Source organism: Streptomyces sp. NPDC051662, from assembly GCF_040681655.1.
Classification (GTDB): domain Bacteria; phylum Actinomycetota; class Actinomycetes; order Streptomycetales; family Streptomycetaceae; genus Streptomyces.
Genome location: NZ_JBFAZD010000021.1, coordinates 1 through 57671 on the forward strand (window position 1 = coordinate 1; position 57671 = coordinate 57671).

Consider the following 57671-nt stretch of genomic DNA (forward strand, 5'->3'; position numbering starts at 1 on the left):
CGGGTGCTGTTCGAGCCGGTGGTGCGGTTGTTGGTGGGTCGGGGTGGTGTGGTGTTTGTGGAGTCGAGTCCGCATCCGGTGTTGGCGATGGCGGTTCAGGAGGTGCTGGAGGATGCGTCCGGTGCTGTGGTGGGTTCGTTGCGGCGTGATGATGGTGGTGCGGAGCGGTTCTTGACGTCGTTGGGCGAGGCGTTTGTGGCGGGTGCGCCGGTGGACTGGTCGGTGCTGTATGCGGGGAGCGGTGCGCGTCGGGTGGAGCTGCCGACGTATGCCTTCCAGCATGAGCGCTACTGGCTTGAGGGCGTCTCCGTCGGAGGCGAGATCCAGGACACGCAGGCGGACGAGACGGACGCCGCGTTCTGGGATGCCGTGGAGCGCGAGGACCTCTCCGATCTCGCGGAGGTCCTGGACAGTTCTTCCGGAACGGACCCCGAGGCCGCCGCGGCGGCCGAGGCCTGGCTGCCCGCGCTGTCGGCCTGGCGCAAGGGCCGCCGGAAGCAGATGACACTCGACTCCTGGCGCTACCGGACCACATGGCGCGCCAACTCGACGGCCTCCGGGACCCGGCTGTCGGGGACGTGGCTGGTCGTGAGCCCGGGTGGGGACGCGCCGGTCGATGAGGTTCGGCGGGCGCTGGTCGCCGCGGGCGCGGAGGTGTCCGTTTGTGAGGACCTGGGCTTCGCGGAGTCGGCGGATGTGTCGGGTGTGGTGTCGCTGCTCGCGTGGGACGAGGAGTCCGCGGTGGAGTCGACGCTGCGGCTCGTGCAGGCTCATGCGGACGGCGGGGCTCCGTTGTGGGTGCTGACCCGGGGTGCCGCCGCCGTGGGCGCGGACGATCCGGTGTCGGCGGTGCAGGCCCAGATCTGGGCGCTGGGCCAGGTGGTCGGGCTGGAGCAGCCTGCCGCTTGGGGCGGTCTGGTCGACCTTCCCGTGGAGTGGGATGACCGAGTGGCGTCCTCGCTGGCCGGTGTGCTGGCGGCCGGTGAGGGTGAGGACCAGGTCGCGGTGCGTTCGTCGGGTGTGTACGGGCGTCGGTTGGTCCGGGCCCCGCTCGGCGCGAACCCGGCGCCGGTACGGACGTGGAGTCCGTCGGGCACGGTGCTGATCACCGGCGGTACGGGCGGCGTCGGCGGGCACCTGGCGCGCTGGCTGGCGAAGGAGGGCGTCGAGCGGCTGCTGCTGGTCAGCCGCAGCGGCGAGAATGCCGAACTCGCCGAGGAATTGAGCGAGTTGGGTGCCGAGGTCACGTTCGCCGCGTGTGATGTGACCGACCGGAACGCGCTCGCGGAGTTGCTCGCCGAGCACCCCGTCACCTCGATCTTCCACACCGCCGGCAGCGCGACGCACGGCCCGCTGGCCGAGCTCGACGCGGCCGGGCTCCAGGCGCAGACGGCCGCCCGTGTTGTGGGTGCGCGTCATCTGGATGAGCTGAGCTCTGAGCTTGGGTTGGTGCTGGATGCGTTTGTGGTGTTTTCCACGGGTGCTGCGGTGTGGGGGAGTGCGGGTAATGGGGCGAATGCGGCTGCGGGTGGTTATCTGGAGGGTTTGATCCGGGGTCGTCGGGTGCGTGGGCTGGTGGGTTCGTCGGTGTCGTGGGGCGGTTGGCGTGGTACGGCGATGTCGGTGGGGGAGACGGCGGAGCAGTTGTCGCGTCGTGGTGTGGGGTTGCTGGAGCCGGAGTTGGCGGTTCGGGCGTTGCGGCAGGTGCTTGAGCAGGACGAGGTGTCGGTGACGGTGGCCGATATGGACTGGTCGTTGTTCACGCCGGGGTACACGATGGCGCGGCGCCGCCCGCTGATCGAGGACATCCCCGATGTGGCCCGGATCCTGCGCCAGGCCGATGACGACGTCGAGAAGGACGCGGAGGACGGCGCCCAGGCCGGTGCGGTGCTGCGGGAGCGTCTCGCCGGGTTGACGGAGTCGGAGCAGCAGGCGTTGCTGCTGGGGCTGGTGCGTGGTGAGGCTGCGCAGGTGCTGGCGCATGGGTCGACGGCGGAGATCACGCCGGGCAGGCCGTTCAAGGAGCTGGGCTTCGATTCGCTGACCGCGATGGAGTTGCGCAACCGGCTGTCCAAGGCCACCGGTCTGCGGCTGCCCGCGACCCTCGTCTTCGACCACCCCAACCCCCAGCGCATCACCGAACTCCTGCTCACCGAGCTCGCCGCGGAGGGCGGCCGGCCGGGCATCGCCGATGTCCTCGACATCAGGCGTGAGCTGACCCGGATCGGCGAGGCGCTCGACAGCGTCGCGCCGGATCCGCAGGCCCGCGAGGACATCGCCGACCACCTCCGCGACCTCATGGCCCAGCTCAGCACCGCCGAGAAGGAAAGCGCCACCGATCTCGAAGCCGCCACGGACGACGAGATCTTCGACTTCATCGACCGCGACCTAGGCGTGTCGTGAACAGGCTGAACAGGCGTCTGCACAGGCATCTGCCGGGCTTCCAACTGCTCCAGAGTGGGGTTTCACGATGACCGAGGACAAACTCCGTACCTATCTGCGCAGGGTCACGGCCGAATTGCAGCAGACCCGTCAGCAGCTGAAAGACAGCCAGGACAGGGCGCGCGAACCGCTCGCCGTCGTGGGAATGGCGTGCCGACTGCCCGGCGGGGTCGACTCGCCGGAGCAGCTGTGGCAGATGGTGGTGGACGGCGCCGACGGGGTGAGCGGCTTCCCCGACGACCGGGGCTGGGACCTCTCCTCGCTCTTCGACAGCGACCCTGACCGGCCGGGGACGACGTACACCCGAGAAGGCGCGTTCCTGAACGGGGCGGGCGACTTCGACGCCGGGTTCTTCGGGATCTCGCCCCGTGAGGCCCTGACCATGGACCCGCAGCAGCGGCTGCTGCTGGAGACCTCGTGGGAGGCGCTGGAGCGGGCCGGGATCGACCCGCACTCGCTACGGGGCAGCCGGACCGGTGTCTTCGTCGGCGGCACGGCCATCGAGCACACGGTCAAGCTGATGAACTCGCCGACCGACCAGGGGTACGCCATCACCGGCGGCTCCGCGAGCATCCTGTCCGGCCGGGTCTCCTACGTGCTGGGCCTGGAGGGCCCCGCCGTCACCATCGACACCGCGTGCTCCTCCTCCCTCGTCGCCCTGCACTCCGCCGCACAGTCGCTCCGGCAGGGCGACTGCTCGCTGGCGCTGGCCGGCGGTGTCGCCGTGATGGCCACCTCGTCCGCCTTCGTGACCTTCGCCCGGCAGCGCGGCCTGGCGGCGGACGGCCGTTGCAAGGCCTTCTCCGACGACGCCGACGGCATCGGCTGGGGCGAGGGCGTCGCCGTCGTCCTGCTGGAACGCCTCGCCGACGCCCGCCGTAACGGTCACTCCGTGCTGGCCGTGATCCGCGGTTCGGCGGTGAACCAGGACGGTGCGTCGAACGGTCTGAGCGCGCCGAACGGTCCTTCGCAGCAGCGGGTGATCCGGCAGGCGGTCGCCAACGCCGGCCTGACCCTCGCGGACGTCGACATGGTCGAGGCGCACGGCACGGGGACGACCCTCGGCGACCCGATCGAGGCGCAGGCGCTGCTGGCCACCTACGGCCAGGACCGCCATGACGGCCGGTCGCTCTGGCTCGGCTCGCTGAAGTCGAACATCGCGCATACCCAGGCCGTCTCCGGTGTCGCCGGCGTCATCAAGAGCGTGCTGGCCCTTCAGCACGCCGTACTGCCCAAGACTCTGCACGTGGGCGAGCCGAGCAGCCAGGTGGACTGGTCGGCCGGCGCGGTGGAACTGCTGACCGAGGCACGGGAGTGGCCGGAGACGGGACAGCCGCGTCGTGCGGGCGTGTCGTCGTTCGGGATCAGTGGCACCAACGCCCACGTCATCCTCGAACAGGCCCCGGAGGACGAGCCCGCCGAGCTCCGGGCGGACGACGGGACGGAGCCCGCGTTCACCACGAGTCCCACCCCGTTGCCGTGGCTGATCTCCGGCAACACCGAGGCCGCCCTGCACGAGCAGGCCGCCCGCCTGCGGGCCCACCTCGCCACCCACCCCGGCCTCGTGGCCGCCGACGTGGGTCACTCCCTGCTGACGAGCCGCTCCCGACTCGCCCACCGCGCCGTGCTGTTCACCGGGCAGGACGCAGACGTGTCCACCGCACTGACCGCCCTCGCCGACGGACACGACGCGCCCGGCCTGATCCGCGGTACCGGTGACGCCGGCACGGGCGTGGTGTTCGTGTTCCCCGGTCAGGGGTCGCAGTGGGCGGGGATGGGGCGTGAGCTGTGGGATGCCTCCCCGGTGTTCGCGGCGCGGATGGAGGAGTGCGCGCAGGCGCTGAGCCCGTACGTGGACTGGTCGCTGCGGGAGGTTGTGTCCCGGGACGCGGACGATTCGTCATGGGCACGCGTTGATGTGATGCAGCCGGTGTTGTGGGCGGTGATGGTGTCGCTGGCGGCGGTATGGCGGTCCTTCGGCGTCGAACCGGCGGCGGTGGTGGGGCATTCGCAGGGTGAGGTGGCTGCCGCGTGCGTGGCCGGCGGACTGTCGTTGGAGGACGGTGCGCGGGTGGTGGCGGTGCGTTCGCGTCTGGTGCTGGAGAAGCTTTCCGGCAAGGGCGGGATGGTGTCGGTGTCCCTGCCGGTGGTGGAGGTGGAGGAGCGGCTGACGCGCTTCGAGGGCCGGATCGGGGTCGCGGCGGTGAATGGGCCGTCGTCGGTGGTCGTCTCGGGCGAGCCACAGGCGCTGGACGAGCTGCTCGCCGAGTGCGAGGCGGCCGGGGTGCGGGCGCGTCGTATCGCCGTGGACTACGCCTCGCACTCCGCGCAGGTCGAAGTGCTCAACGAGGAACTCCTCGTCGAACTCGCGGACATCCGGCCGGTGTCGTCGTCGGTGGCCTTCTACTCGACGGTGACCGGTGAGCGGATGGACACGGCGGGATTGGACGCGGCGTACTGGGTGGCGCATCTTCGCGAGCGGGTGCTGTTCGAGCCGACGATCCGGCTGCTCGCCGAGCAGGAACACCACCTCTTCATCGAATCCAGCTCCCACCCCGTCCTCACCATGGCCATCCACGAAACACTGGAGAGCCTCTACGGCCCGGGTGCCGCCGTCGGTTCGTTGCGGCGTGACGACGGCGGCACGAGCCGTCTCCTGACGTCGCTGGCCGAGGCGTATGTGGCGGGTGCGCCGGTGGACTGGTCGGTGCTGTTCGCCGGGAGCGGTGCGCGTCGGGTGGAGCTGCCGACGTATGCCTTCCAGCATGAGCGCTACTGGATCGAGGATGTTCTGCCACCCGGTGTGGAGGGCGTCACGGATCCGGTGGATGCGGCGTTCTGGGGTGCGGTGGAGCGGGCGGACGTCGAGGGTGTCGCGGAACTTGTGGACGGCTCCGTGCCGGACGCCTGGGAGCCTGTGGTGCCGGCGTTGTCGGCTTGGCGCAGGGGGCGTCAGGAGCGGTCGGTGCTGGACTCGTGGCGTTATCGGACGGTGTGGCGTTCGGTGACGGTTCCGACGACGGGCCGCCTGTCTGGAACGTGGCTGGTCGTGAGCCCGGGTGGGGACGCACCGGTCGATGAGGTCCGGCGGGCGCTGGTCGCCGCGGGCGCGGAGGTGTCCGTCCTGGACAGCCTGATCGACGCGGAGTTGGCGGACGTGTCGGGCGTGGTGTCGCTGCTGGCCTGGGAGGAGGAGTCCGCGCTGGAGTCGACGCTGCGGCTCGTGCAGGCTCACGGCGGCAGCGAGGTTCCCCTGTGGGTGCTGACCCGGGGTGCCGCCGCCGTCGGCGCGGACGATCCGGTGTCCGCGGTACAGACCCAGATCTGGGCGTTCGGGCAGGTGGTCGGGTTGGAACGCCCCGGCGGCTGGGGCGGTCTGGTGGACGTCCCGGCGGTGTGGGACGAGCGGGTGGCGTCCTCGCTGGCCGGTGTGCTGGCGGCCGGTGAGGGTGAGGACCAGGTCGCGGTGCGTTCGTCGGGTGTGTACGGGCGTCGGCTGGTCCGGGCCCCGCTGGGTAACGCGGCGACCCCGATACGGACGTGGAGCCCCTCGGGCACGGTGCTGATCACCGGTGGTACGGGCGGCGTCGGCGGGCACCTGGCGCGCTGGCTGGCGAAGGAGGGCGTCGAGCGTCTGCTGCTGGTCAGCCGCAGCGGCGAGAATGCCGAGGGCGCGACCGAACTCGCGGAGGAGCTCCGCGGGCTGGGAACGGAAGTCACCGTCGCGGCCTGTGACGTGGCCGACCGGAACGCACTCGCGGCGCTGATCGCCGCGATACCCGCCGAACACCCCCTCACCGCGGTCTTCCACACCGCGGGCGTGTCCGGCCACGCGGAACTCGCCGCCGCCACGCCCGAGCACTACGAGAAGGTGCTGTCGGCCAAGACCCTCGGCGCCCGTCACCTGGACGAGCTGACCGCCGAACTCGGTCTGGAACTGGACGCGTTCGTCGTGTTCTCCTCCGGCGCCGCGGTATGGGGCAGCGCCGGAACCAGCGCCTACGCGGCGGCCAACGCCTATCTGGACGGTCTCGCCTGGGAGCGCCGGGCGCGTGGTCTGGTGGCGACGTCGGTGTCGTGGGGTGGCTGGAAGGACACCGGCATGGCCACCGACGGCACCGCGGAGCAGCTGGCGCGGCGAGGCGTCCGGCAGATGGACCCGGCGCTCGCCGTCGAGGCGCTGCGCCAGGCGCTGGAGCACGACGAGACCGCGCTGACCGTCACCGACATGGACTGGGCGCGCTTCGCCCCCGGATACACGATGGCCCGGCGCCGCCCGCTGATCGAGGACATCCCCGAGGTCGCCCGCGTACTCAGCGAGAACCCCGACCCGGCGGACGACACGACCGGCGGTGACTCCGCGCTGCGGATGACCCTCGCCGGACTCACCGCGCCCGAGCAGCACGAACGGCTCCTCGAACTGGTCCGTATGGAAGCGGCGACCGTTCTCACCCACTCGACGACGGACGACATCACGGCCACCAAGCCGTTCCGCGACCTCGGATTCGACTCGCTGACGGCGATGGAGCTGCGCAACCGGCTCAACACCGCCACCGGGCTGCGGCTGCCCGCCACCCTCGTCTTCGACTACCCCACGCCCCACCGGCTCGCGGGACAGCTGCACGAGAAGCTCTTCGACACCGGCGCCCAGGTCGCACTGCCGGAGCTGCGGGCCACGGACGACGACCCGATCGTGATCGTGGGCATGGCCTGCCGCTTCCCCGGCGGGGTACGCGGTCCCGAGGACCTGTGGCGGCTGCTTGTCGAGGGCCGCGACGAGATGACGGAGTTCCCCGCCGACCGCGGCTGGCACGGACTGGCCATGAACGCCTTCATCGAGGAGTCCGGCGGAGCCCGGCAGGGCGCCTTCCTGGCCGGCGCGGGCGACTTCGACGCAGCGTTCTTCGGTATCTCGCCGCGTGAGGCGCTGGCGATGGACCCGCAGCAGCGCCTGCTCCTTGAGACCTCGTGGGAGGTGCTGGAACGCGCCGGCTACGACCCCGTCTCGCTGCGCGGCAGCCGCACCGGCGTCTTCGTCGGCGGCACACCGCAGGAGTACACGACCGTACTCATGAACTCGGCCGAGGCGGGCGGCGGCTACGCGCTCACCGGAGCCTCGGGCAGCGTCATGTCGGGCCGGGTCGCCTACGCCCTGGGCCTGGAGGGCCCCGCCGTGACCGTGGACACGGCGTGCTCGTCCTCGCTGGTCACCCTGCATCTCGCGGCACAGGCACTGCGCAACGGCGAGTGCGACCTCGCCCTCGTCGGCGGTGTGACGGTCATGGCCACACCAGGGGCCTTCGTGGAGTTCTCGCGCCAGGGCGGTCTCGCGGGAGACGGCCGCTGCAAGGCGTTCGCCGCGGGTGCCGACGGCACGGGCTGGGGTGAGGGCGTCGGGATGCTGGCCGTTGCCCGGCTCTCGGACGCGGTGCGGGACGGCCATCAGGTGCTGGCCGTCGTACGCGGGACGGCGGTGAACTCCGATGGCGCGTCCAACGGGCTGACCGCGCCCAACGGGCCCTCGCAGCAGCGGGTGATCCGGCAGGCGCTGGCCTCGGCCGGTCTGTCGACGGCGGACGTCGACCTGGTGGAGGCGCACGGCACGGGCACGGCGCTGGGCGATCCGATCGAGGCGCAGGCGCTGCTGGCGACCTACGGCCAGGACCGCCCCGCCGACCGGCCGTTGTGGCTCGGCTCGGTGAAGTCCAACATCGGACACACTCAGTACGCCGCCGGTGTGGCGGGTGTCATCAAGTCGGTGTTGGCGATGCGGCACGGTGTGCTGCCCCAGACCTTGCATGTGGACGAGCCGACGCCCGAGGTCGACTGGTCGGCGGGCGCGGTGGAGCTGTTGACCGAGGCGCGGGAGTGGCCGCAGGCGGATCGTCCTCGGCGTGCGGGTGTGTCCTCGTTCGGGATCAGTGGCACGAACGCGCATGTGATTCTGGAGCAGGCGCCGGAGGTATCGGAGGAGGTGCCTGCGGGTGTTGTTGCGGGGTTGGTGCCGTGGGTGGTGTCGGCTCGGTCTGTGGAGGCGTTGCGGGAGCAGGCGGGGAGGCTGGCTGGGCATGTGCGGGAGCGTGAGCTGAGTCCGGTGGATGTGGGTTTCTCGCTGGCCACGGCGCGTGCGGGGCTGGAGTACCGGGCGGTGCTGGTCGGGACCGAACAGGCGGATTTCCTGGGGCAGTTGGAAACACTGAGCGGCGGTGTTCCGGTCGGTGAGGGCGGGACGGCGTTCCTGTTCTCCGGTCAGGGTTCCCAACGTGCCGGTATGGGCCGTGAGTTGTATGAGGCGTATCCGGTGTTCGCGGCTGCTTTCGATGAGGTGTGCGGGCGGTTGGATGTGTTGTTGGAGCGGCCGGTGAAGGAGGTCGTCTTCTCGGACGGGCCGGCGTTGGATCGGACGGTGTTCACGCAGGCGGGTTTGTTCGCGTTGGAGGTGGCGCTGTTCGAGTTGGTAGGTTCGTGGGGTGTGCGGGCGGATGTGCTGCTGGGGCACTCGATCGGTGAGCTGGCGGCTGCGTACGTCGCCGGTGTGTGGTCGTTGGAGGACGCGTGCCGGATCGTGGCGGCGCGGGGCCGGCTGATGCAGGCGCTTCCTGCCGGGGGCGCGATGGTCGCTGTCGAGGCTGTGGAGTCGGAGTTGCCGGAGCTTCCGGCGGGTGTGTCGGTGGCGGCGGTGAACGGTCCGCGCTCGCTGGTGCTTTCCGGTGACGAGGAGCCGGTGGCTGCCGTTGCTCGTACTTTTGCCGAACAGGGGCGTCGGACCAAGAGGTTGGCCGTCAGTCATGGGTTCCATTCGGTCCGGATGGAACCGATGCTTGCGGAGTTCGCGGAGGTCCTTGCCTCGGTGGAGTTCCGTGCGCCGCGTATCCCGGTCGTCTCCAACCTCACCGGTCGCGTCGCGGGTGAGGAGCTGGCCACCCCCGAGTACTGGGTGCGCCATGTTCGTGAGGCTGTTCGTTTCGCCGATGGGGTCGGGGCTGTGCTGGCTCGGGGTGTGGACAAGTTCCTGGAGTTGGGTCCGGGCGGTGCGTTGACCGCGATGGCGGAGGAGAGCCTCGACCAGACCGGGACGGACGCCGTCTGTGTCCCCGTTCTGCGCGCCAAGCACCCCGAGGCGGACTCTGCCGTTCGCGCCCTCGGTCGGATTCACGAGGCCGGTGCCGAGGTCGACTGGGCGGCCCTGTTCGCCGGTACGGGCGCTCGCCGGGTCGAGTTGCCGACGTACGCCTTCCAGCACAAGCGCTACTGGCTCGACTCCCTCGCGACCGGCAGCGGCGATCCCGCGCAGCTGGGACTCACGGCCACCGGTCACCCGCTGCTCGGCGCCGGTGTGACGCTGCCCGATTCGGACGGCTTCCTGTTCACCGGCAGGCTCTCGCTGGCCACGCAGCCGTGGATCGCCCATCACGCGCTGCTCGGCACCGCACTGCTGCCCGGCACCGCGTTCGTGGAGCTGGCGCTGCGCGTAGGCGGCGACGCGGGGTGCGAGGTGATCGAGGAACTCACCCTGGAGGCACCGCTGGTACTGGGTGAGCAAGGTGGCCGCGCGGTCCAGGTGACGGTCGGCGGGCTCGACGAGACCGGTCGCCGGAGCATTGCCCTCCACTCGCGGCCCGACGACTCGGGCGACGACTCCGGTGACAACGAGCCGTGGCTGCGGCACGCCACCGGCGTACTGGCCGAGCGGGGGACCGCGGAACCCGCCGAGCAGCCGGTGGCGGGCGTGTGGCCGCCCGAGGGCGTCACGGAGATCGCCGTCGATGACTTCTACTCGGACATGGCCGAGGCCGGATTCACCTACGGGCCGGTCTTCCAGGGGCTGAGGGCCCTGTGGGGCAAGGACGGCGAGCTGTTCGCCGAGGTCCGGCTCCCGGACGAGGCGGGCGACGCCGACGGCGGGTTCGGGGTCCACCCGGCGCTGCTGGACGCGGCCCTCCAGCCCCTCGCCCTCGGCGTCCTCGGCGGCACGGCCGACCGGGAGCCGATCAAGGGCGGCATGCCGTTCGCCTGGACGGGAGTCCGGCTGCACGCCACCCACGCCACGGTCGCCCGGGTCCACCTGGCCCCCACGGGACGCAACGAGGTGCGCGTCACCGTGACCGACGACTCCGGGCTGCCGGTCGCCACCGTCGAGTCGCTGGCCATGCGCGACCCCGCACTGGAGCAGTTCACCGCCTCCGCACCGCGGCAGGACACGCTGTTCGACGTGGCGTGGACTCCGGTGCCCGTCGGATCCGACGACATCGGCGGGGAGTGGGCGATGCTCGGCTTCGACCCGCTGGAGATCCGCCCGCGCCTCGTCGAGGCCGGCCTCACCGGTACGCCGTACCTGGACACGCAGTCCCTGATCGACACGGTCGAGTCGGGCAAGCCCGCCCCGTCCGTGGTGGTGATGTCCTGCTTCTCCGGTGACCGGGACGGCATCGTCGCGGCCACCCATGACACCGGCCGACGGGTGCTGGAGGTGCTTCAGCAGTGGCTCGCCGACGCCCGCCTCAGGGCTTCCCGGCTGGTGCTGCTGACCAGGGGCGCGGTGGCCGCCGTCGGTACGGACGGGATCGAGGACATGGCAGCCTCGGCCGTATGGGGCCTGGTGCGGGCGGCCCAGGCCGAGCACCCGGGCGCGATCGTCATCGTCGACCTCGACGACGATCCCGCGTCGTACCGGGCGCTCCCCGCGGCGCTCGGCACCGGTGAGCCGCAACTCGCCCTGCGCGCGGGCGCCGCGAGCGTGCCCCGGCTGGCCCGGCACACCCGGGCGCCGGAGTCCTCCCCGGGCTTCGGCCCGGACGGCACCGTGCTGATCACCGGCGGCACCGGGGCGCTCGGTTCGGTGGTCGCCCGTCATCTCGCGTCCGCACACGGAGTCCGGCACCTGGTGCTGGCCAGCCGCAGCGGGGAGAACGCTCCGGGAGCCGACGCCCTGCTGGCCGAGCTGACCGGGCTCGGCGCCGACGCCCGCATCGTGGCCTGTGACGTCTCGGATCGCGAGGCGCTGGCCGAGCTGCTGAGCGGCATTCCGGCACAGCAGCCGCTGACCGGCGTCGTGCACACCGCGGGCGTGCTGGCCAACGGCACCGTCGAACTGCTCACCCCTGACCAGTTCGACACGGTTCTGCGGGCCAAGGCCGACGCGGCCTGGCATCTGCACGAGCTGACCGCCGAAGCGCCGGTGCGGGAATTCGTTCTCTTCTCGTCGGTCGCCGGGCTGCTGGGCAGCCAGGGGCAGGCCAACTACGCCGCGGCCAACGCCTTCCTGGACGCCCTCGCCGCGCACCGGCGGGCAGCCGGACTGGCCGGTACCGCACTGGCCTGGGGCTGGTGGGAGCAGCCCAGCGGCATGGCGGCGGGGCTCGGCCGGGCCGAGCGCGCCCGGCTCGCCCACGGCGGCAGCCTCACCCCGTTCAGTACCGAGTCCGGCATGGACGCCTTCGACCAGGCCCTCGCGGCGGGCACCGAGGCCCTGCTCGTACCGATGCGACTGAACACCAGGGCCGCCCAGGCGTCGCCCGGGCAGCCGGTGCCGCCGCTGCTGCGCGGGCTGGTCCGGGCCCCGCAGCGGCGGGCCGCCCGATCCGACACGAGGGCCACCTCACGGCTGCACGAGCGGCTGGCCGGCGCCACCGGGGCGGAACGGCTGGCCGTGCTCACCGAGTTGGTCCGCGGCGAGGTCGCACAGGTGCTCGGGCACAGCGGTGCCGAGGCCATCGAGGACGGCAGCGGTTTCGTCGAGCTGGGCTTCGACTCGCTCACCTCGGTCGAACTGCGCAACCGGCTCAGTGAGGCCACCGGGCTGCGTCTGGCGTCCACGGTCGTCTTCGATCACCCGACACCCGTGGCCCTCGCCGCCGAAATCGCCGAACAGCTGGCCGACCGGGTCGTCGCCACCGCCGCCGCCACTGCCGTCGCCCGGCCGGCCGAGGACGCCGCCGGCGCCCCCGGCGGCGACGGCGCACTGACCGGGGACATCGCGGTGATCAACGGAGTGGAGGCGCTCTACCGGCGCTCCATCGAGCTGGGCAGGCTCGACCTCGGCCACAGCGTGCTGAAGAACTCCGTCGACCTGCGGGCCAGTTTCTCCTCTCCGGACGAGATCCGGAACGGACCGACGCTCATCAGGCTCGGCGAGGGAGCACAGCACCCGAAGATCATCGGGTTCCCGTCGCAGTCGGTGTGGGCGAGCAACCAGGAACTCGTCGGCATGGCTGTACCGCTGCGCGGAGTGCGCGACATGTGGTCTCTGATGCTCCCCGGTTTCGTCACCGGCCAGCAGGTCGCCGCCGACGTGGACGCGGCGGCCGAGTACGCCGTGGGACTCATCGAGGAACTTGTCGGGGACGAGCCGTTCGTCGTCGCCGGACGCTCCTCGGGCGGCCGGATCGCTCATGAGGTCGCCGTCAGGCTGGAGGGACGTGGCCGTGCCCCGAAGGGGCTGGTGCTGATCGACAGTTACATGGCCGGCTATGACGCGACGTCCTACATCGTGCCGGTGATGGAGTCCAAGGCACTGGAGCTGGAGAAGGACTTCGGTCAGATGACCGGCACCCGACTCACGGCGATGGCCGCCTACTTCGCCATGTTCGAGCACTGGCAGCCCGAGGCGACGTCGATCCCGACTCTGCTGGTGCGGGCCTCGGAGTGCTACGGCATCGAGCCGGGGCAGGAGCAGCCGCCGGCCGAGCAATGGCAGGCGGCCTGGCCGCTGCCGCACGACGCGATGGATGTGCCGGGCAACCACTACACGATGCTGGAAGGCAGCGGAGACGTCACAGCGGCCGCCGTGCACGACTGGCTGGCGGAGCGTGACGCGTAGGACCCCGCGCGCTGACGGGCCGGGCTCCCCGAAGGAGCCCGGCCCGTCACGCATGCCCCACCCCGGACCCCACAGAAGCCGGCCGAGCGACGCCCCGACCGCAACACGCCACCCGCCGGGCACGGCCCCGCGCTGCCGACGGCGGTCCGGTACCTGATGCCCGTGGCCCAGCGCCTGCCCGGTGGTGGTCGGACAAGGGGACGGGGGTCGGTTCCGTAAAGGTGCGTGCACGGCGGCGGGCCCAGCAGGTGTTGGCCTGCTGGGCCCGTCGGCCGTGCTGTCGCGTGCCGTGTCACCAGGTGACGGGCAGGCTCTCCAGTCCGCGGATGATCGACGCCGACTTGAGGCGAAGCTCGGACTCGGGCACCGCGAGCCGCACCTGCGGGATGCGCTCCAGGATCGCGCGGAACGCCTCCTGGAGCTCGATCCGGGCGAGCTGCGCGCCGAGGCAGTAGTGGATGCCCGCGCCGAACGCCAGGTGCGGGTTCTGCTCGCGGCCCAGGTCCAGCCGCTCCCCGTCCTCGAACACCTCGGGGTCGCGGTTGGCGGTGGCGACCGCGGGCAGTACCACGACGCCGGCGGGCAGCACCTTGCCGTTGCTCAGCTCCACCTCCGCCGTGGTGAGCCGGGGGATGATGCCGCCGGTCGTGGTGAGCGGTACGAACCGCAGCAGCTCGTCAATCGCCTTGGGGATCGCCTCGGGGTTGGCCCGCAGCTTGTCGAACTCCTCGGGATTGTGCAGCAGGGTCACCAGGAACATGCTGATCTGGTTGGCCGTGGTCTCGTGGCCCGCGCTGAGGATGCCGATGCTCAGCGCGATGATCTCGCGCTCGGTGAGCGTGCTGTCCTCCTCGCTGACCGCGATCAGCTCGCTGATCAGGTCGTCGGCGGGCTTCTCCCGCTTGACCGCGATCAGATCGCCGAAGTACTTCACCAGCGCGACCGTCGCCGCTTCCTTCTCCGCGACCTGCTGCCAGTCGCCGAGCAGCGCGTTCGACCAGGCGTGGAACGTGTCCTGGTCGGTGGCGGGCACACCGAGGAGCTCGCAGATCACCCGCACCGGCAGCGGGACGGAGAAGCTCTTCACCAGGTCCACCGGACGCGGCAGCGTCTGGAGTTCGTCGAGGAGCTCGGTCACCAGCTCGATGACCCGGGGCCGCAGCTGCTCGACCCGCCGCGCGGTGAAGGCCTTGCTGACCAGCTTGCGCAGCCGGGTGTGCTCCGGGGCGTCCATGCCGACCAGCGACTCGTTCATCAGCTTGCCGGACTCGGTCTCCGACATGGCGGCGGCCGCGGCGGCCATGACCTTGCTGCTGAACCGGGAGTCGACGAGCACCTTGCGGACGTCGGCATGCTTGGTCACCATCCAGCCGCTGATGCCGTCCGGGAACTTCACCTCCACCACGGACTCGCCGTCCCGGATCGCGGCGAGCTCCGGCGGCATCTCGCAGACCGACGGCGGGTCGGGGAACGGGAACGCTATGGGTTCGGAAGACGCTTCGGCCATGGATTGCTCTCCAGATTCGTGAGGATGAACGACGAGTGGTGGGGTGGGCAGGCAGGCCTTGCCCGCAGGCTATGCACGATCGGCCCCTACACCCGGCCCCTAGGTCGCCCCACTCGCGCGAGGTGCCCGGGGCCGGGTTCGGCACCGGGCCCGGCGTCACCCCGTCCCGGCCCCCTTGGCCATGGCGAGCAGCGCCGCCACGTCCATGGACTTGATGTCCTCGCTGCGGTCGACCGCCGCCGGCTCCGCCCGCTGCTCCCCGGTCAGTGCCAACAGCGCGTCCAGCAGGCCGTGTTCGCGCAGCCGGTGCAGCGGTACGGACAGCAGGGCACGGCGGACGGCCGCCTCCTGCTCGTCCTCGGGCGCCGCGGCGGCCTCCGCCCCGTCCGGGGACAGCCGGGCGGTCAGCAGGGTCACCAGTTCGCCGAGTGTCGGATAGTCGAAGACCAGGCTGACGGGCAACCGCAGACCGGTGGCCGCGTTGAGCCGGTTGCGCAGTTCCACCGCGGTCAGCGAGGTGAAGCCGAGGTCGCGGAACGGCCGGTCGGTCTCGACCCGGTCGGTCGAGGCGTGCCCGAGCACGGCGGCGATCCGGTCGCGGACGAGCTCCAGCAGCGTCTCCTGCCGTTCGACCGGCACCATCTCCGCCAGCCGGTCCCGCAGTCGCGTCCCCGCGTCCTGGTCCTCGCTCCGCGCCGACCGCCTCGCCGGGACCCGGAACAGCCCGCGCAGCACCGGCGGCAGTGAACCGGCCGCGGCCTGCGCGCGGAGCGCGGCCCCGTTCAGCCGGGCCGGGAACACGACGGGCTCGGCGCTGCGCCAGCCGAGGTCGAACAGGGCGAGGCCCTCGTCCGTCGGCAGCGCGGACACCCCGCGCATCGGCGTGCCCGCCGAGACCGCCTCGGTGAGCCCGCCGCCCATGCCCCGCTCGGCCGCCCACAGTCCCCAGCCCAGTGAGGTCGCGGCGAGTCCCTGGCGGCGCCGCCGCTGGGCCAGGGCGTCCAGGAAGGTGTTGGCGGCGGCGTAGTTGCCCTGCCCGGTGCCGCCGAGGGTGCCCGCGATCGAGGAGAACAGTACGAAGGCGGACAGGTCCAGCCCGGCGGTCAGCTCGTGCAGATGCACCGCGGCGTCCACCTTGGCCCGGAACACCCGGTCGATCAGCTCCGGCCCCAGCGAGGCCAGCAGCGCGTTCTCTGCGGTGCCCGCACAGTGCACCACCGCGGTGAGCGGATGTCCGTCCGGGATCCCGTCCAGTACGGCCGCCAAGGCCGTGCGGTCCGCCGCGTCGCAGGCCACGAGCGTCACCGCGGCCCCCGACTCCTCCAGCCGGCCGACGAGTTCACCGGCGCCCTCGGCGTCCGGGCCCCGCCGGCTGAGCAGCAGCAGCCGGCGTACGCCGTGCAGTTCCACCAGCCGGGCGGCGACCAGCGCGCCGAGCCCACCGGTCGCCCCGGTCACCAGCACCGTGCCGGCCGGGTCGAGCGCGTCCAGGCCCGTACCGGGCACGGTGTCCGGTACGTCGGCGGCCGGCGGCCGGTGCAGCCGGGGTGTCAGCGCGACCCCGCCGCGCAGGGCGAGCTCCGTCTCCCCCGACGCGACCGCGGCCGGCACCGCCCGCCCGGACTCGGCGCTCCCGTCGGTGTCCAGCAGGACGAACCGCCCGGGATTCTCCGACTGGACCGAACGCACCAGCCCCCACAGCGGCGCGGAACCGAGCCCGGTCACCGCGTCCTCCCCGGAAGTCCCCACGGCGTCGGTCGTGGCGACCACCAAAGGCACCACGGCGAGCCGCTCGTCGAGCTCCTCGGAGACCCATGTCCGGGCCGCGTCCAGCACCAGCCCGGCGCGTTCCCGGGTGAGCGCGGCGAGCCCCGCACCGCCCGGATCGCCGTCGGGCAGGGCGAGTACGACGAAGCCCGGCACCGGACCGCCCTCGGCGACCGACGCGCTCAGCGCCGCCAGGTCCGGATGGCGGACGGCGCCGCTGTCGACGCCCGCCCACTCCGGTGCCGCGCCCACCACCGCCCACGGGGCCGCCTCGACCGCGGGCAGCGGCACCGGCGTCCACGCCATGGCCAGCAGCGAGGAGAGCGCGGCGGACCGCCCGGCCCCGGCCCCCGCCCCGGCGTCGGTGAGGTCGACCGGCCGCAGCAGCAGCGAGCCGACCGAGACGACCGGAGCGCCGGTGCCGTCCACGGCGTGCAGCGACACGGCGTTCTCGCCCGCGGGGGACAGGGTCACCCGCAGGGCGGTGGCGCCGGTGGCGTGCAGCGAGACCTCGTTCCACGCGAACGGGCGCAGCGGACCCGTCCCCTGGCCCAGCAGACCGCCCAGGCCCACCGCGTGCAGGGCCGCGTCCAGCAGCGCGGGATGCAGCAGGAAATCGTCCGCCGCCTCGTGCGGCTCCTGGGGCAGGGCGACCTCCGCGAAGACCTCCCGGCCACGCGACCAGGCGGCCCGCAACCCTTGGAAGGCGGGCCCGTAGGCGAACGGCCCGTCCGCCAACTCCTCGTACAGATCGCCCAGTTCGATGCGCTCGGCGTCACGCGGCGGCCAAGCGGTCCGTACCGCCTCCGGCGCCGGACCGGCCGGGCACAGGACGCCCGTGGCATGCCGGGTCCACTCGCCCGCCGCGAACGTGTCGTCCGTACGCGCGAAGAACCCGAGCTCGCGCCGCCCGGTGTCGTCCGGGGCGCTCACCGTGAGCTGGAGGTCCAGGCCGCCGGTCTCGGGCAGCGTGAGCGCGGCCTGCATGGTCAGTTCCTCGATGTGCGGGCACTCGACGAGATCGCCGGCGACCACCGCCAGTTCCACGAACGCGGTCCCCGGCAGCGGAACGGTCCCCATCACCCGGTGGTCGGCCAGCCAGGGATGCTCACGCAGCGAGAGCCGCCCGGTTAGGACGAGCCCGTCGGACTCCGCGGGCTCCACGGCCGCCCCGAGCAGCGGATGCCCTGGGGAGCGCAGCCCGGCGGACGTCACGTCACCGGAACCGGACACCGGCATCCGCAGCCAGTACCGCTGCCGCTGGAAGGCGTACGTGGGCAGATCGACGGCCCGCGCACCGGAGCCCTCGAACACCGCCGACCAGTCCACCGGCGCACCCGCGACGAACGCCTCGGCCAGCGCGGTCCGCAGCCGCCCGAGGCCGGCGTCGTCACGCCGCACGGAACCCGACACCTGGGCGGACACGCCCGCATCGTCGATGATCTCCTGAACGGCCATCACGACCACCGGATGCGGGCTGACCTCCAGCAGAGTCCGGTGGCCCTCGTCGAGCGTGGCCCGCACGGCCGTCTCGAAGACGACGGTCTGCCGCATGTTCCGCAGCCAGTACCCGGCATCGAGCCCCGCCGTGTCCAACTGCTCACCGGTGACGGTCGAGTGGAAGGCGACGGACGACGACTGCGGCTGGATGTCGGCCAGTTCGGCCATCAGTTCGTCGTTGAGCGCGTCGACCTGCGCGGAGTGCGAGGCGTAGTCCACGGCGATACGACGTGCCCGCACCCCGTCCGTCTCGCACTCGGTGAGCAGGTCGTCCAGCGCCTCCGGCTCGCCGGAGACGACCACGGACGACGGTCCGTTGACCGCCGCGATCCCGATCCGGCCCTCGAAGCGCGTGAGCCGCTCCTCCGCGTCGGTGACCGGCAGGGACACCGACACCATCCCGCCCTTGCCGGACAGCTTCTCCAGCACCAGACGCGACCGCACCGCCACCACCCGCGCACCGTCCTCCAACGACAGTCCGCCGGCCACGCACGCGGCAGCCACCTCACCCTGTGAGTGACCGACGACCGCGGCCGGTTCGACACCGAAGGACCGCCATACCGCCGCGAGCGACACCATCACCGCCCACAGCACCGGCTGGACCACATCCACCCGGGACCACAACGGATCGTCCCCGTCCCGGAACACCACATCCCGCAACGACCAGTCCACATGCGGCGACAGGGCACGCTCACAGGCCACCATCGACTCGGCGAACACGGGGGAGGCGTCCCACAGCTCACGCCCCATCCCGACCCACTGCGATCCCTGACCGGGGAAGACGAAGACCACACCGCCGTCAGCGGACGCCCGCCCGCTCACCACACCCGCCCCCGGCGCCCCCTCGGCCACCGACCGCAACCCCGCCAGCAAGCCCTCCCGGTCACTCCCGAGGACGACGGCCCGCTGTTCGAACGCCGACCGCGTCCCCGTCAACGAGAACGCCACATCCGCCGGGCTCAGCCCGGGCCGCTCCACGACACGTTCCAGCAGCCGCCGGGCCTGCGCCCGCAACGCCGTCTCACCGCGCCCCGAGACCACCCACGGCACCGGCCCGGAAACCTCACCGCCAGACTCCGACGACTCCACCTCCGGAGCCGGGGCCTGTTCCAGGATCAGGTGGGCGTTGGTGCCGCTGACGCCGAAGGAGGACACCGCGGCCCGGCGCGCACGTCCCGTGTCCGGCCACTCCCGTGCCTCGGTCAGCAGCCGTACGGCGCCCGAGGACCAGTCGACGTGCGGTGTCGGTTCGTCCACGTGCAGGGTCTTCGGCATGATGCCGTGCCGCAGCGCCATGACCGTCTTGATGACGCCGCTGACTCCGGCCGCGTACTGGGTGTGCCCGATGTTGGACTTGATCGACCCCAGCCAGAGCGGCCGGTCGGCGGGGCGGTCCTGGCCGTACGTCGCCAGCAGCGCCCGGGCCTCGATCGGGTCGCCGAGCTTCGTGCCCGTGCCGTGCGCCTCGACCAGGTCGACGTCCGCGGTGGCCAGGCCGGCGTCGTCCAGGGTGCGCAGGATCAGCCGGCGCTGGGCCGGGCCGCTGGGCGCGGTGAGGCCGTTGCTGGCGCCGTCCTGGTTGATGCCGGTCTCGCGGACCACGGCCAGCACCGGGTGCCCGGCGCGCTGGGCGTCGGAGAGCCGCTGGAGGACGAGCACACCGGCGCCCTCGCCCCAGCCGGTGCCGTCGGCGTCCGAGGAGAACGCCTTGCAGCGGCCGTCGGAGGCCAGTCCGCCCTGCCGGGAGAACTCCGGGAAGGCGCCGGGCGTCGCCAGCACCGAGACGCCGCCGGCCAGGGCCAGCGAGATCTCGTCCTTGCGCAGCGCCTGCACGGCCAAGTGCAGTGACACCAGCGACGACGAGCACGCCGTGTCCACGGTGACCGCCGGACCCTCCAGGCCGAGTACGTACGCCACCCGGCCGGAGAGCACGCTGCTTGAGGTGCCGGTCAGCATGTAGCCGTCCAGTGCCTGCGGTGACGCGGCGAGCAGACCGGCGAAGTCCCCGCCCGTGCCGCCGAAGTACACCCCGGTGCCGCTGCCCCGCAGGGACCGCGGATCGAGCCCGGCCCGCTCCAGCGCCTCCCAGGAGGTCTCCAGGAGCAGCCGTTGCTGCGGATCGGTGGCCAGCGCCTCGCGCGGGGAGATGCCGAAGAAGTCCGCGTCGAACTCGCCCGCGCCGCGCAGGAAACCGCCCTCCAGGGTGGTCGAGGCGCCGGACTCCACGGCGTCGGAGCGGTACAGCCCGTCGAGGTCCCAGCCGCGGTCGTCGGGGAAGCCCGCGATCGCGTCCTGGCCCTCGGACACCATCCGCCACACGTCCTCCGGTGTGTCCGCGCCGCCCGGGAACCGGCACGCCATACCGACGATCGCGATCGGCTCGCGCGCCTTGTCCTCGACCTCACGCAGCCGGCGCTGGAGTCCGCGTGCCTCGGTGACGGCCCGCTTGAGGTACTCGCGGTACTTCTCCTCGTCGGACATTTCGCTGCCAGCTCCTTGGTGAGGTGTTCTTGGAGAAGCGGTTCTCGGAGGATTCCGGAGAAGCGGTCAGAGCCCGAAGCCCTGGTCGATCGCGTCGAAGAGGTCGTCGGTGGTCGCCGCGTCGAGGTCGGCGAGATCGTCGCGTTCGTCCGCGGCGGCCGGTTCGGGGTCCTGCGCGCTCCACTTCGACAGCAGCCCGCGCAGCCGGCGCACCACCCGGTCGCGGTCGCCGTCGGCCGCGTCGATCGCCCCGAGGGCCGCCTCCAGGGAGTCCACCTCCGCCAGCGCGGCCTCGACGCCGGACAGCCCGGCGGGGGCCAGCTCGGTGAGCAGCTCCCCGGCGAGCGCGGCCGGAGTCGGATGCTCGAAGACGAGCGTGGCGGGCAGCCGCAGCCCGGTCGCGGCGGCGAGCCGGTTGCGGAACTCCACCGCGGTCAGCGAGTCGAAGCCGAGCTCGCTGAAGGACTGCTCCGCCGCGACCGAGGCCGTCGAGGCGTGCCCCAGCACCACCGCGGTGTTGGAGCGCACCAGCTCCAGCAGCCTGCGATGCTGCTCGACGGTCGGCAGCCCGGCCAGCCGGGTCCGCAGCTCGGAGCCGTCGCCGCCGGACCGCACCACCCGCCGCGAGGCGCCCTGCACCAGGCCCCGGAAGAGATGCGGCACCTCGTCCGCGCCCGCCCGCAGCGCCGACGAGGTCAGCCGCGTGATCACCTGCAACGGCACGTCCGCCCCGCAGGCCAGATCGAACAGCGCGAGCCCCTCCGCGTCGTCCAGCGCCCGCATCCCGGCCCGCTCCATCCGCTGCACCTCGTCGTCGTTGAGGTGTTCGGTCATGGTGCTGCGGGTGTTCCAGAAGCCCCAGGCGAGGCTGGTGGCGGGTTGTCCGTGGGTGTGGCGGTGGTGGGCGAGGGCGTCGAGGTAGGTGTTGGCGGCTGCGTAGTTGGCTTGTCCTGCGGTGCCGAGTTGTCCGGCGGCGGAGGAGTAGAGGATGAAGGTGGTGATGGGGTGGGTTTGGGTGAGGTGGTGGAGGTGGGTGGCGGTGTCGATTTTGGGTTGGAGGACGGTGTGGAGTTGGTGGGGGGTGAGGTTTGTGGTGGTGGCGTCGTCGAGGAGGCCGGCGGTGTGGATGACGGTGGTGAGGGGGTGGGTGTCGGGGATGGTGGTGAGGAGTGTGGTGAGTTGTTGGTGGTTGCTGGTGTCGCAGGCGGTGATGGTGACGTGGGCTCCGGCTTCGGTGAGTTCTGTGGCGAGTGCGGTGGCGCCGGGGGTGTCGGGTCCGCGTCGGCTGGTGAGGAGGAGGTGGGTGACGCCGTGGTGGTGGACGAGGTGGCGGGCGAGGAGGGTGCCGAGAGTGCCGGTGCCGCCGGTGATGAGGGCGGTGCCGTGCGGATCGATCCCCCGCGGCACGGTGAGGACCGCCTTGCCGACCAGCTTCGCCTGGCTCAGGTCCCGCATCGCCTCCCGCGCCCGGCGCAGGTCGTACGTGGTGATCGGCGGCAGCGTCAGCTTCCCGTCGCGGTACAGCGACATCACCGCGACCAGCATCTGCTGGATCCGGTCGGGACCCGCCTCCATCAGGTCGTACGCCTGGTAGGTCACGCCCCGATGCGCCTCGGCGACCTGCGCCGGATCACGCTTGTCGGTCTTGCCCATCTCCAGGAACCGGCCGCCGCGCGGCAGCAGACGCAGCCCCGCGTCCACGAACTCACCGGCCAGACAGTCCAGGACGACGTCCATCCCGCAGCCGCTGCTGGTCTCCAGGAAGCGTTGCTCGAACTCCAGGGTCCGGGAGTCGGCGATATGCGCGTCGTCCAGCCCGTAATCCCGCAGCGTCTGCCACTTGCCGGTGCTCGCGGTGCCATAGACCTCGGCGCCCAGCTGACGGGCCAGCTGCACGGCCGCCACCCCGACGCCGCCCGCCGCCGCGTGCACCAGCACCGATTCGCCCGGCTGTACGCCCGCCAGGTCCACCATGCCGTAGTAGGCGGTGAGATGGGTGATGGGGACGGTCGCCGCCTGCTCGTAGGACCAGCCGTCCGGCATCGGGGTCAGGAACCGGTGGTCGCACACCGCGACGGGCCCGAAGGAGTCGGAGCACAGCCCCAGCACCCGGTCGCCGGCCGCCACGTTGGTCACCCCGGGGCCGGTCTCCAGCACCGTTCCCGCCACGTCGCCGCCGATGCCGTTCTGCCCCTCGACCATGCCGAGGGCGACGATGACGTCCCGGAAGTTCAGCCCGACCGCGTGCACGGCGAGCCGGACCTGACCGGGCCCGAGCGGGTCCAGGACCTCGGGGCAGGGCACCAGGGCCATGTTCTCGATGGTGCCGCGGCCGGTGCTCTCCAGCCGCCACGGCACCCCGCCGGGCGGCGGCAGCAGCGCCGGATGCGAGCGGGCGCGGGCCAGCCGGGGCGCGGTGACCGTGCCGCGGCGGATCGCCACCCGGGGCTCCGCGCACGCCAGCGCGCCCGCGAACACCTCCCGGGACTCCGCCCGCCCGTCCAGGTCGACGAGCGCGAACCGGTCAGGGTTCTCGGTCCGCGCCGAGGTCACCAGCCCCCAGCTCGCCGAGTTGCCCAGGTCGGTGACGTCCTCGGCGTCGCCCGCGGCGACCGCTCCCGAGGTGACGAGGACCAGCCGTGAGGAGGCGAACCGCTCCTCGGCCAGCCACGCGCGGACGATGCCAAGCGTGGTCTCGGCCGCCGCGTGCGCATCAGCCGCGGGGTCGCCCGACACCCCGGGGGCCAGGCAGCGGACCACCGTGTCCGGGACCTGACCGGCCGCGGCCGGCCCCTCCGACAGATCTTCGAGCAGCTCCTCGAATCCGGCCGTCGCCCGGAGCGCCGCCCCGGCCAGCCCGAACAGGTCGTCGCCGACGAGGGCGTAGGGCCGGGCGGCCGGTACGGGCAGCTCCGTCCAGTCGAGATGGAGCAGCGCCTCCTCCAGCGCGCCGCCCGTGGGCCGGTCGAGCACGGCGGCCCTGGTCACCAGCGACCCCACCGAGACGACGGGCCGCCCGGTGTCGTCGCTGAGCAGCAGGGCGAGCTGGTCGCCCGAGGAGGTGAGACGGACCCGGGCCGTCGTCGCGCCGGTCGCGTACAGCTGGACGCCGGTCCAGGAGAACGGCAGCCGTACGCCGCCGTCCTGGTCGCCGGCGAAGGCCATGGCGTGCAGCGCCGCGTCCAGCAGGGCCGGATGGACGCCGTAGCGGGCGGCCTCCTCGCGCTCGGACTCGGGCAGCCGGATCTCGGCGAACAGCTCGTCGCCCCGCCGCCACACCGCGTGCAGGCCCTGGAAGGCGGGGCCGTAGTGGTAGCCGCCCGCGGCCAGTTGCTCGTAGACGCCGTCCGCCTCGACGGGCTCGGCCCCGGCCGGCGGCCAGGCCGTCTCGGGGGCGGGCTCCGCGGGCGCGTCCGCGCTCAGCGTGCCGGTCGCGTGCAGCGTCCAGTCGTCGTCCTCGCCGGTCCGCGAGTGCACGGTGACCGTGCAGCGGCCCGAGTCGCCCTCCGGGGTGGCCCGGACCTGCACCGTGGCCTCGCCCTGGGCGCCGGCGCCCAGCAACAGCGGTGCCTGAAGGGTCAGTTCCTCCAGATGCGGACGGTCCAGCAGATCGCCCGCCCGGATCGCCAGGTCGACGAACGCGGTGCCCGGCAGCAGCACCTGGCCGGAGACGGCGTGGTCGAGCAGCCAGGGCTGGGTGCGCCCGGACAGCCGTCCGGTGAGCAGCACGCCCTCGCCGCCCGCCAGCGCCACGGCCGCGCCCAGCAGCGGATGGTCCGCGGTCCGAAGCCCGGTCGAGGTCAGATCACCGGCGCCCGGCCGGGACTCCAGCCAGTACCGGCGCCGCTGGAAGGCATAGGTGGGCAGCTCGACCCGGCGGGCGCCGGTCCCGGCGAAGACCGCCGGCCAGTCCGCCTCGACGCCCAGCACACCGAGTTCGGCCACCGAGGTCAGAAAGCGCCGGGGGCCGCCGTCGTCCCGGCGCAGCGAACCCACCGCCGCCCCGGCCCGGTCCGCGGCGTCGATGCTGTCCTGCACCGACGGCACCAGCACCGGATGCGGGCTGATCTCCGCGAACACCGAGAAGCCCTGGTCGAGCGCGGCCCGCGTCGCCGCCTCGAACTCCACGGGGTGGCGCAGGTTCTGGTACCAGTAGCCGCCGTCCAGCTTCGCGGTGTCCAGCGGGGCGCCCGTGAGGGTGGAGTAGAACGGGATCGCCGACGACCGCGGCGCGATCCCACCCAGTTCGCCCGCGAGCGTCTCCTCGATCTCCGCGACCTGGGCGGTGTGCGAGGCGTAGTCCACCGGAATCCGGCGGGCCCGCACCCCGTCGTCGGCGCAGCGGGCGAGCAACTCGTCCAGGGCGGCCGGCTCACCGGCCACCACCGTGCTGGCCGGCCCGTTGACCGAGGCCACCGAGATCCGCCCCGGCCAACCGGCGATCAGCTCCCTGGCCGCACCGGCCGGCAGCGCCACCGACACCATCCCGCCGCGCCCGGCCAGCGTCTCGCCGATCGCCCGGGCGCGCAGCGCCACCACACGGGCGCCGTCGCCGAGATCCAGCGCCCCGCAGACACAGGCGGCGGCGATCTCGCCCTGCGAGTGCCCGAGCACGGCGTCCGGCCGCACGCCGTACGCCTGCCACAGCGCCGCGAGTGACACCATCACCGCCCACAGCGCGGGCTGCACCACGTCCACCCGGTCCCACGGCGGCGTGCCCGGTTCCTGCCGCAGCACCGCGGACAACGACCAGTCGACGTACGGGCTCAGCGCCTGCTCGCACTCCGCCAGCCGGGCCCGGAACGCCGGTTCGGAGGCGAGCAGCTCCGCCGCCATCCCCGCCCACTGCGCGCCCTGCCCGGGGAAGACGAACACCACCCGGCCGTCGCCGACCCGGGCGCTCTCGATGACGCCGGGGGGCAGCGCCGCGTCCGGTTCGGCGGCCCGGCGGGCCAACGCGGCGGCCCCGGCCAGCAGTTCGGACCGGTCGGCGCCCAGTACCACCGCGCGGTGCGCGAGGCGGGCCCGGCCCGTCAGGGTGTGGCCGACGTCCAGCGCGGACAGCTCCGGATCCTCCGTCAGCCGGGCGACGAGCCGCTCGGCCTGCCCGTACAGCGCGGCCGGTTCGTGCGCCGAGAGCACCCACGGCACGACCCCGCCGACGACCGCCCGCGCGGACCCGGAAGGCTCGGGAACCTCGGCGGCCTCGGCAGCCGTGCCGGCACTCGGCTGTTCGAGGATGACGTGGGCATTGGTGCCGCTGATGCCGAACGACGACACGCCGGCCCGCCGCGGCCGTTCGACGGCCGGCCACGCCCGCTCCTCGGTGAGCAGTTCCACGGCGCCCGAGGACCAGTCGACCTGTGCGGACGGCCGGTCCACGTGCAGCGTCTTTGGCAGGATCCCGTGCCGCATCGCCATGACCATCTTGATGATCCCGGCGACACCGGCCGCGGCCTGCGTATGCCCCATGTTGGACTTCACCGACCCCAGCCACAGCGGATCGGCGTCCGCCCGCTCCCTGCCGTACGTGGCGAGCAGCGCCTGCGCCTCGATCGGGTCGCCCAGTGTCGTCCCGGTGCCGTGCGCCTCCACCGCGTCGACGTCGCCGCCGCCCAGCCCGGCCACCGCCAGGGCCTGTTCGATCACCCGCTGCTGCGCGGGACCGCTGGGCGCGGTCAGCCCGTTGGACGCGCCGTCCTGGTTGATCGCGGAGCCGCGGACCACCGCCAGTACCGGGTGCCCGTTGCGGCGCGCGTCCGACAGCCGCTCCACCAGCAGCATTCCGGCGCCCTCGCCCCAGCCGGTGCCGTCCGCGCCCTCGGCGAAGGACCGGCAGCGGCCGTCGGGCGACAGCCCGCCCTGCCGGGACAGCTCCACGAACACCCCGGGCGTCGCCATCACGGTGACACCCCCGGCCAGCGCCAGATCGCACTCACCGCCGCGCAGCGCCTGCGCCGCCAGATGCAGGGCCACCAAGGACGACGAGCACGCCGTGTCCAGCGTGACCGCGGGACCCTCAAGACCCAGCGTGAACGCCACCCGGCCGGAGGCGACACTGCCCGCCGACCCGGTACCGATGAACCCCTCGACCTCGTCGGGCAGCACGCCAGGACCCGAGCCGTAGTCGTGGTACATCATCCCGGCGAACACCCCGGTCCTGCTGCCCCGCACCGCACGCGGATCGAGCCCGGCCCGCTCCAGCGCCTCCCACGAGGTCTCCAGCAGCAGCCTCTGCTGCGGATCCATCGCCAGCGCCTCACGCGGCGAGATCCCGAAGAACTCCGCGTCGAACTCCGCCGCGTCGTACAGGAACCCGCCCTCGCGGACATACGACGTTCCCGGCCGGGTCAGCTCGGGGTCGTAGAGCCGTTCCACGTCCCAGCCGCGGTCCTCGGGCATGCCGTCGATCGCGTCCCGTCCGGCGGCGACCAGCTCCCACAGCTCCTCGGGCGAGGCCACCCCGCCCGGGTAGCGACACGCCATGCCCACGATGGCGATCGGCTCCCCGGCGTCGACCGGCACCGTCGGCCGGGGCCCCGCCGGCCGGCGCCGGCCGCCGGTCAGCTCGCCGAGCAGGAAGTCCACCACCGCCGATGGCGTCGGATGGTCGAACACCAGGGTCGCGGGCAGCTTGAGCCCGGTCGCCGCACCCACCCCGTTGCGCAGCTCGATCGCGGCCAGCGAGTCGAAGCCCAGCTCCCGGAAGGTCCGCCGCGCGTCCAGCCCGTCGGGGCTCGCATGCCCGAGCGCCCCGGCCGCATGCGTCCGTACGAGGTCGAGCAGCAGCCGCCCGAGCTCCGCCTCCGGCAGCCCGGCGCCGAACGCCGCGGTCCCCGCGTCCGCCGCCCGGCGCACCGGGGCCCGCACCAGTCCCCGCAGCAGCGGCGGCAGCGTGCCCGCCGCGGCCTGGGCACGCAGCGCCCCCAGCTCAAGCGGCAGCGGCACGGCGACCGGCGCGTCCAGCGCGACCGCCGCGTCGAACAGGGCGAGCCCCTGCTCCTCGGAGATCGGCACCACCCCGGCCCCGGCCATCCGGCGCATCGTCTGCTCGTCGTCGTTGAGGTGTTCGGTCATGGTGCTGCGGGTGTTCCAGAAGCCCCAGGCGAGGCTGGTGGCGGGTTGTCCGTGGGTGTGGCGGTGGTGGGCGAGGGCGTCGAGGTAGGTGTTGGCGGCTGCGTAGTTGGCTTGTCCTGCGGTGCCGAGTTGTCCGGCGGCGGAGGAGTAGAGGATGAAGGTGGTGATGGGGTGGGTTTGGGTGAGGTGGTGGAGGTGGGTGGCGGTGTCGATTTTGGGTTGGAGGACGGTGTGGAGTTGGTGGGGGGTGAGGTTTGTGGTGGTGGCGTCGTCGAGGAGGCCGGCGGTGTGGATGACGGTGGTGAGGGGGTGGGTGTCGGGGATGGTGGTGAGGAGTGTGGTGAGTTGTTGGTGGTTGCTGGTGTCGCAGGCGGTGATGGTGACGTGGGCTCCGGCTTCGGTGAGTTCTGTGGCGAGTGCGGTGGCGCCGGGGGTGTCGGGTCCGCGTCGGCTGGTGAGGAGGAGGTGGGTGACGCCGTGGTGGTGGACGAGGTGGCGGGCGAGGAGGGTGCCGAGGGTGCCGGTGCCGCCGGTGATGAGGGCGGTGCCGTGCGGATCGATGCCCCGCGCCGGCCGAGGCGTACCGGCGGCCCGGATCAGCCGCGGCGCCATGGCCCGGCCCTCCCGTACCGCCAGCCGCGGCTCGTCCGCCCCGGCCGCCGAGCGGACCGCGGCCAGGGACGCGGCCGTCCCGTCGAGGTCCATGAGAGCGACCCGCCCGGGATGCTCGGTCACCGCCGAGCTCAACAGCCCCCACACCGCGGCCTGCACCGGATCCGGAGCGTCCCCCTCGGCCACGGCCGCGGCGTTCCGGGTCATCACGACCAGCCGCGCGCCGCCGAGCCGTTCGTCGGCCAGCCAGGCCTGCAACAGCTCCAGGGCCCGTTCGAGGGTCTCGTGCGCGGCGTCGGCGTCGACGGAGCCGTCGGCCGTTCCGATCGTGGCGGCGACGAAGTCCGGAACCGCCGCCCCCGCCTCCACCGCCGCCGCGAGCCCCGCCAGGTCGGTGTGGACCTCGGCCCCGGGCAGGCCGGCCAGCGGGCCCCGGCCCAGCACGGCCCAGCGTCCCGCCGTTTCGGCGCCGTCGACCGCTGCCCAGGACGGCACGAACAGCGCGCCCCCGGCGGAGTCCGGCGACGCCACCGCACCGGCGGGGCGGACGGCCAGCGACTCCACCGTGGCCACCGGGCGGCCGGCGGCGTCGGCGAAGAGCAGCGCGAGGGTGTCGGGGCCGGTCGGGGTCAGCCGGACGCGCAGGACCGAGGCCCCGGCCGCGTGCAGCGACACCCCGCGCCAGGCGAACGGGAGCCGCGCCCGCCGCTCCCGGCCGAACTCACCCGGCACGAAAGCCGACGCGTGCAGCGCGGCGTCCGCGAGGGCCGGATGCAGCCCGAACTCCCCGGCTTCCCGGGCGACGTCCTCGGGCAGCCGGACCTCGGCGTACACCTCCTCGCCGTGCCGCCACACCGCGTGCAGCCCCTGGAACGCCGGTCCGTAGCGCACTCCGGCCGCCGCGAAGTCCGCGTAGCAGTCGGCGATGTCCACCTCCTCGGCCCCGGCGGGCGGCCAGGCCGTCAGCTCCTCCCGCGGCGCCGGGCCCGCCGCGGTGAGGGTGCCGTCGGCGTGCCGGGTCCACACGTCGTCCGCGGAGTCCTCGGTCTCGGTCTGGGTGTACAGGCCGAACGCGCGGTCGCCGCGGTCGTCGGGGCCGTCCAGGGCGAGCTGGACGCGCAGACCGCCGCTGTGCGGCAGGGCGAGCGGCAGCTCCAGCGTGAGGTCCGCGACCTGGTCGAGCCCGACGTGTCCGCCCGCCCACAACGCCAGTTCGGCCACGGCGGTGCCCGGTAGCAGGACCGTGTCGCCGATCGCGTGATCCGCCAGCCACGGAAGGGTGTCCGTGGCCAGCCGGCCGGTGAACAGCCGTCCGCCCCCGGCCGCCTGCGCCAGCATCGCGCCCAGCAGCGGGTGTTGCGCGGGGACCAGGCCCGCCGCGCTCATGTCCCCGGCCCCGGGCAGGGTCCGCAACCAGTACGGGGTGCCCTGGAAGGCGTACGTCGGCAGCGGCACCCGCCGCGCCGGACGGTCGCCGCCGAAGAACGCCGCCCAGTCGACCCGCACCCCGGCGGTGTGCGCCTGCGCGAGCATCGCCGTCAGCGTGCGGACCTCCGGGCGCCCCCGGCGCAGCGCCGGGGCGACCACGGCGGTGACGTCGCGGTCCGAGAGGGTCTCCTCGGTCATCGACGTGAGCGCGGCGTCGGCCCCGAGTTCGAGGAAAACGGAGACGCCGTCGGCGTCCAGCGCGCGCACCACGTCCTGGAAGCGGACCGGCTCGCGCGCCTGCCGGGCCCAGTACGCGGGGTCCGCCCACTCGGCGTCCGTGAGCGGCGTACCGGTCACACTGGACACGACCGGGATGCGCGGCGGCTCGAACGACAGCCGCCCGGCGACCTCTCCGAGCGGCTCGACCACGGGGTCCATCAGCGGGGAGTGGAAGGCATGGCTCACCGGCAGCCGCCGGGTCCTGCGCCCCAGCCCGGTGAAGTGCGCGGCGATCCGGGTGACGACGTCCTCGTCGCCCGACACCACCACGGATCCGGGCCCGTTGACGGCCGCGAGGCCCGCCACCGACTCATGTCCTGCCAGCAGCGGCAGCACCTCGTCCGCGGTCGCCGCCACCGAGACCATCGCCCCGCCCTCGGGCAGCTCCTGCATCAACCGGCCCCGGGCGGCGACCAGTTCGCAGGCGTCGGGCAGCGACAGCATGCCCGAGACATGGGCGGCGGTCAGCTCGCCGACCGAGTGCCCGGACAGCAGCCGCGGCCGTACCCCCCACTCCTGAAGCAGCCGGAACAACGCCACCCCGAGCGCGAACGTCGCCGACTGGGTGTACAGCGTCCGGTCCAGCAGCCGCGCCTCGGCGCTGTCGGCGTCGGCCAGCAGCAGGGGCAGCAGCGGCCGGTCCAGCCGCCCGTCCAGCTCGGCGCAGACCTCGTCGAGGGCTTGCGCGTAGACCGGGAACGTCTCGTACAACTCCCGTCCCATGCCGGGCCGTTGGGCTCCCTGGCCGGTGAACAGGAAGGCGCAGCGCACCTCGTCGGCGATCCCGTCCAGCTGAGCGGCGGGCCGCTCCCCGCGCGCCAGAGCGGCGAGCGAGCCCAGGAGGTCCTCGCGGTTCTCCGCCAGCAGCACGGCGCGATGCTCGAAGGCCGTACGGACGGTCGCCAGCGCCGCCGCCACCTCACCGGGCGCCAGCTCGGGACGCTCCAGCAGATGGGCGTGCAGCCGGGCGGCCTGCGCCGGCAGTGCGGCAGGCGTGGCCGCCGACAGCAGCACGGGAACCACGTGGCCCGCCGGGGATTCCGGGGCCGTGACCGTCGGCAGATCGGCGGCGGCCGGCTCCTCCAGGATGATGTGCACATTGGTGCCGCTGATCCCGAACGAGGACACCCCGGCCCGCCGGGGACGCTCGGCGCGCGGCCAGGCGCGGGTCTCCGTCAGCAGCTCGACCGCGCCCGCTGACCAGTCCACCTCGGGTGTCGGCCGGTCGACGTGCAGTGTCCGCGGCAGCTGCTCGTGGCGCATCGCCATGACCATCTTGATGATTCCGGCGGCGCCCGCCGCGGCCTGGGTGTGGCCGAGGTTGGACTTCACCGACCCGAGCCACAGCGGGCTGCCCGCCGGGCGCTCCCGGCCGTAGGTGGCCAGCAGCGCCTGCGCCTCGATCGGATCGCCCAGCCTGGTGCCGGTGCCGTGCGCCTCCACCACGTCGACGTCGGCGAGGCCCAGCCGGGCGGAGGCCAGCGCCTGCTGGATGACCCGCTCCTGCGAGGGCCCGTTGGGGGAGGTGAGCCCGTTGGACGCGCCGTCCTGGTTGACCGCGCTGCCCCGTACGATCGCCAGCACCTCATGGCCCAGTCGGCGGGCGTCCGAGAGCCGTTCGACGACGAGCAGTGCGGAGCCCTCGCCCCAGCCGACCCCGTCGGCGGCTGCCGCGAACGACTTGCACCGGCCGTTGGGCGCGAGACCGCGCTGCCGGGAGTTCTCCACGAAGGTGGCGGGCGTGGACATCACGGTCGCGCCGCCCGCGAGCGCCAGCTCGCACTCCCCGTCGCGCAGCGCCTGCACCGCGAGATGCAGCGCCACCAGCGACGACGAGCACGCGGTGTCGAGGGTGACGGCCGGGCCCTCCAGCCCGAGGAAGTAGGAGATCCGGCCGGACGCCACACTCCCGGCCATGCCGGTGCTCAGATAGCCCTCGACCTCGTCGGGGAGGGCGCCGGGTCCTGACGCGTAGTCGTGGTACATCAGGCCGGTGAAGACGCCGGTCCGTGAACCGGCCAGGGAGCGCGGGTCCACCCCGGTGTTCTCCAGCGCCTCCCAGGCGGTCTCCAGCAGCAGCCGCTGCTGCGGGTCCATCGCCAGCGCCTCGCGCGGCGAGATCCCGAAGAACTCCGCGTCGAACTCGGCGGCCCCGCGCAGGAAGCCGCCCTCACGGGCGTAGGCCGTGCCCGGCCGGTCGGGGTCGGCGTCGAAGAGCTCGTCGAGCGCCCAGCCGCGGTCCGTCGGCATCCCGGTGACGGCGTCCTCGCCCCGCAGGACGAGATCCCACAGTTCGTCGGGCGAGCCGACGCCGCCGGGCAGCCGGCAGGCCATCCCGACGATCGCTATCGGCTCGGTGTCACCGGCCTCAAGTTTCTTGATGCGCCGATGGGCCTGCCGCAGATCGGCTGCCAACTTCCTGAGGTAATCAACCAGCTGCGCTTCGTTCGTCACCCGAGAACCCCACCTGAGAGATTGGCAAACCGCGCCCTTCGAGGGCGAAGCTACGAACCTCACCCCCCTAACCGCGTCCCCTCAGCCACCCCAGAAGTCGACGGCGGGTGAATACGGCGATAGGGGTTGGCGATAGGGGTGACCCGCTGGCTAGCATTCGGGAAAGAATTCTCGCGGCGTGCCGAGGACTGGAGTGTATCCCCGCAATGAGTGTTTCTGAGCAGGAAGAAAAGAAATCGGCGGAGCAGGAATTCGTCAAGCCGGCGGCTCCGGAAAAGATGCGAGATCTCGATTTTCTGCTCGGGGATTTCCGCGCGGAGTGGACGAACCTCACGGCCGAGCCGGCCGCGAAGGGCACGGCCGACTGGAACACCGTGCGGACCTTCGACGGTCACGCGTACGAGATGACCCAGTTGGTGCCGCAACATGATCTCACCGGCCGCTTCGTCGTCCAGTGGGTCGAGCGGGAGTCCTCTTTCTCCGGCTATTACTACGACGACTGGGGAAACCGCACCCTGCTGACCACGGATGGCTGGCAGGACGGATACCTCGCGTTCACCGGCGAATGCATGGGATTCGGTCACTGGTTCCTGCTCAAGGAGCGGTACGAGATCATCGACGAGAACCACTACCTGAAATGCGGTTTCATCAAGTACGAAGCCGACAGCGACTGGATTGCCGCGGACGAGGTCCACTGTTACCGCGTCTGAACACCGCAGGAAATCGACGCTCGGGTTCAGGACTCCCGGAAAAGGTGAACCAACCATGACCCTGCTGTCCGAAGCGGTACGCGCGGGTGCGTCGCCGCAGGAGTTGGAGCGGGCGGAACTGCCCCGGGAGTACACCGGCGCCTACATCCAGGCCGAGGACGCCCGGATGTTCGACGGGGTGGCCGACCGGGACGTCCGCAAGTCGCTGCGCGTCGGCGAGGTGCCGATGCCCGAACTGGCGCCGGACGAGGTGCTGGTCGCCGTCATGGCCAGCGCCGTCAACTACAACACCGTCTGGTCGGCGATGTTCGAGCCGATCCCGACGTTCCGCTTCCTGAAGCAGTTCGCGGCACAGGGCGGCTGGGCCGAGCGGCACGATCTGCCCTACCACGTGATCGGCTCCGACGGCGCCGGCGTGATCGTCCGCGTCGGGTCCGGCGTCCGGCGCTGGCGCATCGGCGACCACGTGGTGATGAGCTGCGTCCAGCCCGACGACCAGGAACCGGCTACCCACCACGACGGGATGCTCGGCGCGGAGCAGCGCATCTGGGGCTTCGAGACCAACTTCGGCGGCCTGGCCCACTACGCGGTGGTCCGGGCGAGCCAGCTGATCCCCAAGGCCGGCCACCTCACCTGGGAAGAGGCGGCCTGCAACCCGCTGTGCGCGGGGACCGCGTACCGGATGCTGGTCGGCGAGCGCGGAGCCCGCATCAAGCAGGGTGATGTCGTCCTGATCTGGGGCGCCGCCGGAGGACTCGGCGCGTACGCGGTGCAGCTCGTCAAGAACGGCGGCGGCATACCCGTCGGCGTCGTCAGCTCGCCCGAGAAGGCGGCGGCGGCGCGCCGGCTCGGCTGCGACGTCGTCATCGACCGCCGGGAGATCGGCCTGGACGACCGCACGGCGGACGATCCGCGCGCGGTCATCGAGGTGGGCAAGAAGCTCGGCTCGATCATCCGCCGCGAGGTCGGCGAGGACCCGCACATCGTCTTCGAGCACGTCGGCCGGGCCACGTTCGGGGTCTCGGTCTTCGTGGTCCGGCGCGGTGGCACGGTCGTCACCTGCGGCTCAAGCACCGGCTACCAGCACGGCTACGACAATCGCTATCTGTGGATGAAGCTGAAGCGGATCATCGGCAGCCACGCGGCCAACCTCCAGGAACAGTGGGAGTGCAACCGCCTGGTCTCGCTGGGCCGGATCATGCCGACGCTGTCCGAGGTCTACCCGCTGGAGGAGATCGGCGAGGCGGCCCGCTCGGTGCAGACGAACCAGCATCTCGGCAAGGTGGGCGTCCTCTGTCTGGCCTCCGCCCCCGGCCAGGGCGTCACGGACCCCGACCTGCGCGCCGAACTGGGCGAGACCCGGCTGAACCCCCTGCGCGGCCTCACCTCCTGAAGAGCGACCGGAACGAACCCACGGAAAAGGCAGGGATGTCATGACCACCGCGCCCCCCACCACCGCACCCGCCTCCGTGCCGGTACCGGCAGCGCAGGCGATCCAGCGCGTCGGCGTCGTCGGCTGCGGCGTGATGGGCGCGGGGCTGGCCGAGGTGTGCGCCCGGGCCGGCCGCGACGTGCTGATCGTCTCCTCCTCGGAGGCCGGCCTGACCAGGGGGCGCGGCCGGCTGGAGCGCTCGCTGGGCAACGCGGTCCGCAAGGGCAAGATCAGCGAAGCGGGCCGGGAGGAGACGCTCGCGCGCGTCACGTACGCCACCGACCTCGGCTCGTTCCACGACCGTCAGCTCGTGCTGGAGGCCGTTCCCGAGCACGAGCCCACGAAGCTGGACATCTTCCAGACCTTGGACAAGGTCGTCGAGGACCCGGACGCGATCCTCGCCTCCAACACCTCCGCCCTGCCCGTGATCCGGCTGGCCCGTGCGACGCGGCGCCCCGAACACGTCCTGGGCCTGCACTTCTTCAACCCGGCCCCGGTACTGCCGTTGGTGGAGGTCGTCAGCTCACTGCTCACCGGCGAACGCACCCGGCGGACCGCCGCGGAGTTCGTCACCGAGGTGCTCGGCAAACAGGCCATCCACGCCGGCGACCGCTCAGGCTTCGTGGTCAACGCCCTGCTGATCCCCTATCTCGTCGCCGCGATACGTATGTACGAGGCCGGATACGCGGACGCCCGGACCATCGACAACGCGATGACGCTGGGCTGCTCCCACCCGATGGGCCCGCTGGCCCTGGCCGACCTGATCGGCCTGGACACCGTCGCGGCGATCGCATCGGCGCTGTACGAGGAGTTCAAGGAGCCTACCCACGCGGTGCCCCCGATGCTCTCCCGCATGGTCGACGGCGGACTGCTCGGCCGGAAGTCAGGAGAGGGCTTCTACAGCTACTGAGGGCTTCTCCCCGTAGTGGTTGTCACTACCGATCTTTTCTCAGAGGCAGCGTACCGCCAAACGAGACAAAGTGTTTATTTCGGTATGTTTTGACAACGGTCGACGGCGGATGGAGATTGTAAGGGTGTGCGCCTACGAGGTCCGACCGCGCATCTCCCGGTCGACGCGCTGACCTCGGGCGGGAAGGTTGAGCAATGGCCGGCGCCAGGACACCGCAGAGCTTGAACAGGCCCATCGAGCACGACGCACCTCTGCTCAGACGCGGCAAGTTGGTGAAGCCGGGGGAGGGCGTCTCGATCTGGTGGATGGGCGACGACCGGATCACCTTCGCCGCCGTCAGCGAGGACACCGGAAGTGAGTACGCGTTCTGGCTCGACTGTCCACCGGCCGGAACAGGCCCGCCCCGGCACGTCCATTCACGCGAGGAAGAGGGCTTCTTCCTGCTCCGGGGGAAGATCGAGCTGAAGGCGGGGGGCATCAACACCACGGTCGGCGACGGCACGTTCTTCGCGGCGCCGTGCGGCATCGCTCATGAGTGGCGCAATGTCGGGGACGAGAGCGCGGAACTCATCACCTTCACCACCCCGGGCGGTAACGAGGGCTTCTTCCTGGAATTGGGCGCACCGGGCGATGAACCCCCCGGGAAACGCGGGACGATGCCGGTCCAGGAGATCAACGCCCGGACCCCGCGCTATGGCGTCACCTATCTGGAAGGCACCGCGGACGGGCACGAAAGGCCCCTCCCCATGAGTGAGGGACGCGGTCCCACCCTGGTGCTCCCGGATGAAGGTGACCGTCGGTACGCCGCCGGAGTGACCTACAACATCAAGGCGGCGGGCCTCGCGACCGCGGCGGCCTACACGGTCACCGAGATCACGATCGAGCCGGGCGGCGAGATGCCCGCGCACCGTCACGCCCGCTATGAGGAGGCCCTCTACGTCATGGAGGGAACCGCCGAGGTGTTCCTGGACGGAGAGGAATACGAGGCCTCCGCGGGAACAGTCGTGGTCGTGCCCTGGGGGGTGCACCACCGGGTGCGGAACCGCACCGGTCAGCCGGTTCGGCTGTTCGACCTGACGGTGCCCGGCGGGATCGAGGAGTACTACCGCTCCGCGTGCCGCCCGTCTCCCGGGCCGGCCGGCGACCCGGCCGGAGATCTGAACCGGTTGAGGGCGACCGGGAGGCAGTTCGGTATCGAGGTGGATCGGACAGGAGAGTTCTCATGACAGACGCCAACTTCTTGACCGGCAGCAATGGCCTCGTGGCAATCGACAAGGTCGGGAATCATGTGCTGTTCCTCGATCCGGAGACATACGAGGTCGAGTTGACCCTCGAAGGTTTCGCGCCGAGGGTGCACGAGCTTCTCATCTCGCCCGATCACCGCTTCGCGTATGCCCCCATCTACGGCGCCGGCATCCACGGGGACAACCCCCATCCAGGCCATCTGATCGCACAGTTCGACCTGGAGGAACGGAAGCACGTCGGTGACCTCAGCACCTATCCGCATCTCGCTCCGCATGGCCTGCGCTGGGGAGCGGACGGCCAGTTGTACTGCGTCTGCGAGAACAGCGGCGTGGTGCTCGAAATGGCCCCCGGGAGCGGCACCATCGAGGACGTGATCGAGGTGGGCTCCAACAAGGCGCACCGCGTCGAGGTGCTGCCCGACAACAGCAAGCTCTATACGGAGAACGAGGAAGACCCGTTCGCGTCGGTCGTCGATCTGGCCACGAAACAGGTGGTCAAGAAGATTCCCATGCCCAACGGCACCGCGGGGATCGGCATGCCCCCCGACGGGGAGACGGTCGTACTCGTCGACGCGCGGCAGCCGCAGCTCTTCGTCGTGGACACGGACTCGGACGAGATCCGCTCGACCATCACACTCGACGGGCACGAGAAGGCGGCCCAGATCGCGCGCTACAGCCCCGACGGCAAGTACCTGGTGGTCACGAACTTCGAGGAACCGCTGGCCACGGTCTTCTCCGAGGACCTCAAGTCACAGAGCCTTCTTCACCTCGGCCAGGGCCCCATGAACATGGCCTTCCACGAGGACGGGGAAACGGTGCTGATCGCGAACCACAACGAGGGTTCGCTCGCCGTGTGCAACCTCGAACGCGGTGAGGTCCTGCGTACCGTGCAAGCGGGGGTCGGCGTCGAGACCCTCTCGTTCTTCTAGGGGTCGCTCATGACCACCGACTGGGAATCCAAAGCCGTACCGGGCTTCCATACCGTCGCCGACTTCCCGTTCGATGACGGACACCGCCTCGATGTGACCCTGGCGTACCACACACTCGGTTCATTGAACGCGGGCGCCGACAACGCCGTGATGCTGTTGCACGGCACAACCGGCTCCGGCCGGCAATTCCTGCGACCGTCCATCGCCGACTTCCTGTTCGGGAGCGGCCGGCCTCTCGATGTGAGCAGGTTCTTCGTGATCCTGCCGGACGCCATCGGTCACGGCGGGTCGAGCCGGCCCAGCGAAGGGCTTGGACCTGACTTCCCGCACTACGGCTACGGCGACATGGTCGAGGGCCAGCATCGGTTGCTGGTGGAAGGTCTGGGCATCGAGCGCCTACGGCTGCTGCTCGGCACCTCGATGGGCGGGATGCAGACGTGGATCTGGGGCCAGCGGTATCCGGACCAGCAGGCGCTGATGGCGGTCGCCAGTCTTCCCGAGCGGATCACCGGGCGGAATCTGCTCTGGCGGAGGATGCTCATCCATCTGATCACATCCGATCCCGGATACGCCGACGGCCGCTACAACAAACAGCCGGCCGGACTCGGGCACGCGATGGCGCTGTTCCAGCTCATGGTCGGCAGCGCGCGGTACATGGCGTCCGATCTGCTCTCCATCGATGCCGTCGACACCCGGATCACGGCGACCGAGTCGCAGGCGCTGGACAGCGAGGACGCCAACGACGTCGTCTGGGAGTTCGACGCGTCCAGGGACTACGACCCGGCCCCCGGCCTCCGGTCGATACGGGCCCCGCTGCTGGCCGTCAACTTCGAGGACGACGAACTCAACCCCTTCGAACTCGGCGGACTTGAGAAGGCCATCGCCGCGGTTCCCCACGGACGGGCCATCACGCTTCCGGCCGACTCGAAGACGCGAGGGCACCAGACGCTCCATGTCGCCGAGGTCTGGTGCGACCATCTCGCCGAGCTGCTCGCACAGACCCAGGGCTGATACGCGGGCCCAGGGCTGATACGCAGGTACTCAAGACCCTCCGGGGCGCTACTCCGTGCTGAGTTGGCGCAGGTTCGACTTGGTGAGCTCGAAGATCTCGTCCCCTCGCCCCGAGAGGATGGTCCGGGTGGCGAACAGGGTGAAGCCCTTGAGCTGCTCAAAGGTGATCTTCGGCGGCAGCGAGAGCTCGTACCGTTCGGTACGGGCGTCGATCAGCGCCGGTCCTTCGTGCGCGAAAGCCTCGCGCAGGACGTCGTCCAGCTGGTCCGTGTGCTCGACGCGCGCCCCGAACAGGCCCGCGGCGCGCGCCTGGGCGCTGAAGTCGGGGTTGTCCAGCCCCGTGCCGTACGTGACGATGCCCGCGGCCGTCATCTCCAGCTCGACGAAGGACAGCGCCGAGTTGTTGAAGACGACGACCTTCACCGGGAGGTCCAGCTGGCGCAGCGTGATCAGCTCGCCGAGCAGCATGGCCAGGCCGCCGTCACCTGACAGCGCGACCACCTGGCGGCCGGGCTGACTGGCCTGGGCGCCGATCGCGTGCGGCAGCGCGTTGGCCATCGAGCCATGGGTGAAGGAGCCGATGAGCCGCCGCTGACCGTTCATCCGCAGATAACGGGCCGCCCACACCGTCGGAGTCCCCACGTCGGCGGTGAAGACCGCGTCGGGCGCCGCCAGCCGGTCGACCGCGGCGGCGACCTGCTGCGGATGCATGGGGGAGTCACCACGCTTGGCCTCCGCGAGCCGGTCCAGACGGGCCCGTACCCGCCGGTAGTGTCCGGTCATCCTCTCCGCGAAGTCATCGTCCGTCCGGTGCTTCAGCAGGGGGAGCAGCGCCGGCGCGGTGTCCTTGACGGTGCCCACCAGAGGGACGTCCACCTGCGTACGGCGGCCGATCTGCTCGCCGCGTACGTCGACCTGCACGACGGGCACGTTCTCGGGATAGAAGGACCGATAGGGGAAGTCGGTGCCGAGCATCAGCAGGGCGTCGCAGTGCTCCATCGCCCGGTAACCGGAGCTGTAGCCGATCAGCCCCGTCAGGCCGACGTTGTACGGGTTGTCGTACTCAAGGGAGTCCTTGCCGCGCAGTGAGTGGACCATCGGCGCCTTCAACGCCGTGGCCAGGGCGACCGCCTCGTCATGGGCGCCCGCGCAGCCCGCCCCGGCCAGGATGGTCACTCGGTCGGCGGCGTCGAGGACCCGCGCCGCCCGCGTGAGTGACTGATCGTCCGGACGGATGACCGATGCCGACTTGAGTACCGGGCGCGGCGTCGGCGAGGGGGTGGCGCGGTCGAGGAACAGCTCGCCGGGGATGACCAGCACCGCGACGCCGCCGCGCTCCAGGGCGGTGCGCATGGCGATCTCCAGCAGCCTCGGCAGTTGCTCGGACACGCTCGCCATCTCGCAGTACACACTGCACTCGCGGAACATCTCCTGCGGGTGCGTCTCCTGGAAGTAGCCCCCACCGATCTCCACGCGCGGGATGTGGGCGGCGATGACGAGCACCGGTACCCGGCTGCGCTGCGCGTCGAACATGCCGTTGATGAGATGCAGGTTTCCGGGTCCGCAACTCCCGGCCGCGACCGCGAGTTCACCGGTGATACCCGCTTCGGCGGCGGCTGCGAACGCGGCGGCCTCCTCGTGGCGCACGTGCTCCCAGGCGATACCGCCGTCGCGGCGCAGGGCGTCGGTGAACCCGTTGAGGGAGTCCCCCGGCAGGCCGTAGACGCGCCGTACACCGGCGGCCTTGAGCGTAGAGATCATGGCATCCGCGACGGTGGCGGCCATCCGTTCCTCCTAGGACTGGGTTGGGCGGGCTCCCGGCGTGGCCGGCCTGACCGGTTCAGGGGCTTCGGGTGACGTCCGTCTTCCCGGACCGCTCCCTCGTCCGCAACAGCGCACGCCGTGTGGCCAGGCCCCCCAGTACTCCGGCCGCGCAGCCGGCGATGCCCGCGGACGCGGGCCAGTTGACGCCGGTCAGCCGGTCGAGTGACCAGGCGCCCGGCCCGGTGAGCCCGGTGACGGCCATGGACGCGACCAGGACCAGCGGATACTCGTAGCCGTCGTTCTGGACCCACAGCCCGTGGGGGAGCTTCACCGTGGCCGCGACGGTCATGACACCGGCGACGGTCGCCACCGCGAGCGGTGTCAGAAGCCCGGCCGCGAGCAGCAGGCCCCCGACTGTCTGACCGCTCCCGGCCGCCACCGCGGTGAGCCGGCCGCCGCGGAAGCCGTCGCGCCGGAACTCCTCGGCGCCGGCGGCCAGGCCCTCTCCGCCCGCCCAGTGCGTCATCTTCTGGAGGCCGTGGGTGGCGACCAGGCCGCCGACGACAAGACGGAGGGTGAGCAGCCCGGCGTCGGTCCAGCCGGCACCCGGGCCGGTGACACCCCCTGCCGCACGCAGAGACCGTTGTCCGACGGTGAGACAGGGATTCCGCATGGTCACTTCTCTTCTCGCGCCACGACATGATCGATCAGCACCTGGATCCGGTGGCCATCAGCGAGCGCCGGACAGCCCGGCCCGGACAGCCCGGCCCGGAAAGTGTGATTTGGTGGCTTTAGTACAACGCCCTCATCTTCAGCACGCAAACGGTGGGCCGTGATCGTGCCGGAGAAGCGGTCAGTGGGCGTTCGCGCGTCTTCCGCGGGGCCACCAGCCGATCAGCGCCGCCGCGACACAGGCCGCCGCCCCCAGGGCGAGCGAGTACCGGGGACTGGCCGCGTCCGAGACCGCGCCGATGACGGGTGACCCGATGGGCGTGCTTCCCACGAGCGCGGTGGACCACAAGGCGGTGACGCGGCCACGGTACTGCGGTGAGGAGGCGAGTTGGACCGTGGCGTTCCCCGTCGTCAGGAATATGACGCTCGCGGCTCCGACGCATACGCAGGCGACGATCGCGACCGGCACCGTCGGGGAAAGAGCCAGGAAAACGACGGACGCGGCATAGGCGCAAGCGATCCTGACGAGAAAGGGAACCCCGGTGCGTGAGGCGCGGGCCGCGTACAGCCCGCCCGCGACAGCGCCGGCGCCGAGCGATCCGATCAGCCAGTTGTAGGTGGTTTCGACACCGTGGAAGGTGTCGTGTGCCAACAAGGGAAGGCTCACTTCGAATTCGAAGGTGAAGGTTCCCACCACGGCCATCATCAGCAGCGGCCGAGCGATCGCATGGTGGCCCATGGCATAGCGCAGGCCCGCCCGCAACTGTCCTTTCGCCCTCGGGGCATGGGCGCTGGTGTGCAGTTGTCCGGTGTCGAGGGACAGCAGAGACAGAACGACGAAGCTGAAACTGACGGCGTTGGCGACAAAGCACCAGCCGATGCCCACGGTGGTGACCAGAACGGCGGCGACGGTCGGCCCCAGCACCCGGGCGACATTGACGAGCGTGCTGTTCAGGGTCACGGCATTGCGGAGCAGGGAGGGGCCCACGACCTCCCCTACGAACGCCTGCCGCGCGGGGTTGTCCGCGGCGCTGAAGATCCCGAAGAGAAGGGCGAGGACGACGACCTGCCACAGGGTGATCGTGCCGGCGAGGACACTGACGCCCAGGGCTGTGGAGACCAGCCCCAGCCCTACCTGCGTGAGGATCAGAAGGTGCCTCTTGTCGAACCGGTCGACCAGCAGGCCCGCGTACGGGGAGAGCAGGAGGACGGGAAGGAACCGGGCCGAGGTCGTCAGGCCGAGCGCGGTACCGGAGTCGGTCAGACGCAGCACCAGCAGTGCCTGGGCGACCGTCTCGACCCAGGTGCCGATGAGGCTGAGGGCCTGGCCGCTCACATACCGCCGGAAATTCGGCACCGCCAGCGCGGCGAAGATCCGCCGCTTCACGGAAAGATCCGGCTCCGCTTCCTGGAGGGCGCCGTGATCGGACGTTTCGTGGTGCGTGCTCACCGCCGGCTCCTCGCGTTCGCTTCCGGGGCTGTGATCGGCACCAGGGAAACGTGGCATGAAATGGGGTGCGGGCCTAGTCCGACACGGGGAGAGGTATGGGCCGACCCCATGGTCGTACGGGAGCGGTCCCAGCACGATATGGCGGCGCACCCACCCGTATCGCCACTCCCCGGAGGCCCGCCCCTATGCGACTGTCCCGAGGCATCCCGGTTCTCACCGCCCTTCTGCTGGGGCTGTCCTCCATGGGCCCCGCCGGGGCGATGGGGGCGGCACCACCGGACCGCGCGGACACGCACTGCGCCCGGCAGCACCGGCTGGAGGTGCCGGGAGCCGGCCATCAGCGGACCGCGTGTCTGGGAGATCTGACGACGACGGCGCTCGCCGGCACCCCGTACACCGATCCGGCCGACCAGGCGGGACTGTCCGCGGCCGGGACGGAGAAGCCCTCCGGGGTGCCGGGGGTCCAGATCGACGGGTACTTCCCCGACGACTCGCGCTCCAATGCCACCCACGGCTGGCGGCACGACGCCCAGTTCGTGATCAGGCTGCCCGACAAGTGGAACGGCGGCCTGGTCGTCACGGGCGCGCCGGGCAACCGCAGGCAGTACTCCACGGACGTCCTGATCTCCGACGCCGTGCTGGCGAGGGGATATGCCTACGCGGCCACGGACAAGGGCAACACGGGTACCGACTTCTTCGTGGACGGCGAACGGCCGGGTGACGCCGTCGCCGAATGGAACAGCAGGGTCACCGAGCTGACGCGCGCCGCCAAGAAGGCCGTACAGCAGCGCTACGGGCACGGGCCGCGCCATACGTATATGACGGGCATCTCCAACGGCGGATATCTGACCCGCTGGCAGCTGGAGAACCACCCGGAGCTGTACGACGGGGGTGTGGACTGGGAAGGCACGCTCTGGACCACCCGCGGGCCAAGTCCGCTGACGAGTCTGCCGGTCACCGTCGCCCGGAGCCTCGGTACGGCGGACGACGACGATCTCCTCGCGGCCGGCTTCGCGGACGGCTCCCGGTTTCTGTGGCCGTACCACCAAGCGGCTTACTGGGGACTGACGCAGAAGATCTTCCGCGCGGAGTTCGACCCGTCGTACGACCCCAAGTGCCCGGGGGCGTCGGCCGGTTCGTCGACCGAGGAGATCTTCGCCGCCTGTTCCTCCGACGCCGCGTACGACTACGCCTCCCGCCCCGCGTCCGTCCACCGCGCCGTGGCGAAGGTCGCGCTGACCGGGCGGATCGGCAAGCCCATGATCACACTGCACGGTGATCTGGACGCGCTGCTGCCGATCGCCACCGACTCGGATGTGTACGCGCGGATGGTCGACGACCGGGGCCGCGGCCGGCTGCACCGCTATTACACCGTCGAGAACGGCACCCACACCGATGGCCTCTACGACACCTATCCGGACCGGCTGCGTCCGATCCTGCCCTGCTACCGCTCGGCGTTCACGGCCCTGACGGCCTGGGTGGAGGACGGTACGGCCCCGCCCGCGGACCGTACGATCCGCAGGCCCGCGAGCGGTGATGTGGTCAACTCCTGCGCGCTGGACTGAGGGGCGCGCATCTCCCTCCTCCGGTGCCGCCGTTGGGGCGGATTCGTGTGGGCGGAACGTGTGGTGCACCGGGGAATCGGGATTCGTTCCCTAATCTCCGGCTTGTTCCCCCCGTGCTCCGGGCCGTGACCCCGGAGCACGACATGCCGCCCGTAGGGAGAGAGCTGTGACTCGGTCGCGTTCCACACTCACCTGGCTCGTCGTCGGCCTGGTGCTCGCCGCGGGCTGGCTGGCCGGCTGCGGGGGCTCGGTGTCCGACCGGGCGCCCGGGGCCAACGAAGGGCCGCTGCCCGGGGCGTCGCAGGCCGAGCGGACCGGGAAGGGCGAGCCGCTGCGGAATCCCCCGCAGATGGTGAGCCACAACGGAGTCCTGCGCACCACCGTTGTCGTCGAACGGCAGAAGGTGCAGGTGGGGGACCGCCGGCTGTGGGGCCTCACCTACAACGGCCGCTATATGCCGCCCACTCTCCGCGTGAAGCCGGGTGACCGTATCGAACTGGCGATGGTGAACCGCGTCACGGAGAAGGTGCAGGGCGTGACGAAGGACACCAATCTGCATGTGCACGGGCTCCATGTCTCACCGCGCCAGCCCGCCGACGACATCTTTCTCTCCATCAAGCCGGGCACGACCTACAACTACTCGTACCAGCTGCCGCGCGACATCACGCCGGGCACCTACTGGTACCACTCACACATCGACATGTACTCCGCCGCGCAGGTGGCCGGCGGGCAGTCGGGCCTCATCATCATCGACGGACTGCGGAAGTATCTGCCGCCGTCCCTGAAGAACATCACCGAACGTGTCGTCGCCCTGAAGGACAACCAGATCCAGGGCGACGCGATCAAGGTCAATCCGCTGAGTATCCAGGCGAAGACCAACCGGACCGTCAACGGCCAGCAGAATCCGGTCATCAGCATCCGCCCCGGTGAGACCCAGCTGTGGCGGCTCGCCAATATCGGCGCGAACATCTACTACAAACTGCGTCTGCCGGGCGCCACCTTCCATGTGATCGCCCAGGACGGCTATCCCGTCCAACAGGTCTACGCCGCCGAGACGCTGCTCATCGCGGCCGCCGCCCGGTTCGACGTCCTGGTGCAGGGGGGCAAGGCGGGCACCGCCCAGCTGGAGACCCTCCCGTTCTACACCGGGCCGGCCGGGAACAGCTTCCCTCAGGTGAATCTCGCCAGTGTGGTCACCGGCGGTGCTCCCATGACCCCGGCCGCGATCCCCACCACCTTCGCGCCCAGCGAGGACCTCGCCCGGGCCACCATCGCCGACCGCAAGAATCTGGTGTACACGGAGACGGCCAACCCGGCGCGCTATTACATCAACGGCCGGTATTACGACCCCCATCGCATCGACTTCACCTCCCGCCTCAACACGGTGGAGGAGTGGACCGTCCGCAACGACACGGAGGAGGACCATTCCTTCCACCTCCACACCAACCACTTCCAGTTGATGAGCGTCAACGGAAAGGCCACCGACCCCGGTCACCGCTGGTACGAGACGGTGAATGTCATCCGGGGCCAGTCCATCGTCTTCCGCGTCCACTTCACGAATTTCACCGGCAGGACGGTGGCGCACTGCCATCTCCTCAACCACGAGGACATGGGCATGATGTCCGTCCTGAACATCGTCGACGGTCCTGGCGCCAAAGCCGGTTCCCGCCCGCCGAAGTCAGGATGACCGAGACGTCGCGGGTGTCGCGCCGTTCGCGTAGTGCGCGTGGGGTACGAATTCGGCGCGCAGGGCATCGGAGCGGTTGTTCAGCTCGGGCGACGGGATCATGGTGCCGAGCGAGTTGTACGAGCCGAACTTGACCGGGTTGCCCGGGACCTGGAAGCCACCGACGTCCTTGACCATGCCGCGTACCTTGATCTGCTCCATCCTGCGGGTGTCATCGACGTTGAGGATCAGGCTGACGGGTATGCCCGCGTCCTCCAGCCGGCTGTGCCAGGCGGCGGCGGTGTCGGTCCGCAGCACCTCCTCCATGGCCGTCTTGAGGTCGGCCTGGTTGTCCATCCGGTCGACGTTGGTGGCGAAGCGCGCGTCGGTGGCCAGCTCGGGCTTGCCGAGGGTCTCGGCGAGGATGCCGAAGAGATGGTCGTTGCCGACGCAGATCGCCACGAGCTCGTCGGAGCAGCTGAAGGTGTCGAACGGCGCCATGGACGGATGGCGGTTCGCGATGCGGTGCGGGCGCTTGTGCACGCCGAGCGAGTCCATCAGGCCCTGCTCCAGGGTGGCGAACGTGGCATCGAGCATGGCGACATCGATGGTGGTTCCCTTGCCGGTGCGTTCCCTGGCCGCCAGCGCGGTGACGACACCGCAGTAGCCGAAGATGCCGCCCAGGATGTCGGAGATGGAGGTACCGACCCGGGTGGGGCCCCCGTCGGGCTCGCCGGTGGCGTCCATGATCCCGGAGATGGCCTGGATGACGGTGTCGTAGGCCGCCTGCATATGGAGCGGCCCGTACTGGCCGAAGCCGGAGATGGAGCAGACGATCAGCCGCGGGTGCTCCTGAACGAGCTTGGCCGGGTCGAGACCCAGCCTCGCCATGACGCCGGGGCGGAAGTTCTCCACGACGACATCCGCCTCGGCGATCATCGACTCGACCAGGGCGAGATCGCCGGGGTCCTTGAGGTTGAGGGCGATGCTCTCTTTGCCGAGGTTGGCGAACCGGTAGTACTCCGAGGTGCCGTCACTGGCGAACGGGCCCATCTGGCGGGTGTCGTCGCCGGTCTCGGGCCGCTCGACCTTGATGATCCGCGCACCGGCGTCGGCGAGCATCCGGGTACACGTCGGCCCGGCCAGGACGCGGGTGAAGTCCACGACCGTGATGTGCTCCAGGGCGTGCGGCTTGCTCGCGTCCAGGTGCTCGTCCGGGGTGGCGGCACCGTGTGTGGTCTTCTCGGTCATGGTGTTTCCTCCCGGTCTGATGTCCTGGTCAGTGCGCCGACTGCAGGGAACTGCTGGTGTTCATGCTGGTGAGGTGGCCGGACTCGGTGCCGGCTGTCGGGTCGGTGACGGCGTTGATCAGGGCCGGCTTGCCCGCGTGCAGCGCGGCACGCAGCGCGTGGCCCAGCTCCTCCGGGGTGTCGGCCTGATAGCCGACGCCGCCGAAGGCCGTGATGAGCTTGTCGTAGCGGCTGGAGTGCAGCAGCACGGTGGGCGCGGGGTCGGCCGAGTACGTGTTCACCTCGTCGCCCTTGTAGACACCGCCGTTGTTGAACACGATCGTGACGATCGGCAGGTGGTAGCGGCAGATCGTTTCGAGCTCCATGCCGCTGAACCCGAACGCGCTGTCGCCCTCCACCGCCACCACCGGCTTGCCGGATTCGACGGCGGCGGCGATGGCGTAGCCCATGCCGACCCCCATGACGCCCCAGGTGCCGGAGTCGAGCCGGTGCCGCGGCTCGTACATCGGCACGATGTCGCGGCCGAAGTCGAGGGTGTTGGCGCCTTCGTTGATCAGGTAGGCGTCGCGGTGGTCGTCGAGTACGTCGCGGATCGCGCGCAGCGCGGTCGAGAAGTTCATCGGCGTCGCGTCGGCGTCCAGCCTCGCCTGCATCTTCGCGACGTTCTGCGCCGTCCGGTCCTTGATCGCGTCCCACCAGGCGGCCGGTACGGCGAACTGGCCGGGCCGCGTGGCCCGGTTGAAGGCGGCCATCGCCGAGGCGATGTCCCCGACCACCGGAGCCGCGATCGGCCGGTTGCTGTCGATCTCCACCGGCTGGGCGTCGACCTGGATGAACTTCGCCGTCGCGGACCAGCGCGGCGGCTGGCCGTGTGCGAGCAGCCAGTTCAGCCGGGCGCCGATCAGCATCACCACATCGGCCTGTCCGAGTACCAGGGACCGGGCCGCAGCCGCCGACTGCGGATGGTCGTCGGGCAGCAGCCCCTTGGCCATCGACATCGGCAGGAACGGGGCGCCAGTTGTCTCGACGAACGAGCGAATGGCCTGGTCGGCCCGGGAGTAGGCGGCCCCCTTGCCGAGGACGATCAGCGGACGCTCGGCGTGCGCGAGCAGCTCCAGGGCCCGGGTGACGGATTCGGGCGCGGGAATCTGCGCGGGCGCCGGGTCGACCGCCTCGAACAGCGACGCCCGGCCCTCCTCGACCGAGATGGTGTCACTGAGCACCGCGGCCGGCAGGTCGAGATACACCCCGCCGGGCCGGCCGGACACCGCGGCGCGAATGGCGCGGGCGACACCGAGACCGATGTCCTGCGGCCGGTCCACCCGGAACGCGGCCTTCGCGAAGGGCTTGGCCGCGTTGAGTTGGTCGAGTTCCTCGTAGTCGCCCTGCTGAAGGTCGATGACACTGCGTTCGCTCGACCCGCTGATCTGGATCATCGGGAAACAGTTGGTGGTGGCGTTGGCCAGCGACACCAGTCCGTTGAGGAAGCCGGGCGCGGACACCGTCAGACAGATGCCCGGCCGGCCGGTCAGGAATCCGGCCGCGGCGGCGGCGTGGCCGGCGTCCTGCTCCTGCCGGAACCCTATGTAGCGAATGCCCTTGGCCTGCGCTATGCGGGCCAGATCGGTGACGGGTATGCCGACCACCCCGTACATGGTGTCGACCCCGTTGGCCTGTAGCGCATCGACTGTCAGCCTGAAACCGTCGGTGAGCGCGACATCCGGACGCGTCATTGTGCCGGCAGAGTTCGGTGCCATAACTGGCTCCTGTTCTGGTTTCTTTTTCTTTGAGGGCTTTCCCGGGAGCCTCCCCGCCGAGCCTGCCGGCCGGGGTCAGGCCGAATTCACCGAGACCTGCCGACTCATTCCCCCCGACCATTCAGGTCGCGTCGCTCCGCATTACTCGCAGCGGCGTTGACGCGCGGGTCGGGCATCGGCCTCCGTCATCACAAGGTTAACGCCGCCACCTCATCCGCGCTTTTCGCCACTTTTCGTGGCGATCGGGTTCTCCCACCGGTCGCCCGCCGGGACGGGGGGCTCTATCGTGGCCATCAGGAGGATCGCGGTCCGCGGTGCGCCGCGTCAGCCCCGTGACTCCAGCCGTCCCTTGTTCTGGAGGATGTAGAGGGCGATCAGGGACGGGGCGATGAGCACCCCGGCGGCGCCGGCCACGGAGGCGAGCACCCAGAGCGTGGGCGTCGGCGCCGCGGCGTCGGCGATGCTCAGATGCGTGCCCAGCAGATACGGGTACTGCGCGACGCCCCAGCCGCATACGACCGTCGCCACGGCCAGCGCGGCCAGCATCCGCAAGGCGAGGGCGTTCTCGCGTCTGAGGAGGAACAGACTGAGCAGCCCGCTCAGCGCCGAGATGACGAGCAGCGGCAGGCCGCGGTGGCTCAGCTGGTGGAACAGCCGCGGGGAGTCGGCCTGGAGAAGGAAGATGCCCGCCAGACAGACCACCCCGGTGACGATCCCGGCGCGGAGCGCGCGTCGGCGGAACCACGCTTCGAGCCGCGGGCTCCCGTTCTGCCGCGCGGCGGCGGTCAGATACACCGCGGCGAGGTAGGCGCACACCGATACGGCCAGCACCCCGCCGAGCACGGAGGTGGGGTTGTTCCAGCTTCCGACCGGGTCTCCGTTGCCGGCGGTGGGTACCCGGCCCGACGCGATGGCACCGGCCACGCTGCCGAAGCAGTAGGGGGTGAGCACCGAGGACAGCGCGAACGCCGCCCCGTAGATCCGCTGTTCCGGCGTGCGCATCGACGCCTTGCGGAAGGCGAAGCCCGCGCCCCGCAGGACGATTCCCAGCACGGCGAGGCCCAATGGGATGTAGAGCGTCGTGGTGATGGCCGCGAACGCGAGGGGGAAACCGCTCCACAGCATGACGAGGCAGTAGATCAGCCAGGTGTGGTTGGCCTCCCAGACGGGGCCGATCGACACGTCGATCAGATGGCGGGACCTGTTGCCGCGCGCCGCTCCGCCGGCCGTCAGGTCCCAGAAACCGGCGCCGAAGTCCGCTCCGCCGAAGAGCGCGTAGGCGATGACACCGATGAACAGCAGGACCGCGATGGCATCACTCATGGCTGCCGGCCTTCCCCGTGTGTGCGTCGGTCAGCGGCCGGTTGGGGCCGTAGGGTACGTCCAGCCCCTCGTCCTCTCCCTCGTCCTCGCCGGCTCTCCAGCGTCTGGTCAGGGAGCGCAGGATCAGCACGGCGCCCGTACCCACCGCGAGGTAGATGGCGAGGGCGGCGGCGAAGAACGGCCAGAGATTGCCCTGGGTCGTCACGGCGTCCTTGGTGAGCAGCAGGCCGACCACCGTCCACGGCTGCCGCCCCACCTCGGTGGTCACCCAGCCCGCCTCCAGGCACACCACGGCGACGACTCCGCTGAGGGCGGCGCAGCGCAGGAACCACCGGTTGGTGGGCACCCGCCGCCGGCGCCACAACAGCCAGGCGAACCAGAGGACCAGCAGAAGCAGCAGGCTGGCCGTTCCCACCATGACGTCGAACGCGAGGTGGACCACGCTCACCGCGCTGTCGGAGGGCCGTACGGCGGGGTCGATCGCGTCGAGTCCGCGGATCTCCGTGGACGGGCTGAACCCGGCGAGCAGCGAGGCCACGTCCGGAATCCTGAGGCCGTAGCGCACCTGGCCGTCCACGAGCACCCCGCCCAGCGTCTCGGGGACATGGCTGCTTGTGGTGGGCAGCATCTCGATCGCGGCGAACTTCGCCGGCTCGCTGTGGAACACCTGGCGCGCGACGACATCGCCGACATAGATCTGTACGGGCAGGATGACACCGGCCACGACGAATCCGATGAGGAAGCCGAGCCGGTGGTAGTGGTCGCGGCGGCCCCTGAGCATGCCGACCGCGTAGACCGCGGCCACCGAGAAACCGGCGACGATATAGGCGGCGAGCAGCATATGCACGCTCTCGAACCAGAAGGCGCCGTTGAAGAAGACCTCGGCCGGCCGGACCTCCACGACACGGCCGTCGCGCATGGTGATACCACCGGGCTGGTTCATCCAGCTGTTCGCCGCCACGACGGCGGCGGTGCCGCCCATGCTCGCCAGGACCACGGGTACGCCCGTCCAGAAGTGCACCCAGGGAGGAAGCCGCTTCCAGCCGTAGATATAGATCGAGACGAAGATCGCTTCCAGGAAGAAGAAGATGCCTTCGATCGCGAACGGGAAACCGAACGCGGCGCCGTATCTGCCCATCAGCCCCGGCCACAGGATGCCGAGTTCGAAGCTCAGCACCGTACCGGTGACCGCTCCCACGGCGAGCAGCACGGCGGCGACCTTCGACCAGCGCTGGGCGAGCAGCAGGGCCTGGTCGTCGCCGTGTTTCAGACCTCGGTAGTTGGCGATGAGCATCAGGGCGGTGAGTGCCACTCCGAACGGCACCAGGATGATGTGGAAGCCGAGAGTGAAGGCCATCTGCTCCCGGGCGGGCAGCAGCTGCGGTGGGTCACCGGCAGAGGCCGCGGCCCGCAGGAGAATCCCGGCGGCCTGTGCGGAAGTTGGCATTCCTGCATCGTCCACGCAGGGCCCGGTGTGCCGGTCCGGCGACACGGACCGGTGGCGAGCGTCACCCGTTCAGACAGCCGTGTGGTGGCCGGCCGGTGGAGAAATGGCCGACCACCACGGGGGCGATGCGTTACCAGCGGTTGGCCAGGGTGCGTTTCTGGGCCTTGGCCGCTGTGGTGCCGCCTGTGATCACGAAGCTCGAACCCGGTTGCGTGACGATGTTGCCGTCGGCCGAGTTCGTGATGGTCACGTTCGTCAGGGTCGCGCCGCCGCGGGCACCGCTCATGGCGAGGATGCCGGCGCCGTTGTTGGATTTGTCGATCTTGACGTTGCTGATGGCGACGCCCGACATGGTGCCGCCACCCGTTTTGAACTGGATGCCGTCGTAGGTCGAGTCGAGGATGTCCGTGTCACGGATCGTGACCCCGGGGATGTCTCTGCTCTGGGCGAAGAGGGTGATGGCGCCGAACTCCTGGTCCTCGTTCCAGAAGGCGCCGCCGGTGCGGTGCAGGGCGTTGTTGGCGATCAGGGTCTGGCCGGAGAAGGGCAGCGGGTCGTGGTCCGTGGCCAGCATGATGCCGGGGTAGTTGGCCGTGTCGTAGATCAGATTGTTCTCGATCTTGTTGCCGTAGCCGCCGTAGACCGCGACGCCGTTCGCCCGCCAGGGCAGCTGGATCGTGTTGTTGATGAACTGGTTGTCGTGCGCGATGTCCGTCGACGGGTTCTTCACATAGCGGTTGGCCCAGACCGCCAGGGAGTCGTCGCCTGTGGTGCGGAACGAGGAGTTGAAGACCCGGGAGTTGCTGGTGCCGTTGGTGAAGTTGATGCCGTCCGCGTAGGTGTTGCGGATGCGCATGCCGGTGAACTGGAGGCCGTCGGCCGGGCCCCAGAGATCCGGGATGTTGTCGTAGTCACGGCCGACCCAGACGCCCACATTGGCGTGCTCGATCCAGACGTTGGAGATCTTGGTGTCCTTGCCGAAGCGGCCGTTCAGACCGACTCCGCCCTCGGCGCCGCCGGGGCCGCCGCGGATGGTGCCCGAGCCGAAGATGGCGATGTCGGAGATCTGGGTGTTGTCGTCGATGTCGAAGCCGAAGTTGCCCTCGTGCGGGTGGTTGATGCTGCCGACCGCCTGGTGCGGCTCGGTCAGGGTGTAGAGCTGGGAGTGCCACATCCCCGCGCCGCGGATCGTGACATCGCTGATGCCCACCTGGTTGTACTGGCCGCGGTCGAGCGGGTCATCGGTGAGGATCTTCTTCTCCTGCCGCCACTGCCCCGCCGGGATCCATACGCACGCGATGGCACCCTCCTGGTCGGCGGTCACCGCCCGCTGGATGGCGGCCGTGTCGTCGATCCCGTCGTCGGGCACCGCGCCGTACTCCGTGATCGAGGTGCACTCGGCCGGCTTGCTCGACGGGGGCGCCACCTGCTCCAGATCGATCAGGTCGATGATGTAGAACGCGGCCGAGTCGGCGGCGTCGCGCTGGAGCCGGAACTTGGTGCCGACCGGATAGGTCGTCGGCAGCAGCGCGTGCGACTCGTCGAACAGACGACGGGCGTCGGCCTGGGGCGTGTTGGTCAGGGCCTCGGGGCCGTCGGTGTCGCCGTACAGCCAGCTGTGCTTCGACGAGAGCGTCAGCTTCCGGACGAAGGTGTCGTTGACATAGAGGCTGATGGTGGCTTCGGTGCCGCCGCCGTTCGGCGCGTCGGGGATGGAGTTGCGTACGACGATCGAGTTCGAGGGGTTGGTCGAGGTGAACTCGACGAACTGACCGGTGGAGTTGAGCCGTACCGACTTGCGGCCCGAGGACTCGGTGGCGAAGTTGGTGTGCCCGAAGGTGCGCAGCGGGTCGGTCTCCAGCAGGGTGCCCTGGTAGCGGGCGGCCTCGGCCTCGTACTCGACATACGGGACGGCCGCCCCGCGTCCGACGACGATCGACCGCGAGAACGTGTTGTTGGTCTCGTTGGTCTCGGTGACGACGTTCGTGGCGTCGGCGGTGGCGACGATGGTGGCTCCGCCATTGGTTGCGGTCCAGGTGCCGTTGACATTCACATTGGCCGTCGCGCCCGCCGCGATCGCCGGGGTGTTGGTGTTGAGCGTGGTGCCGCCCACCGCCACGCGGGTGACCGTGGTGGCGCCGGAGCTGGTGGTCCCGCGGTTCTTCACCGCGACGGTGAAGCTGACCGGCGCTCCGACGGCCGGGTTCGCCGGGCTGGATTCGACGCCGAGCACCTGGAGGTCGGGGCCGGGGCTCTGCCCGACGACCAGGTCGGAGGCCGCGGTGAGGCTGTTGTTGTCGTTGTCCTGCTCGATGATCGTGTCGGTCGGGTCCACCAGCGCCGTGACGCGGTACGTGCCCGCCGCGCGCTTGCCGATGTCGACCGGGACGGTGGCCGAGGCCCCCGCGCCGAGCGCGGGCACCGGCGCGCTGCCCGCGACCACGCCGCCCAGACTGACGTTCAGCGTGGTCGCGCCGGCGGCGGCCGTTCCCGTGTTCCGTACCGTCGCGTTCACCTTGGTCGTGTCGCTCTCCACGGGGGAGGCGGGGGTCCACGACAGGGCGCTGACGGTCAGGTCCGGGTTGGGGGCCGGAACCCCCATCACCTGGAGTTCGCCGACCTGCCCGCCGGGCGCGCCGGTGTTGCTGAAGAACTGGAGCTGTAGGTCGGCGACGCGTCCGGTGACCGGGATCGTGACCGTGTTCTGGTTCGACGCCGGGTTGAAGACATGGTCCGCGCGGGCGACGAGTGAGGTGAAGCCGGTCGCCGCCTGGTCGCGGCCGAGTACCTGGATGTTCTGGGTACGGGTGCCCCATATCGGGTCGGGGTTGAGCTTGATGACGACCGAGGTGATGTCGGCGTTGGCGCCGAGCTTCACCGTCAGCGTCGACGGGTGCCCGGCGGCCTCCCAGTAGGTGCCGGTATTGCCGTCGTTGGCGTTGCGCGCGACGAAGTTGAAGACCGTCGACGACGCGTCGATCGGCTTGCCGCGGGCCAGATCGGCGGCGGCGACTCTGTCGCTGCCACCGCCGTTGGGCCGTTCGGCCGCGTGGGCGGTGCCGGAGCCGGCGGCCGAGACGGGCAGGAGCCCGACAGTGATCAGGGCGGCGATGACCGCGCCGATGATCAGTCGTCGGCGGGGCTGTTTCCGTTTCATGGTGTCCTCTGTTCTGTCGGAACGAGAGAGCCTGTCGGAACGAGAGAACGGACAGCCCGCTGGAATGGGCCGGCCGTACGGCGCGCGGGACCCGCGTCACGCGCCACGCGGGTGCGTGCGGTCCGAAACGGAGCGGTGCGGTGGCAGCAGGCGGGGGCGGGTCCCTGCCGAGAAGCCGCACATGAGGTCACAAACGAAGTTGCACAGTGAGCGCAAAGAAATTGAGCTAGTTATCGATGTTTTTGCGAGTCACAGGCTGCAATCATGTCATGTGTTTGTCAACGGTTCTCGCACGCCTGCCGAGTTTTTGGCGCGCCGAAGCCGCACCGGGGCAACCGACACAGAGCCCTGGCGCGGCTTCGTACGACGCGACGCGTCAGTCCATGAAGACGACCCGGCGCGAGGGGCCCGCCGTGCCCGGGGTCGCGGTGGTGACGGAGCGGCCCGCGGGGACGGCGCGGTCGCGGCCCCAGGCGCGGATCTCCTCGATCTGTTCGGGGTTGGTGCGGCTCATGGGGGAGGCGTTGGCGAAGGTGTCCTCGACGAACGAGGGGTCGAGCTCCTTCGGATCGTCCTGGAGGTGGAGTTCGGCGCCGACGTCATGGAGCGCGGCCTCGATGTCGGAGCCGGCGAAACCGTCGGAGAGATCGACCAGCAGATCCAGCCGGTCCGGGGCGGGCTCGGCCTTCACGTAACGGCGGTAGTAGAGCTGGATGATCTCCCTGCGGTCCTGCGCGTCCGGCAGGTCCACGAAGAAGAGTTCGTCGAAGCGGCCCTTGCGCATCAGCTCGGGCGGCAGGCTGCGGACATCGTTGGCGGTGGCGACGACGAACGCGCGCGAGTCGGACTCCTGGAGCCAGAAGAGGAAGTGACCGATGATCCGCTGCGGCACCCCCGTCGTGTCGTCCTTGCCGGCGAGGCCCTTCTCGATCTCGTCGATCCACAGGATGCACGGCGCCACCCGGTCGGCGGTCTCCAGGGCCTCCCGCATCCGGCCCTCCGACTCGCCGAGGTACTTGCCGTGGATGCTGGCCATGTCCAGCCGGTAGAGGGGCAGCCGCCACTGGGCGGCGATCGCCTTGGCGGAGAGAGACTTCCCGCAGCCGGGCACGCCGACCAGGAGGGCGCCGCGGGGCGGCCGGAGGTCCGTGCCCCGCAGATCGGAGTGCATCAGCCGGTGCTTGCGCCGCAGCCAGTCGCGGAGATTGGTCAGTCCGCCGATCCCGTAGTCCGCCTCGCTCTTGAGTTGGATACGTTCGAGTCCGGCCAGATCGCTGAAGATCCGGTCCTTGGAGCGGGCCAGGGCAAGGACGTCGTCCTTCTCCACGGATCCCTTGGCGACCAGCGTGGCCATCAGGTTGACGGCCTCGCCCTCGGTGACGCCCTGGAGGAACTCCGCGGCGCGGCGCGCGTCCTCCTCGGTCCAGGCGATCGGGACGACTTCGTGGTGGTCGCCGAGGAAGCTGTGGATCGTCGCGTACATCTCGTCGAAATCGGGGAGTTCGAGCTGAAGGCTCATCCCGAGCCGCTGGAGGCCGCTCCAGATCGGCTTGTCGGTGATCAGGACCAGACTGCCCGCATTGGCGTCGGCGAGCCTGGCGAGTTCGGCGACATGCCGGGTGAACGGGGTGTCGGTGTCCAGGCTGTCCGGGTCCACCAGCACCAGGGTCGCATTCGGCCGGCTGCTGAACTGGGCCGCGGCGAACTCCATCGCGCCCGTCAGTGAACGGTCGTCCTGCACCGTCGCGTTGGACCGCAGATCCCGCAGCCCGGTGGCGCGCGTATAGATCCAGAACGGCTGTCCCGAGCGGCGGGGCTGCGTAGCGATCTCCTTGACGAGGCGCAGCGCGCGCGGCTGTTCGATGGTGCGCAGGCCGATGACCGGCACGCGTGCGGTGAGGTAGTTGTCCAGGTCGTCGTGGCACTCACGGTAGTTCGGCATGCGGGGCCTTCTGCTGAGGGAAGGGGAAGGGCGGGGAGGTGACGGCGGGGGGCGTTACGGCGGCGTCACCCGCCGCCTGCCCGTCGCCGTCGGGTCGTACGACCAGCCGCCCGTCGCGGCGGGTTCCCCCGCGGGTACGGGCGGTGGCGCGGAGGTCACTGCCGTGAGCGGGTTGTCGCGTACGGTCCGCCGCCGGGCCTCGACACGGCGCGGATCACTGCCCTCCGCCACCATGCCCTCCACGGCCCGTTCGAGATCCTGTTGCAGCGAGCGGGTCGCGTCGTCCACCATCTTCAGCAGCCGCGGTCGCAGGTCCTCGGGCAGCGCGGGGTGGTTCGCCAGGGCCCGTACGGGATGCAGCCCCGACCTGGCCTGCGCCAGGGCGCGCCCGACCGAGAACTCGTCCGCCGTCTCGCCGATCGCCGTGGCGAGCGCGTCGGCGCAGCGCTGGAGGCGCGCGGAGATCGCGTCGGTGAGCCGGAGCCGCAGCCGGTCCCAGGTGTCGGCGGCGAAGTCCTCCTGGCGCAGGGCCGGCAGCCCCGCGCCGTCGGACCTGCCGCCGGCCGCCCAGTCGGTCAGGAACGCGGCCCAGGTCTCGTACGTACCCCCGTGGGCCCAGAGACTCCCGGTCACAGGTCCTGCTTCGGGCGTCGTACGGTCATCTCGCCCGGCGGCAGCGGCTCCCAGTCGGGCAGCCCCTCCACCACCTTGCGCAGCCGGGAGGTGGTCCGCTCCTTGGGGCGAGCGGCGGTGGACGCCCAGGGTGAGGCGGCCTGGGACGGCGCGGCCTGGGGGGCCCGGTCCGGCGCGGGCGGCGCGACCACGCGCCGGGGCTGCTGTTCGGGGATCACGATGTCTGCTCCTCCGCCGGCTCGGTGACGGTGCGGCCCTCGTACGGTGACGAGGCGTGCGTGGCGGTCGCCAGCGAGGCGATCATGGCGCGGGTGGCGGCTTCCACGGCGTCGGCCCGCTGGAACCGGCTCTGCCAGTCCGTCAGTTCGGCGCGGGCCGCGCGCAGGGTCCCGACGGATTCCTGTTTGGCCTGTTCCAGGGAGTGCCTCGCCGTCTCCTGGAGC

General features: G+C 71.1%; 25 protein-coding genes (1 of these 25 running past the window's edge). 10 read left to right on the plus strand and 15 right to left on the minus strand.

Features of this window, described 5'->3' with window-relative positions; genetic code table 11:
• Together AB0M67_RS29395 and AB0M67_RS29400 are read left to right on the plus strand one after the other, a co-directional pair.
• Positions 1-2403: SDR family NAD(P)-dependent oxidoreductase (locus AB0M67_RS29395; RefSeq protein WP_365750324.1), on the plus strand; the 2403-nt coding region annotated here is incomplete at its 5' end.
• Between the two features lie 67 nt (positions 2404-2470).
• Positions 2471-13261 carry a type I polyketide synthase gene (locus tag AB0M67_RS29400; RefSeq protein WP_365750326.1) on the plus strand — a complete coding sequence of 3597 codons (10791 nt, stop codon included), beginning with the start codon at positions 2471-2473 and terminating at the stop codon, positions 13259-13261.
• A 292-nt stretch (positions 13262-13553) separates the two neighbouring features.
• On the opposite strand, the gene AB0M67_RS29405 is transcribed toward AB0M67_RS29400, so the two are convergent.
• The 3 genes from AB0M67_RS29405 to AB0M67_RS29415 all read right to left on the minus strand — a co-directional run bounded on the left by AB0M67_RS29405 (position 13554) and on the right by AB0M67_RS29415 (position 32366).
• Entirely contained in the window at positions 13554-14768 is a 1215-nt protein-coding gene (locus AB0M67_RS29405; protein WP_365750327.1) for a cytochrome P450, read from the minus strand.
• A gap of 156 nt (positions 14769-14924) precedes the next feature.
• Positions 14925-20516, minus strand: a complete 5592-nt coding sequence (locus tag AB0M67_RS29410) for a type I polyketide synthase (protein ID WP_365750328.1) — start codon at positions 20514-20516, stop codon at positions 14925-14927.
• A gap of 66 nt (positions 20517-20582) precedes the next feature.
• Positions 20583-32366 carry an SDR family NAD(P)-dependent oxidoreductase gene (locus AB0M67_RS29415; protein WP_365750329.1) on the minus strand — a complete coding sequence of 3928 codons (11784 nt, stop codon included), beginning with the start codon at positions 32364-32366 and terminating at the stop codon, positions 20583-20585.
• A 206-nt stretch (positions 32367-32572) separates the two neighbouring features.
• On the opposite strand from AB0M67_RS29415, the gene AB0M67_RS29420 reads away from it, so the two are divergent.
• The 6 genes from AB0M67_RS29420 (at position 32573) to AB0M67_RS29445 (ending at position 38602) form a co-directional block, all read left to right on the plus strand.
• On the plus strand, positions 32573-33076 hold the full coding sequence (locus tag AB0M67_RS29420) for a hypothetical protein (RefSeq protein WP_365750331.1): 504 nt from the start codon (positions 32573-32575) through the stop codon (positions 33074-33076).
• A gap of 55 nt (positions 33077-33131) precedes the next feature.
• Positions 33132-34469 carry a crotonyl-CoA carboxylase/reductase gene (ccrA, locus tag AB0M67_RS29425; RefSeq protein WP_365750332.1) on the plus strand — a complete coding sequence of 446 codons (1338 nt, stop codon included), beginning with the start codon at positions 33132-33134 and terminating at the stop codon, positions 34467-34469.
• Positions 34470-34509: 40 nt separating this feature from the next.
• Positions 34510-35418, plus strand: coding sequence for a 3-hydroxybutyryl-CoA dehydrogenase (locus AB0M67_RS29430; RefSeq protein WP_365750334.1), 909 nt, complete (start codon positions 34510-34512; stop codon positions 35416-35418).
• A 221-nt stretch (positions 35419-35639) separates the two neighbouring features.
• Positions 35640-36644: a cupin domain-containing protein gene (locus tag AB0M67_RS29435; RefSeq protein WP_365750336.1), complete on the plus strand. Its 1005-nt coding sequence runs from the start codon at positions 35640-35642 to the stop codon at positions 36642-36644.
• The gene (locus AB0M67_RS29440; RefSeq protein ID WP_365750338.1) at positions 36641-37591 is read left to right on the plus strand and encodes a hypothetical protein; all 951 of its coding nucleotides are present in this window, start codon (positions 36641-36643) and stop codon (positions 37589-37591) included. Before AB0M67_RS29435 ends, AB0M67_RS29440 begins: the two co-directional genes overlap by 4 nt.
• Before the next feature lie 9 nt (positions 37592-37600).
• The gene (locus AB0M67_RS29445) at positions 37601-38602 is read left to right on the plus strand and encodes an alpha/beta fold hydrolase (RefSeq protein ID WP_365750339.1); all 1002 of its coding nucleotides are present in this window, start codon (positions 37601-37603) and stop codon (positions 38600-38602) included.
• A 48-nt stretch (positions 38603-38650) separates the two neighbouring features.
• On the opposite strand, the gene poxB is transcribed toward AB0M67_RS29445, so the two are convergent.
• The 3 genes from poxB to AB0M67_RS29460 all read right to left on the minus strand — a co-directional run bounded on the left by poxB (position 38651) and on the right by AB0M67_RS29460 (position 42488).
• A complete protein-coding gene (gene poxB, locus AB0M67_RS29450) occupies positions 38651-40387 on the minus strand; it encodes a ubiquinone-dependent pyruvate dehydrogenase (RefSeq protein ID WP_365750341.1) in 1737 nt (578 codons plus the stop codon).
• A gap of 55 nt (positions 40388-40442) precedes the next feature.
• On the minus strand, positions 40443-41039 hold the full coding sequence (locus AB0M67_RS29455) for a DoxX family protein (protein ID WP_365750343.1): 597 nt from the start codon (positions 41037-41039) through the stop codon (positions 40443-40445).
• Positions 41040-41219: 180 nt separating this feature from the next.
• Entirely contained in the window at positions 41220-42488 is a 1269-nt protein-coding gene (locus AB0M67_RS29460; RefSeq protein ID WP_365750345.1) for an MFS transporter, read from the minus strand.
• Positions 42489-42673: 185 nt separating this feature from the next.
• Here AB0M67_RS29460 and AB0M67_RS29465 point away from each other — a divergent pair, with 185 nt between their 5' ends.
• Together AB0M67_RS29465 and AB0M67_RS29470 are read left to right on the plus strand one after the other, a co-directional pair.
• The gene (locus AB0M67_RS29465) at positions 42674-44053 is read left to right on the plus strand and encodes a tannase/feruloyl esterase family alpha/beta hydrolase (protein WP_365750347.1); all 1380 of its coding nucleotides are present in this window, start codon (positions 42674-42676) and stop codon (positions 44051-44053) included.
• Positions 44054-44219: 166 nt separating this feature from the next.
• A complete protein-coding gene (locus tag AB0M67_RS29470; RefSeq protein ID WP_365750349.1) occupies positions 44220-45740 on the plus strand; it encodes a multicopper oxidase family protein in 1521 nt (506 codons plus the stop codon).
• Here the strand turns inward: AB0M67_RS29470 and AB0M67_RS29475 are convergent.
• From AB0M67_RS29475 to AB0M67_RS29515, 9 genes are all read right to left on the minus strand, one after another.
• Entirely contained in the window at positions 45732-46970 is a 1239-nt protein-coding gene (locus tag AB0M67_RS29475; RefSeq protein ID WP_365750350.1) for a CoA transferase, read from the minus strand. The two genes, AB0M67_RS29470 and AB0M67_RS29475, sit on opposite strands and share 9 nt — an antisense overlap.
• A gap of 28 nt (positions 46971-46998) precedes the next feature.
• A complete protein-coding gene (oxc, locus tag AB0M67_RS29480) occupies positions 46999-48726 on the minus strand; it encodes an oxalyl-CoA decarboxylase (protein ID WP_365750352.1) in 1728 nt (575 codons plus the stop codon).
• A 324-nt stretch (positions 48727-49050) separates the two neighbouring features.
• Entirely contained in the window at positions 49051-50049 is a 999-nt protein-coding gene (locus tag AB0M67_RS29485) for a cytochrome d ubiquinol oxidase subunit II (protein ID WP_365750354.1), read from the minus strand.
• A complete protein-coding gene (locus tag AB0M67_RS29490) occupies positions 50042-51496 on the minus strand; it encodes a cytochrome ubiquinol oxidase subunit I (protein ID WP_365750355.1) in 1455 nt (484 codons plus the stop codon). The genes AB0M67_RS29485 and AB0M67_RS29490 overlap by 8 nt, the downstream gene beginning before the upstream one ends.
• 130 nt (positions 51497-51626) lie before the next feature.
• Positions 51627-54653, minus strand: a complete 3027-nt coding sequence (locus AB0M67_RS29495; RefSeq protein WP_365750357.1) for a CARDB domain-containing protein — start codon at positions 54651-54653, stop codon at positions 51627-51629.
• Between the two features lie 376 nt (positions 54654-55029).
• The gene (locus AB0M67_RS29500; RefSeq protein ID WP_365750359.1) at positions 55030-56595 is read right to left on the minus strand and encodes an AAA family ATPase; all 1566 of its coding nucleotides are present in this window, start codon (positions 56593-56595) and stop codon (positions 55030-55032) included.
• A 54-nt stretch (positions 56596-56649) separates the two neighbouring features.
• The gene (locus tag AB0M67_RS29505) at positions 56650-57228 is read right to left on the minus strand and encodes a hypothetical protein (RefSeq protein ID WP_365750360.1); all 579 of its coding nucleotides are present in this window, start codon (positions 57226-57228) and stop codon (positions 56650-56652) included.
• Complete coding sequence (locus AB0M67_RS29510; RefSeq protein ID WP_365750362.1) at positions 57225-57446, minus strand: hypothetical protein; 222 nt, start codon at positions 57444-57446, stop codon at positions 57225-57227. The genes AB0M67_RS29505 and AB0M67_RS29510 overlap by 4 nt, the downstream gene beginning before the upstream one ends.
• Positions 57443-57671 carry the final stretch of a hypothetical protein gene (locus AB0M67_RS29515; RefSeq protein WP_365750364.1) on the minus strand. 1550 nt of this gene lie beyond the right edge of the window, so only the last 229 of its 1779 coding nucleotides appear in the window; its start codon lies off the right edge, out of view; the stop codon is at positions 57443-57445. The genes AB0M67_RS29510 and AB0M67_RS29515 overlap by 4 nt, the downstream gene beginning before the upstream one ends.

What these genes read in the sequence shown, in the direction of transcription:
- AB0M67_RS29400 (WP_365750326.1), top strand. Translation starts at nt 2,471, where the DNA reads ATGACCGAGGACAAACTCCGTACCTATCTGCGCAGGGTCACGGCCGAA.
- AB0M67_RS29405 (WP_365750327.1), bottom strand. Translation starts at nt 14,768, where the DNA reads ATGGCCGAAGCGTCTTCCGAACCCATAGCGTTCCCGTTCCCCGACCCG.
- AB0M67_RS29410 (WP_365750328.1), bottom strand. Translation starts at nt 20,516, where the DNA reads ATGTCCGACGAGGAGAAGTACCGCGAGTACCTCAAGCGGGCCGTCACC.
- AB0M67_RS29420 (WP_365750331.1), top strand. Translation starts at nt 32,573, where the DNA reads ATGAGTGTTTCTGAGCAGGAAGAAAAGAAATCGGCGGAGCAGGAATTC.
- ccrA (WP_365750332.1), top strand. Translation starts at nt 33,132, where the DNA reads ATGACCCTGCTGTCCGAAGCGGTACGCGCGGGTGCGTCGCCGCAGGAG.
- AB0M67_RS29430 (WP_365750334.1), top strand. Translation starts at nt 34,510, where the DNA reads ATGACCACCGCGCCCCCCACCACCGCACCCGCCTCCGTGCCGGTACCG.
- AB0M67_RS29440 (WP_365750338.1), top strand. Translation starts at nt 36,641, where the DNA reads ATGACAGACGCCAACTTCTTGACCGGCAGCAATGGCCTCGTGGCAATC.
- AB0M67_RS29445 (WP_365750339.1), top strand. Translation starts at nt 37,601, where the DNA reads ATGACCACCGACTGGGAATCCAAAGCCGTACCGGGCTTCCATACCGTC.
- poxB (WP_365750341.1), bottom strand. Translation starts at nt 40,387, where the DNA reads ATGGCCGCCACCGTCGCGGATGCCATGATCTCTACGCTCAAGGCCGCC.
- AB0M67_RS29455 (WP_365750343.1), bottom strand. Translation starts at nt 41,039, where the DNA reads ATGCGGAATCCCTGTCTCACCGTCGGACAACGGTCTCTGCGTGCGGCA.
- AB0M67_RS29465 (WP_365750347.1), top strand. Translation starts at nt 42,674, where the DNA reads ATGCGACTGTCCCGAGGCATCCCGGTTCTCACCGCCCTTCTGCTGGGG.
- AB0M67_RS29475 (WP_365750350.1), bottom strand. Translation starts at nt 46,970, where the DNA reads ATGACCGAGAAGACCACACACGGTGCCGCCACCCCGGACGAGCACCTG.
- oxc (WP_365750352.1), bottom strand. Translation starts at nt 48,726, where the DNA reads ATGGCACCGAACTCTGCCGGCACAATGACGCGTCCGGATGTCGCGCTC.
- AB0M67_RS29485 (WP_365750354.1), bottom strand. Translation starts at nt 50,049, where the DNA reads ATGAGTGATGCCATCGCGGTCCTGCTGTTCATCGGTGTCATCGCCTAC.
- AB0M67_RS29490 (WP_365750355.1), bottom strand. Translation starts at nt 51,496, where the DNA reads ATGCCAACTTCCGCACAGGCCGCCGGGATTCTCCTGCGGGCCGCGGCC.
- AB0M67_RS29495 (WP_365750357.1), bottom strand. Translation starts at nt 54,653, where the DNA reads ATGAAACGGAAACAGCCCCGCCGACGACTGATCATCGGCGCGGTCATC.
- AB0M67_RS29500 (WP_365750359.1), bottom strand. Translation starts at nt 56,595, where the DNA reads ATGCCGAACTACCGTGAGTGCCACGACGACCTGGACAACTACCTCACC.